51 protein-coding genes and 1 pseudogene (2 of these 52 only partly in view) are annotated in these 57,671 nt (G+C 50.3%); 40 read left to right on the top strand and 12 right to left on the bottom strand.

From position 1 onward, the window contains the following. The 7 genes from AC6ESO_RS22280 to AC6ESO_RS22250 form a co-directional block, all read left to right on the top strand. A protein-coding gene (locus AC6ESO_RS22280; RefSeq protein ID WP_497093316.1) for a response regulator transcription factor crosses the window boundary here: on the top strand, positions 1–1,497 show its 3' portion. 132 nt of this gene lie to the left of the window's left edge; the window shows 1,497 of its 1,629 coding nt (coding positions 133–1,629); its start codon lies beyond the left edge, outside the window; its stop codon occupies positions 1,495–1,497. Further along, positions 1,494–3,326, top strand: a complete 1,833-nt coding sequence (locus tag AC6ESO_RS22275; protein ID WP_497093315.1) for a cache domain-containing sensor histidine kinase — start codon at positions 1,494–1,496, stop codon at positions 3,324–3,326. Before AC6ESO_RS22280 ends, AC6ESO_RS22275 begins: the two co-directional genes overlap by 4 nt. Positions 3,327–3,366: 40 nt before the next feature. Beyond that, the gene (locus AC6ESO_RS22270) at positions 3,367–5,067 is read left to right on the top strand and encodes an extracellular solute-binding protein (protein ID WP_497093314.1); all 1,701 of its coding nucleotides are present in this window, start codon (positions 3,367–3,369) and stop codon (positions 5,065–5,067) included. Positions 5,068–5,229: 162 nt separating this feature from the next. After that, a complete protein-coding gene (locus AC6ESO_RS22265; RefSeq protein ID WP_494819945.1) occupies positions 5,230–6,135 on the top strand; it encodes an ABC transporter permease subunit in 906 nt (301 codons plus the stop codon). Positions 6,136–6,154: 19 nt separating this feature from the next. Continuing rightward, complete coding sequence (locus AC6ESO_RS22260; protein WP_497093313.1) at positions 6,155–7,033, top strand: carbohydrate ABC transporter permease; 879 nt, start codon at positions 6,155–6,157, stop codon at positions 7,031–7,033. 90 nt (positions 7,034–7,123) lie between these two features. After that, complete coding sequence (locus tag AC6ESO_RS22255) at positions 7,124–8,893, top strand: type 2 periplasmic-binding domain-containing protein (protein WP_497093312.1); 1,770 nt, start codon at positions 7,124–7,126, stop codon at positions 8,891–8,893. Positions 8,894–8,998: 105 nt separating this feature from the next. After that, complete coding sequence (locus AC6ESO_RS22250) at positions 8,999–11,482, top strand: glycoside hydrolase family 2 protein (RefSeq protein ID WP_497093358.1); 2,484 nt, start codon at positions 8,999–9,001, stop codon at positions 11,480–11,482. Between the two features lie 52 nt (positions 11,483–11,534). On the opposite strand, the gene AC6ESO_RS22245 is transcribed toward AC6ESO_RS22250, so the two are convergent. Next, positions 11,535–12,017: a DUF2975 domain-containing protein gene (locus AC6ESO_RS22245; protein WP_497093311.1), complete on the bottom strand. Its 483-nt coding sequence runs from the start codon at positions 12,015–12,017 to the stop codon at positions 11,535–11,537. Positions 12,018–12,426: 409 nt separating this feature from the next. On the opposite strand from AC6ESO_RS22245, the gene AC6ESO_RS22240 reads away from it, so the two are divergent. The 9 genes from AC6ESO_RS22240 to AC6ESO_RS22200 all read left to right on the top strand — a co-directional run bounded on the left by AC6ESO_RS22240 (position 12,427) and on the right by AC6ESO_RS22200 (position 28,963). Further along, a complete protein-coding gene (locus AC6ESO_RS22240; protein ID WP_497093310.1) occupies positions 12,427–17,043 on the top strand; it encodes a fibronectin type III domain-containing protein in 4,617 nt (1,538 codons plus the stop codon). Between the two features lie 141 nt (positions 17,044–17,184). Then, positions 17,185–20,097 carry a beta-galactosidase gene (locus AC6ESO_RS22235; RefSeq protein WP_497093309.1) on the top strand — a complete coding sequence of 971 codons (2,913 nt, stop codon included), beginning with the start codon at positions 17,185–17,187 and terminating at the stop codon, positions 20,095–20,097. 10 nt (positions 20,098–20,107) lie between these two features. Further along, a complete protein-coding gene (locus tag AC6ESO_RS22230; RefSeq protein WP_497093308.1) occupies positions 20,108–22,087 on the top strand; it encodes a right-handed parallel beta-helix repeat-containing protein in 1,980 nt (659 codons plus the stop codon). A gap of 20 nt (positions 22,088–22,107) precedes the next feature. Further along, positions 22,108–23,421: an alpha-L-fucosidase gene (locus tag AC6ESO_RS22225; RefSeq protein ID WP_497093307.1), complete on the top strand. Its 1,314-nt coding sequence runs from the start codon at positions 22,108–22,110 to the stop codon at positions 23,419–23,421. 131 nt (positions 23,422–23,552) lie between these two features. Next, entirely contained in the window at positions 23,553–24,110 is a 558-nt protein-coding gene (locus tag AC6ESO_RS22220) for a QcrA and Rieske domain-containing protein (protein WP_497093306.1), read from the top strand. 105 nt (positions 24,111–24,215) lie between these two features. Further along, the gene (locus AC6ESO_RS22215) at positions 24,216–25,115 is read left to right on the top strand and encodes a proline iminopeptidase-family hydrolase (protein WP_497093305.1); all 900 of its coding nucleotides are present in this window, start codon (positions 24,216–24,218) and stop codon (positions 25,113–25,115) included. Then, positions 25,102–25,914, top strand: coding sequence for an AAC(3) family N-acetyltransferase (locus tag AC6ESO_RS22210; RefSeq protein ID WP_497093304.1), 813 nt, complete (start codon positions 25,102–25,104; stop codon positions 25,912–25,914). Before AC6ESO_RS22215 ends, AC6ESO_RS22210 begins: the two co-directional genes overlap by 14 nt. A 261-nt stretch (positions 25,915–26,175) precedes the next feature. Beyond that, positions 26,176–27,966 carry an AAA family ATPase gene (locus AC6ESO_RS22205; protein WP_497093303.1) on the top strand — a complete coding sequence of 597 codons (1,791 nt, stop codon included), beginning with the start codon at positions 26,176–26,178 and terminating at the stop codon, positions 27,964–27,966. Between the two features lie 181 nt (positions 27,967–28,147). After that, entirely contained in the window at positions 28,148–28,963 is an 816-nt protein-coding gene (locus AC6ESO_RS22200) for a GNAT family N-acetyltransferase (protein WP_497093302.1), read from the top strand. On the opposite strand, the gene AC6ESO_RS22195 is transcribed toward AC6ESO_RS22200, so the two are convergent. The 3 genes from AC6ESO_RS22195 to AC6ESO_RS22185 are packed head-to-tail and all read right to left on the bottom strand — an operon-like array spanning position 28,950 to position 32,126. After that, positions 28,950–30,302 carry a glycosyltransferase family 2 protein gene (locus AC6ESO_RS22195; RefSeq protein ID WP_497093301.1) on the bottom strand — a complete coding sequence of 451 codons (1,353 nt, stop codon included), beginning with the start codon at positions 30,300–30,302 and terminating at the stop codon, positions 28,950–28,952. The two genes, AC6ESO_RS22200 and AC6ESO_RS22195, sit on opposite strands and share 14 nt — an antisense overlap. A 5-nt stretch (positions 30,303–30,307) precedes the next feature. Next, positions 30,308–31,024: a glycosyltransferase family protein gene (locus AC6ESO_RS22190; protein ID WP_497093300.1), complete on the bottom strand. Its 717-nt coding sequence runs from the start codon at positions 31,022–31,024 to the stop codon at positions 30,308–30,310. 19 nt (positions 31,025–31,043) lie between these two features. Further along, complete coding sequence (locus AC6ESO_RS22185; protein ID WP_497093299.1) at positions 31,044–32,126, bottom strand: tetratricopeptide repeat-containing glycosyltransferase family 2 protein; 1,083 nt, start codon at positions 32,124–32,126, stop codon at positions 31,044–31,046. A 326-nt stretch (positions 32,127–32,452) separates the two neighbouring features. On the opposite strand from AC6ESO_RS22185, the pseudogene AC6ESO_RS22180 reads away from it, so the two are divergent. The 6 genes and pseudogenes from AC6ESO_RS22180 to AC6ESO_RS22155 all read left to right on the top strand — a co-directional run. Beyond that, positions 32,453–33,088: pseudogene (locus AC6ESO_RS22180) on the top strand (ABC transporter ATP-binding protein); the annotation flags it as partial. Between the two features lie 109 nt (positions 33,089–33,197). After that, complete coding sequence (locus AC6ESO_RS22175) at positions 33,198–33,977, top strand: DUF2705 family protein (protein WP_497093298.1); 780 nt, start codon at positions 33,198–33,200, stop codon at positions 33,975–33,977. Between the two features lie 75 nt (positions 33,978–34,052). Then, entirely contained in the window at positions 34,053–34,766 is a 714-nt protein-coding gene (locus AC6ESO_RS22170; RefSeq protein ID WP_497093297.1) for a response regulator transcription factor, read from the top strand. After that, complete coding sequence (locus AC6ESO_RS22165; RefSeq protein ID WP_497093296.1) at positions 34,756–35,697, top strand: sensor histidine kinase; 942 nt, start codon at positions 34,756–34,758, stop codon at positions 35,695–35,697. The genes AC6ESO_RS22170 and AC6ESO_RS22165 overlap by 11 nt, the downstream gene beginning before the upstream one ends. Positions 35,698–35,716: 19 nt before the next feature. Further along, positions 35,717–36,667, top strand: a complete 951-nt coding sequence (locus AC6ESO_RS22160) for an ATP-binding cassette domain-containing protein (protein WP_497093295.1) — start codon at positions 35,717–35,719, stop codon at positions 36,665–36,667. Next, complete coding sequence (locus AC6ESO_RS22155) at positions 36,636–37,319, top strand: ABC transporter permease (RefSeq protein ID WP_497093294.1); 684 nt, start codon at positions 36,636–36,638, stop codon at positions 37,317–37,319. Before AC6ESO_RS22160 ends, AC6ESO_RS22155 begins: the two co-directional genes overlap by 32 nt. 111 nt (positions 37,320–37,430) lie before the next feature. On the opposite strand, the gene AC6ESO_RS22150 is transcribed toward AC6ESO_RS22155, so the two are convergent. Beyond that, positions 37,431–38,072 carry a ThuA domain-containing protein gene (locus tag AC6ESO_RS22150; RefSeq protein ID WP_497093293.1) on the bottom strand — a complete coding sequence of 214 codons (642 nt, stop codon included), beginning with the start codon at positions 38,070–38,072 and terminating at the stop codon, positions 37,431–37,433. A gap of 25 nt (positions 38,073–38,097) precedes the next feature. After that, complete coding sequence (locus AC6ESO_RS22145) at positions 38,098–38,820, bottom strand: SDR family oxidoreductase (RefSeq protein ID WP_497093292.1); 723 nt, start codon at positions 38,818–38,820, stop codon at positions 38,098–38,100. A gap of 147 nt (positions 38,821–38,967) precedes the next feature. Between AC6ESO_RS22145 and AC6ESO_RS22140 the strand changes: the two genes are divergently transcribed. Then, the gene (locus AC6ESO_RS22140; RefSeq protein ID WP_497093291.1) at positions 38,968–39,705 is read left to right on the top strand and encodes a WecB/TagA/CpsF family glycosyltransferase; all 738 of its coding nucleotides are present in this window, start codon (positions 38,968–38,970) and stop codon (positions 39,703–39,705) included. Between the two features lie 11 nt (positions 39,706–39,716). On the opposite strand, the gene dapA is transcribed toward AC6ESO_RS22140, so the two are convergent. Continuing rightward, positions 39,717–40,601: a 4-hydroxy-tetrahydrodipicolinate synthase gene (gene dapA / locus AC6ESO_RS22135; protein ID WP_497093290.1), complete on the bottom strand. Its 885-nt coding sequence runs from the start codon at positions 40,599–40,601 to the stop codon at positions 39,717–39,719. 109 nt (positions 40,602–40,710) lie between these two features. On the opposite strand from dapA, the gene AC6ESO_RS22130 reads away from it, so the two are divergent. Next, on the top strand, positions 40,711–41,577 hold the full coding sequence (locus AC6ESO_RS22130) for a LysR family transcriptional regulator (RefSeq protein ID WP_497093289.1): 867 nt from the start codon (positions 40,711–40,713) through the stop codon (positions 41,575–41,577). A 13-nt stretch (positions 41,578–41,590) separates the two neighbouring features. Continuing rightward, the gene (locus tag AC6ESO_RS22125; RefSeq protein ID WP_497093288.1) at positions 41,591–42,484 is read left to right on the top strand and encodes a polysaccharide deacetylase family protein; all 894 of its coding nucleotides are present in this window, start codon (positions 41,591–41,593) and stop codon (positions 42,482–42,484) included. Between the two features lie 11 nt (positions 42,485–42,495). On the opposite strand, the gene AC6ESO_RS22120 is transcribed toward AC6ESO_RS22125, so the two are convergent. The 3 genes from AC6ESO_RS22120 to AC6ESO_RS22110 all read right to left on the bottom strand — a co-directional run bounded on the left by AC6ESO_RS22120 (position 42,496) and on the right by AC6ESO_RS22110 (position 45,460). Beyond that, entirely contained in the window at positions 42,496–43,290 is a 795-nt protein-coding gene (locus tag AC6ESO_RS22120; RefSeq protein ID WP_497093287.1) for an HAD family hydrolase, read from the bottom strand. Between the two features lie 69 nt (positions 43,291–43,359). Beyond that, positions 43,360–44,655, bottom strand: coding sequence for a UDP-N-acetylglucosamine 1-carboxyvinyltransferase (gene murA / locus AC6ESO_RS22115; RefSeq protein WP_497093286.1), 1,296 nt, complete (start codon positions 44,653–44,655; stop codon positions 43,360–43,362). Then, on the bottom strand, positions 44,642–45,460 hold the full coding sequence (locus tag AC6ESO_RS22110) for a DeoR/GlpR family DNA-binding transcription regulator (protein ID WP_497093285.1): 819 nt from the start codon (positions 45,458–45,460) through the stop codon (positions 44,642–44,644). Before AC6ESO_RS22110 ends, murA begins: the two co-directional genes overlap by 14 nt. A gap of 133 nt (positions 45,461–45,593) precedes the next feature. Between AC6ESO_RS22110 and AC6ESO_RS22105 the strand changes: the two genes are divergently transcribed. The 9 genes from AC6ESO_RS22105 (at position 45,594) to AC6ESO_RS22065 (ending at position 54,223) form a co-directional block, all read left to right on the top strand. Continuing rightward, positions 45,594–46,595 (top strand): phosphotransferase, encoded by a 1,002-nt coding sequence (locus AC6ESO_RS22105; RefSeq protein WP_497093284.1) that lies wholly within the window; start codon positions 45,594–45,596, stop codon positions 46,593–46,595. Between the two features lie 217 nt (positions 46,596–46,812). Further along, positions 46,813–47,055, top strand: a complete 243-nt coding sequence (locus AC6ESO_RS22100; RefSeq protein WP_497093357.1) for a nucleotidyltransferase family protein — start codon at positions 46,813–46,815, stop codon at positions 47,053–47,055. A gap of 19 nt (positions 47,056–47,074) precedes the next feature. Further along, a complete protein-coding gene (locus AC6ESO_RS22095) occupies positions 47,075–47,710 on the top strand; it encodes a P-loop NTPase family protein (RefSeq protein WP_497093283.1) in 636 nt (211 codons plus the stop codon). Between the two features lie 206 nt (positions 47,711–47,916). Then, positions 47,917–49,197, top strand: a complete 1,281-nt coding sequence (locus AC6ESO_RS22090) for an erythromycin esterase family protein (protein WP_497093282.1) — start codon at positions 47,917–47,919, stop codon at positions 49,195–49,197. A 91-nt stretch (positions 49,198–49,288) separates the two neighbouring features. Beyond that, a complete protein-coding gene (locus AC6ESO_RS22085; protein ID WP_497093281.1) occupies positions 49,289–49,936 on the top strand; it encodes a DUF4304 domain-containing protein in 648 nt (215 codons plus the stop codon). A 391-nt stretch (positions 49,937–50,327) separates the two neighbouring features. Beyond that, entirely contained in the window at positions 50,328–51,692 is a 1,365-nt protein-coding gene (locus tag AC6ESO_RS22080) for a DUF6298 domain-containing protein (RefSeq protein ID WP_497093280.1), read from the top strand. Positions 51,693–51,707: 15 nt separating this feature from the next. Continuing rightward, positions 51,708–52,586 (top strand): GNAT family N-acetyltransferase, encoded by an 879-nt coding sequence (locus AC6ESO_RS22075; protein ID WP_497093279.1) that lies wholly within the window; start codon positions 51,708–51,710, stop codon positions 52,584–52,586. Positions 52,587–52,676: 90 nt separating this feature from the next. Further along, on the top strand, positions 52,677–53,237 hold the full coding sequence (locus AC6ESO_RS22070; protein ID WP_494819908.1) for an FAD-dependent oxidoreductase: 561 nt from the start codon (positions 52,677–52,679) through the stop codon (positions 53,235–53,237). 92 nt (positions 53,238–53,329) lie between these two features. After that, a complete protein-coding gene (locus AC6ESO_RS22065; protein ID WP_497093278.1) occupies positions 53,330–54,223 on the top strand; it encodes a LysM peptidoglycan-binding domain-containing protein in 894 nt (297 codons plus the stop codon). 152 nt (positions 54,224–54,375) lie between these two features. Here AC6ESO_RS22065 and AC6ESO_RS22060 read toward each other — a convergent pair whose 3' ends face one another. Continuing rightward, the gene (locus tag AC6ESO_RS22060; protein WP_497093277.1) at positions 54,376–55,563 is read right to left on the bottom strand and encodes a site-specific integrase; all 1,188 of its coding nucleotides are present in this window, start codon (positions 55,561–55,563) and stop codon (positions 54,376–54,378) included. A gap of 225 nt (positions 55,564–55,788) precedes the next feature. Further along, positions 55,789–56,163, bottom strand: a complete 375-nt coding sequence (locus tag AC6ESO_RS22055; RefSeq protein WP_497093276.1) for a helix-turn-helix domain-containing protein — start codon at positions 56,161–56,163, stop codon at positions 55,789–55,791. A gap of 127 nt (positions 56,164–56,290) precedes the next feature. Between AC6ESO_RS22055 and AC6ESO_RS22050 the strand changes: the two genes are divergently transcribed. The 6 genes from AC6ESO_RS22050 to AC6ESO_RS22025 form a co-directional block, all read left to right on the top strand. Continuing rightward, positions 56,291–56,479 carry a helix-turn-helix transcriptional regulator gene (locus AC6ESO_RS22050; protein ID WP_497093275.1) on the top strand — a complete coding sequence of 63 codons (189 nt, stop codon included), beginning with the start codon at positions 56,291–56,293 and terminating at the stop codon, positions 56,477–56,479. Between the two features lie 106 nt (positions 56,480–56,585). Further along, positions 56,586–56,756 (top strand): hypothetical protein, encoded by a 171-nt coding sequence (locus AC6ESO_RS22045; protein WP_497093274.1) that lies wholly within the window; start codon positions 56,586–56,588, stop codon positions 56,754–56,756. Between the two features lie 15 nt (positions 56,757–56,771). After that, the gene (locus AC6ESO_RS22040; RefSeq protein WP_497093273.1) at positions 56,772–56,915 is read left to right on the top strand and encodes a hypothetical protein; all 144 of its coding nucleotides are present in this window, start codon (positions 56,772–56,774) and stop codon (positions 56,913–56,915) included. Beyond that, positions 56,906–57,133 carry a DUF7667 family protein gene (locus AC6ESO_RS22035; protein ID WP_497093272.1) on the top strand — a complete coding sequence of 76 codons (228 nt, stop codon included), beginning with the start codon at positions 56,906–56,908 and terminating at the stop codon, positions 57,131–57,133. The genes AC6ESO_RS22040 and AC6ESO_RS22035 overlap by 10 nt, the downstream gene beginning before the upstream one ends. A 36-nt stretch (positions 57,134–57,169) precedes the next feature. Further along, entirely contained in the window at positions 57,170–57,556 is a 387-nt protein-coding gene (locus tag AC6ESO_RS22030; protein ID WP_497093271.1) for a type II toxin-antitoxin system PemK/MazF family toxin, read from the top strand. Between the two features lie 19 nt (positions 57,557–57,575). Then, a protein-coding gene (locus tag AC6ESO_RS22025; protein WP_497093270.1) for a hypothetical protein crosses the window boundary here: on the top strand, positions 57,576–57,671 show its start. It continues 108 nt past the right edge of the window; the window shows 96 of its 204 coding nt (coding positions 1–96); the start codon lies at positions 57,576–57,578; its stop codon lies beyond the right edge, outside the window.

Genomic DNA, 57,671 nt, shown 5'->3' with positions numbered 1-57,671 from the left:
ACGAACAGCGTGCGTCCGGATGTCATCATTACCGACCTTCGCATGCCGATCATGGGCGGGATTGAGCTCATTAAGAAGATCAGGGAACAGGATGCACAGACGCGTATCGTCATCTTGTCGTGCATGGAGGATTTTGATTTAATTCGCCAAGCGATGCAGCTTGGCATCTCCAGTTATATTCTAAAGCTGACGATGACGGAGGAGGAGATACATAATGTTCTGATGCGTGTGCGCGAAGAGCTCGGCACGCAGATTACGCTCGGTACATCCAAAGGAATTATCCGCAATCCGGATTTGCTGAAGGAAAACATTATTAAGAACTTCGTCTTCTACCACCTCTATTCCAAAGACGAGTTCGTTCATCATATCGATCAATTGAAGCTGCGGCTGAACCCGGAGCGGCTCATCGTATCCATGATGGAAATCGACCATTTCGAGCTGGTGCAGACAAAATTCAATGACGAGAAGGGCGAACTGATCCGCGTCACGTTCTTGAATGTCTTGAATGAGCTGCTTGTACAGTCGCAGCGCGGCGAGGTCGTGTCCGATGAAGACAAACGGTACCTCTTCATCTTCAGCTTCCGCGATATCGCGAGCGAATATCAAATTCGCGAGGAAATGATCGGGATTATGACCCAGATCCAAAAGGTGCTGGGGCGGTTCTTCAATATCTCCGCAACGTTCGGTGTGAGCGGAATGAAGAGCGGGTATGCTTCGCTGCACACGTTGTACAAAGAAAGCGAACGGGCCGTTGCACAGAAATTCTTCTATGGTACGGAGCGACAGCTGTTCCTCAGCGATGTGGATTCCGATGCGACCGAGGAGCTGGTGCGCAGGAAGCTGCAGCAGTTCCACGAGAAATGGTCGATGATCGAAGAATCGGCGCAGAAGGATGTGGAAGCCATTGTGCAATCCTTCCTCGCATCCGGGCGGCTCAGCCATGAACAGGATATTCGGAAGCTGTTCGTGCGACTTCTGCATTGCCCATCTGTCACCGCCTCGCTTAGCGAATCGGAGGTAACAGCGCTTGTCTCGACCTACGGGGAAGAGATGCAGAAATGCGAAACGCTCGATGAAGCCGCGACAGCCTATAGTAAATTCCTAACCGAAATTATTTCAAGAGGCGGTATCAAGAAGCAGCTAAGCAAAGACATTGCGCGTGCCGTCAAGTTCATCCAGGATCGATTCCACGAAGACATCTCGCTCCAGCAAATTGCACAGTACTTGGAATTGACGCCGAATTACTTAAGCGTATTGTTCAAGAAAGAACTGCAAATGAACTTCTCCGAATATCTCAACCGAATTCGCTTGGAGAAAGCGAAGGAGCTGCTGCTCGGCACCAACCTCAGATCGTATGAAGTGGCGCAGCAGGTCGGGTTTACCGATGACAGCTACTTCAGCCGCGCTTTCAAGAAGCATACAGGGGTCAGGCCGAACGGCTTTCGCAGGCTGTGGATCAACGACTGGACAGGTACAGCGGAGGCAGAGGACAAATGATTGCTAAAGCAGCGAAGTTCAAGTTCCGACTCTCAGGCATATCGCTCAAGGCACAGCTGATTTTCTCCTTTATGGCCGTTACGCTGCTTGTCCTGTCCGTCAGCTCCTATTACAGCTATAAGAAAACACTGGATATCTTCCAAACGAGAACGCAGGAAACCACCTTATCGCAATTTCGTCAGATTGAAATGAATACGCTTACTTTGCTCCATGAGGTGGATAAACTGTCCAAGACGTTCCTCATGGAAACCAAGGTTCAATCGTTTCTGCAAAGCGACAAGCTTTCTGATCTCGAATTCATTGCCCTGGAACGCGACATTATGGATCGGATCAATCAATATTTAACGACTTATAATTATTTGGATTCGGTCTATATCTTCGCGGAGAACGGCACGGTTATCGGGGGCACGCTCTCTCAAAATCAGAGTACGGCGGACGTAGGCAAGAACTATCCGTTCTATGCTACTGCTTTGTACGAACAAGTAAAGTCCAGCTTCCCCCAAACGACCTGGAGCGGCGGACTGGAGACGATTGACTTCATGCGCAGCTCGATTCCGGATGGATTGTCCAATTCCAGAGTCATTTCATCCCTTCGCGGTGTCAGATGGATCGGCGGCAGCCAGATGAGCGCGGAGCTTGTCTTTAATGTGAATGAGCGGTATTTCAATTCCGGCTACGGAAGCTTGCAGAGTACACCGGGCGGCTCGATGCACATCATCGACCGCAATGGCAAAGTGATCTCGAGCACGATCGAGGATACGATCGATCAACCGTATCCGTTCAATGCGAAGCTTAAGCCGGAGCAAGCATTCGGCAGCTTAGCAGGCAGTCGCGCCGGGACGCATGAGCAAATTATTTATTATCGCATGAAAGAAACCGGCTGGACCTTGGTGAATGAGGTGCCAACCGAGCTGTATACGAAAGATATTAGCCAGATCGGGCGCTTTACGGCTGCCGTGTTCCTAATGTCGCTCATTCTGATCGTCGTATTCGCCTCTTTATGGATGGATCGCATTATGAAATCGCTGCACCAGCTGATTAAAGGGATGAAGAACGTCGGTCGGGGGAATATCGGCATGACGCTGCCGCAAGCATCGAACAAAGAAATCGGACTTTTAATTGAACAGTTCAATAACATGTCGACCGGTATTCTGGAGCTTATGAACCAGAACGAGGAGACCGAGAAGACGAAGCGGCAGCTAGAGATCGAGGCGCTCCAATCCCAGATCAATCCGCATTTCCTGTACAACACGCTGAATACGGTGAAGTGGATGGCGGCTATCGCCAAGGCGCCCAATATTATGGAGTGCATGACCAGCTTAGGCAATATGCTTAGGCCGATCTACTATGATCCTTCGCCGCTATGGTCGATTAAAGAGGAAATTGCGTTCGTGCAGAACTATATCAACATCATGAATTTCAGGTACGGCGAGGAAATGAGATTCGAATTTGACGTGCCGGAGCAGCTGCTGCAATGCCAAACACTGCGCTTCATGATCCAGCCTTCCATCGAGAATGCGTTAATTCATGGCGAGATGCATAAAGGGGTCATTCAAATTTCGGTCTCCGAGCATGACGGCGATTTGCTGGTAGTTGTGCATGACACCTGCGGCGGAATGGCAGCGGACAAAGTGATCGAAGTCAACCGGAAGATCCAATCCCAAATTAACGGTGATCGGGCATCGAAAGGAATCGGGCTGAACAATGTCAACAAGCGGATCAGGCTGCATTTTGGCGAACGATATGGCATTGAAGTGCAAAGCAAAGAAGGGGTCGAAACGAAGGTGTTCATGACCATCCCCGCTATTTATGACAGTGCTGCTTCCTAAAACCCAAAAGCGCGAACCAAACTTACTGGAGGCGAACAGCTTGAAGCCGATAATTAGGCCGCGAAACGTGTTCACGATGACGATCATACTTGCCTTGCTGGCCGGATGCAGTGAAGCCAACGAGTCGAGGCAGCAGCCGCAGACTGCACAGTCGGAAGAAAACAACGGAACAGTTGCGCCGGCCAAAGAGCCGGTTACACTTAAGGTACAGCTGAACAGCGTAGGCAAAGACTTTGAGCATACAGAGGTTTATAACGAGATTACGAGACAAACCGGCGTCACGATGAATCTTGAATTGTATGATGAACAGAAATTCAAGGTCGAGCTGGCTGGCGGCGATTTGCCTGATATTATCCAGGTCCCCAATAAGAACATTAAGGAGCTTATTGAAGGCAATAACATCATTCCGCTGGATGAGCTGCTGAAGACGAACGGGCCTGATTTACAGCTCCCGGTGTACGAGAAGAGCTTCGAGTATATCCGGAAGTTCTGGAGCGACAACACGAACAAGCTGTACATGGTACCGGTGCAAATTGGCTCAAGTGATTTTGGCTTCGAGCAGCAAGTTGGCTTTAATGTCCGCTGGGATTATTACAAGGAGCTCGGATACCCCAAGATCGAATCCATCGACGATATGGTGAATGTGCTGGCTGATATGGTTCAAAGGCATGGAACGACGAAGGACGGCAAGAAAGTATACGGGGTCAGTATGTGGAATGACTGGGCAACATGGGGCATTCGAAGTATGGGGCTGATTACCGGCAACGGCATGTTCAATACGAATACCATGCAGCTGGTTAACACTTATACCGATGCGCTTCACAGTGAAATTTGGGACACCGCGATGTTCATGTATAAGGCGCAGCAGAAAGGGATTCTCGACCCGGATGCTTTCACTGCCAAATATAACGACATTGTAGCCAAAGCTTCGGAAGGAACGCTGATCTCAGCTGTCGCGACATGGCCGTTTACGCGCGTAAATGCGGACTTGTTGAAGGAAGGACCGGATAAAGGGTTCGTCACCATTCCGCTGGACTGGGGATTCACGAATGTCGGGGGCACGACAATAGCGGGGTGGAACGATCGCGCGTTTGCCATCTCGGCGAATTGCAAGAATCCGGAGCGTGCGATGGATCTGATCAATTTCCTCGTGTCCGAGCAAGGCTCACGGCTGATTGCCAGCGGCATTGAAGGCGTACATTGGACCTATGTGGATGGGAAACCGGCGATGAATCCGGAAACCGTCACGTTAGCAGCAGCCGGCGGGGACAGCTGGAAGACGACAGGGATTGGCATGATCGCCAACCAGCAAGGTCTCGCCGACTATACGAAGCTCAGCGACGGAGGCATCGTCAATCTGTTCAATACGCCTGAAGTATTTGCGACTAAAGTAAACGCATTGAACAAGGATTATGACGAGTACTACGATGTTTCTTACCCGGCAGAGGCGTACAAACGGCTAGTTGATCAAGGGAAAGTGAAATCGCTGGCTCATATTCCTCAGGATGTGCTGAGTGCGATGCCTTCACCGCCGGATGATATGAAACGGATTCAGACCAAACTGGATGAGCTGCTCGTGAAAGGGATGCCGATCCTCGTGCTCGGTTCCAAGAACGATGAAGCCTTCAAAGTCAATCAGCAAGAATTGATAGAGGAATTGATAGCCGCCGGCGCGGATACCTATTTCGCTTGGTACAAACGATCATATGAGGAAACACAGGCGCGGCTTGCAGGCGGATAATTCCATGCAACTCGATTTAAAATCAATTCAGGCTCTCCCAAAGCAGCATGTTGCTGCCGCGGGGGAGCCTATTTTAGTCCAAAAATCGTAGAAAACTTCATATTTACGTCCTTGGCGATTTCTTATACTGAGGATAGAAAAAGAGATGGAGTGATACGAGAGATGAAATGGAAAGCAAGTAGAGTCACATTGTTTCTGATGGTTATCCCGTTTATCCTGCTGGTTTTCGTCTTCAACTACATTCCATTGTTCGGCTGGGTATATGCCTTCTACGATTACAAGCCGGGTATTCCACTCTCGCAGACGCCGTTCGTCGGATTGAAGTTCTTCCGCTGGGCGATCGAGGAAAAAGAAGATCTATTCCGAGTTTTAACCAATACGCTTGCACTCAGTTTATTATCCATTCTGGCTTCACCGCTATCGGTCATCTTCGCGATCATGCTCAACGAGCTAAACAGTAAGCGTTTTCGGAAAGTCGTACAGACGCTGACGACGCTGCCGAACTTCATAAGCTGGATCATCGTATACTCGCTGGCATTCTTCATGTTCTCATCCGGTGGATTGCTCAATGAAGTCCTAATGAAGTTCCACATCATCGACGAACCGACAACAGTGCTAGGCAACTCCGCAGCAACGTGGTGGTTCCAGACAGGCGTTACGATTTGGAAGAGCTTAGGCTGGGGCGCTATTATCTACTTGGCCGCGATAGCAGGCATTGATCCTGAGCTGTACGATGCCGCGAAGGTCGATGGAGCGGGTAGGTTTCAACGCATCATGGCGATAACCGTTCCGGGTATTATGCCAACCTTCTTCGTCCTGCTGCTGCTCAACATTGCCAGTGTCCTGTCGAACGGAGCATCCGGTTTTGAACAAAACTTCGTCTTCTACAACTCCCTTGTAGCAGACCGAATCGAAGCCCTTGATTACTACGTCTACCGCGTCGGGATTACGACAGGCGACATTTCCTTCGGTACCGCAATCGGAATTGCCAAATCGATTATCAGCATTCTGCTGTTGTTCTCGATGAATGCACTGTCTAAGAAAATAAGAGGCCACTCGGTATTCTAGCTGGAGGTTATGACGACCAATGAAAAAAGATTCTGCCAACCTATTCGATATCTTCAACTACACCGTTCAGATCCTATTCACGCTCATGTGCATATACCCGTTCTATTATATCTTGATTTATTCGTTCAGCGATCCGCAGCAGGCGCTCAAAGGCGTGTTTCTAGTCCCGAGGGGGCTGTCAATCGTCAATTATACGACGATCTTCAAGCTCGACAATATGCTTCATTCGTTTGTGGTTTCCGTGCTGCGAACGGTTATCGGAACCGCGCTTACCATCGCTTGTTGTTCATGGTTTGCTTATGCCGTGACGAAGAACGAGCTGTATCTGCGCAAATATATTTATCGCTTCCTGGTCATTACCATGTATTTCAACGCCGGTCTGATTCCTTGGTATATCACGATGAAGGAGCTCGGCTTGAAAAATAACTTCCTGCTCTACATCCTGCCCGGTGCAGTTGTCGCCTACTACGTGGTTCTGCTTAAGACGTTCATTGAACAGCTTCCGCAAGCACTGGAAGAGTCCGCTATGATCGACGGCGCCGGACATTTTAAAATCTTCACCAATGTCATCTTCCCGCTCTCCATGCCAATTGTCGCCACCATTGCCGTATTCGCTTCGGTCGGGCAGTGGAATACCTGGTATGACAATTACTTCCTCGTCTCAAGCGACAATCTGCAGACGCTGCAGCTGATTCTGTACAACTACTTGACCGATGCACAGCGCATTGTGGCAAGCAGCAACATGCAGGATTTGAATCGTGGACTGGCTTCCAAAATATCGCCGGACTCCATTCGCATCACGATTACGATGGTCGTTACATTGCCGGTTATGCTGGTTTATCCGTTCTTGCAGCGTTATTTCGTCAAAGGCCTCATGCTGGGTGCGATCAAGGGTTAATACGTAAGTTTCGGTCCGGGTTCAACCGCTGGAGGATGCAATAGCTCATAGCAGCTATCATCATAGAACTTAAATTCGGGAGGTCATGGTATGAAGGGGAAGAAAGCATTACGCGGCAAGGCAGCAATGATGCTGGCCGCTATGCTGGTTGTATTGTCAGGCTGCGGTGGAAACTCAGCGAATAATGCAAACAATACAGCAGCGACGAATGCGCCTGCAGCAAATGAAACGGCAACCAACACAGATGCTGCAACAACGAACAACACCGCCGCAGCTACAGATGATGCAGCCGCGACCAACGAGTCGACAGAGCCTGCCAAAGCACCTGTTACATTGAAGGTTCAAGTCAACAGCACGACCAAGGATTTTGAGAACACCGAGGTATATAACGAAATTACGAAACAAACGGGCGTCACCATGGATCTTGAAACATTCGATGAAGAGAAGTTCAAGGTGGAGCTCGCTGGCGGCGATTTGCCGGATATCATCCAAGTGAAGAACGTGGGAACAACCTACTTGAAACAGCTTATTGAAGGCAAGAACATCATTCCGCTCGATGATTTGGTTGCGTCGAACGGTCCGGATATTCAGAAGCCGATCTTCGAGAAAAGTATTGCGTACAGCAAGAAGTTCTGGAGTAATGATACCGGTCAATTGTACGTCGTTCCGGTACAAATTGGTAACGCTGGATGGGGCTTTGACCAACAAATCGGTTTTAACGTTCGTTGGGATTATTACAAAGAGCTTGGCTATCCGGAAGTGAAGAATATCGATGATATGGTGAACATCCTTGCCGATATGGTTGCGAAGCACCCGAAATCCCCGGATGGCAAGAAGGTTTACGGTACCGCCATTTGGAATGACTGGGGCACATGGGGTCTGAGCGGAATGGGACTTCTGACAAACCCTGGTGATCCTGTTGTCAACAACTACACAGACGTTCCGAAGAGCAGCTTCTGGTCCACATCGGAATTCTTGTACAAAGCGAAACAAAAAGGCATTCTCGATCCGGATGCATTCACGGCGAAATACGAGGATCTCGTAACGAAGGCTTCCCAAGGTACATTGCTTAATGCGATCGCAACATGGCCGTTCCAAGCAGCGAACGGTGAGCTTCTGAAAGAAGGTCCGGACAAAGGTTTCGTAACGATTCCGCTGGATTGGGGCTTCGCATGGACCGGCGGCTCGACAATCGCAGGCTGGGGCGACCGTGCTTGGGCGATTACGTCGAACTGTAAAGATCCGGCGCGCGCTATGGATCTGATCAACTTCCTATCCTCGGAGCAAGGTTCCCGTTTGATCGAAAGCGGCGTTCAAGGCGTTCACTGGGATATGGTAGACGGCAAGCCGCAAATGAAGCCGGAAGTTATAGCACTTGCGGCAGCAGGCGGCGACCCTTGGAAGAAAACGGGCATTAACATGATGGCGAACCAACAAGGTCTCTCCGACAATACGGTTCTGAGCGACGGCTTCCCGGTCAACCTGTTCAACTCGCCGGAAGTGTATGCAACGAAGCTCAACTCGCTTAACAAAGATTATTCCGAGCACTATGGCGTTGCTTACCCTGCCGCAGCATACAAGAAGTATGCCGATGAAGGCAAAGTGAAGACGCTTGATGTCATTCCGCAAGACGTGCAGGCTGCTATGGCGCCGCCGCCGGAAGACATCAAACGGATCCAAACGAAGCTGGATGACCTGATCACGAAAGGCATTCCGGATATCGTCCTGCATGCGAAGAATGATGAAGATTACAAAGCAAGACAGCAGAAGCTGATCGATAAGCTGAACGATGCAGGCGCAGACCAGTTCTACCAATGGCAGCTTAAAGCGTTCGACGAGGCAAAAGCGAAATTTGAATAATCGGCAAATGCTGGCTTAAAACATGCAGCGCCGGACTGTTGAGAGGATTCAACTTGTCCGGCGCTTGTGTTTTTTGCTGTTTATAGGGAGGAGACGGACTTGAATATGGGCAGACAGGAATTGAACGGGGCATGGAAGCTGCGCGGAGCGGATGGACAGCGCGGCGCGGTGAAGACGCATCACCTATTTGAAACGGATGCAGCGAAGTGGATGGACGCAACCGTCCCGGGTGAAGTCCACCTCGAGTTAATGAAGCAAGGTTTAATCGAGGAACCGACAGAGGGGCTGAACACCTTGTCCGCTCGGTGGGTGGAGGAGAATCTCTGGAGCTACAGAAGAAGCTTCACCGCACCGGATGAAGCCATCAGCAATCATGCTTGGCTGATCTTTGAAGGGCTGGATTATCATGCGAAGATCTATCTCAACGAGGAGCTGATCGGCGAGCACGCCAATTTCTATCGTCCTTGCAAAGTAGCCGTGACCGGTAAGCTGCGCAAGGAGAATTTGCTGGTTATTGTACTCGACAGCGGATTACATATGGCTGGGAACAAATCCATAGAAGGCTATTATGAGAACTCGCAGGATCATGAGCTCCATAAGCGGATTTGGCTGCGCAAGCCGCAAAGCTCCTTCGGCTGGGACTGGTCAACCCGCCTCGTGAATGTTGGCATTCATAAGCCTGTTGCGCTTGAATGGGCGACAAGTGTGCGACTTGATGACGTCGTTATTCTATCTCAAGTCAATGAAACGATGGATGAAGCGGTAGTGACTGTTCGCGCATTCGTAGAGGGCTGCGGGGAGAATCCCGTATCAGGTAAGCTGTCGGTTCGAATCGGCAAGGATACGAGTGCGGTTCAGTCGGTTGACTATACAATTGAACCGGGTATGCAGCGGCTTGAAGCGAAGTGCACGGTAGCGCAGCCGAAGCTGTGGTGGCCGTCAGGTCAAGGAAAGCAGCATCTAGCTAATGTTGAGGTCGAACTGTATGCTGGGGACGAGCTTGCCGGTAAACGCTCGAAGCGAATTGGATTCCGCAAGCTGCGGATTAACCAAGATCCGCATCCGTCCGGAGGCAGCTACTTCTATCTGGAGGTGAACGATCGTCCGGTGTTCGCCAAAGGTGCGAATGCGATCCCGCCGGATATGATATTTCAACGCGCAGACCGTGCTCGCTATGAAGGGCTGATCAGACGAGCGCTCGAAGCGAACTTCAATTTCCTGCGTGTTTGGGGCGGCGGCATCTACGAAACGGATGACTTCTACGAGCTGTGCGATGAACATGGCATCATGGTCTGGCAGGACTTTGTGTTCGCATGCGCGGACTATCCGGTGACGGATGCTTCATTCATGAGCAACGTGAAGCAGGAGGCGATCCATAATGTTCGGCGGCTTGCCCATCATCCGAGCCTCGTGATGTACTGCGGAAACAATGAGAACGAGTGGCATACCTTCTATCGAGAAGAAGGCATTATCTATCCGGACTATGCCCTCTACCATCATATTCTCCCGCGCATCGTGCAGGAGGAGGACCCTGGCAGGTATTATCAGCCGAGCAGCCCGTTTTCGCCGGATCATCAGTATCCCAATGCGAATGATCGGGGCGATCAGCATCCCTGGACGGTCGGGTTTGAAAATAACGATTTCCGCGATTATCGCGAAATGATCTGCCGATTCCCGAATGAAGGCGGCATTCTGGGCACGACAAGTTTGCCTGCTACCCATGCGTGTTTGCCGGAGAGCGGACGATCCGTGCTCTCGTATGCCTGGCAGCAGCATGATAATGCCGTTGACTCTTGGTTCGCATTGTCGGCGCCTGATAAGCAGATCAGCGATTGGATCGGACTTGATCCGCGGGCCATGTCGATCGAGCAATTCGTCTATTACGGCGGTTTGATACAAGGGGAAGGCTTGAGAGAGTACATCGATAATTTCCGCCGACGCATGTTTGACTGCGCATCGGCGATCTTCTGGATGTTCAATGATTGCTGGCCGGCAACGCGAAGCTGGACAGTCGTCGATTATTATTTGAACCGGACCCCTGCGTTCTATCCGGTTAAGCGGGCTTTTCAACCGATCTCTGTCGTGGCAGCCAAGGAGGGACAAACGGTTCGTGTATTTGGGATCAACGAGACCGATCAGACATGGGTTGGGGAGTTGAATGTCGGTTTGTTCCGATTCTCCGGCGAATACGTGATGGATGAACGTCGGAAAGTAGAATTGCCGCCGAATACATCCATTTGTGTGATGGCATTCAGCGACGCACAGTGGGAAGAAGCGGGGATTGGCGATTCCGCGGTTTTTGCGAGATTGCTTGATGTACAAGGGGACACGGTGGCGCGGAATCGATTGATTTTACCTCGTTTTGTAGAGATGAAATGGAATAAACCTTGTATTGAAGTGTCCAGAGAGGAATCGTACGCCGTGTTCCGCAGTGACGTCTTTGCATGGGGCGTTTGCATCGATTTGAATGGAACAGAGCCGCTGCCCGATAACTTCTTCGATGTATGGCCGGGAATGGCGTATCGGATTCCGTGGCCGGAAGATCGCGAGCTGCCGTTTGTACAGTTTGTTGGGAATCTGGTCGAATAGGTAATTGAGGGCGGCAGTGCGCGGACGGAGCGTACTGCCGCCTTTTCGCAGCTCAGACCGTCAAATCATTCTCTGATTTAATGTTAATCGCTTCTTGTAATAGCCGCTGAAGGATAGCGGCAAAGACGGCAATTGCCAACGAAGCAAAAATGATGATGAGTCCCAAAAATCCAACAGGAGGGTCAACTTTCCTCGCTATAAAACGAAAGAGCGGCATACCTAAAACATATATACCGCTGACTGAAATCGCACAGCGCTTTATGTTCATTAACGCTTTTGCTGATCGTTTCGAGAATGCCGCGTTCTCATCAATGTACCGCAGTAGATTGAAAGCCTGATAGAGAGCAATGTAAAAGGGGACAGCCGCTCCATACATCACAATGAACAAGAGATATTTTATGTAGGCCATAGTTGGATACATTTCTGCTGCGAAATTCGCTAGTTGAGGCACTAAAAATATACATACCGCAAGAACCGGCAGTCCAATAATAAACACGGCTATTTTTAAAAACAAGGTTGTGACATCTCTCAACATAAACACCTCACATTTTTTCGTTTTTCTAGGGATACAGCAAGGTAACTGATTTTATGACTTTACCACATCATTTATCGTTATACAATAAATTAATTTCGTTTATGACTATATTATTATTGTTATTAATTTACCCGATTACGATAGAAATTCAACACTCTGGTTTCATATCGCCTACAACTCAAATGTCCAAAAATAGTAGAAATCTTCATTCACCTATCCGCCTCGAAGCAGTATACTCTTAGTTGTAAAAGAAAGCGTTTTCAAGTTTAGTTGCCCGTCGGACAATACACAGTTTCTCAAGTCATAGGGGGTAGGTAGATTCAAGTAGATGCAAGTGTGACAGCTGATTTCAAGTCCGCAAGTCGAGGGGTTTGAGATACAATCTTGTAGTGAGGGAAGGGTGTAATTGATGAGGAGAAGATTCATCTCGTATCTTCTGATTGCGGCTTTGCTAATGACCGGTTACGTTACGGCAGCCCCGCAGAAGGTATCCGCAGCAGGCAACACGTACTACGTCGATGGCGTGAACGGCAGCGACACAGCCGGCACCGGAAGCACGGGCAGTCCGTGGAAAACGATCAGCAAAGCGGCAAGCATTATGACGGCAGGTGACACAGCCAAAATTCGTACAGGCGTCTATCGCGAAACGGTCAAACCGGCCAATTCGGGAACGCCGGGCAACGAAATAAGTTTCCAGCCGGATACCGGTGCAGACGTCACGATCAGCGGTGCGAATCTCGTAACCGGCTCGTGGTCGGTCCACTCCGGCAGTATTTACAAGGCGAGCGCAATGCTGCCGATGGGCGACTACCTGGATTCGGTCTACGTCGATGGAATTGCCAACAATTTGGCCCGATCTCCGAATACCGCCGTCGGCAATCTCTATGATCCAGCCCTCTATCATTATAACAACACCTCAAACCGTGGACTGCTCGCCGATTCCACCAATCTGACACAGGCTGCGGGCTATTGGGATAATGCTTCCGTCTTCGTGGAGGACTCCGGCGAATGGAATTTCAGCAACGCGCTGGCAACTACCTATACCCCCGGTAATTTGAATCTCAAAACCTCGCAAAATGCATACAGCCTTAAATTCTCCACCTATGATAACACGCTCAAATTGCTTGGCGTAGGCGGCACGGTATTAGGCTCCTACAATGTGACGATCGCGCAGAACACGACCTATAACCTGAAAGTCACGACATCCGGCAGCGCGATTAATGTCTATCTGAATAATGGAGCCTCGCCCGTCATCACGGCGACCGATACGAATTTGAAAGAAGGAAGCTTCGGATTAGGCGTGGAATCGAACAGTTCCACGACAGCGGCTAAAGCGGAATTCACGAACGTTAACGCTGCGATTACGAGTCAAGATCCGAATCAAGCGACTGGCCGTGAAGCGGCACCTTTCACGAGCAACATTAAAGGCTGGTATGCGCCGGAAGCTTCCGGGTACTGGAAACCAAGCGGCGCTACGCTGCTTGGCTACACGCAGCCTCAAACTTCTGGGACGAATGCCTGGTATGAATCGTTGACCACGGCCCAAGATTTCACTTACTCCGCAGATGTGAAGCTGACAAGCGCGGGTACCGCATACCTTGTGTTCCGCAAGGAAATGCCGCCGGGCAGTGTGATCGATTTATCCAACTGGGGTTATGGGGCAGCGGAATATTTTATTATGGGCAAGCTTGCCGCGCTCGATTATCCGGGGGAATGGTATTATGACAAAACAGCCGGTCAGCTGTACCTGCGGACAACGGCGAGCAATAGTCCGGCATCCCATACGGTCGAGTATAAAGCGAGGAATTTGGCTTTCGACTTGTCGGGCAAATCCAATATCGCCATTAAGAATGTGAAACTATTCGCAGCGGCCATTGATACGACAGACGGATCAAACAATGTCATCGACGGCATCAATGCCAAATACGTCTCGGAGTTCAACCGCGCGATCACCTATTCAGCCGGGGTGTGCCTGTGCGGGACGAACAATACGCTCAAGAACAGCGAGCTGCAGTATTCGTCCGGTGCGATCGTGACCATCAAAGGCGATAACAACAAGCTCATTAATAACTCGATCCATGACGGAACCTATGGACCGATCGTCTTCAACTCCGTCGTTGATATTACCGGCAGAGGTCACCTGATCAGCCATAATACGGTCTACAACTCAGGAAGATCGCTTATCGGCGGCGAATTTTTCGCGACGGTCATCCAATATAACGATTTCCATCACGGGAACTATTTTGCCAAGGATACCGCGATGCTGTATACAGCCCATAATGATCTCGGGAACTCCGAGATTCACCACAATTTCTGGCATGATTCCGTCAGCCGTGCCAATGCAGATGCCAACGGCTCAGGCGGCTGGACGGGCGGGGTCTACCTGGACGAATCCTCGGCCAATGCCCTCATTTATAAGAACGTGACTTGGAATTTGTCCTGGGTTGGCGTGATCGTCAATCATCTCTCCGACTATGTCATGGTCTATAACAACACGACGTATAATTTCTCGGGTATCCGAGTTTCGGAACCTACTTATGGCATCGATGCTTACAAGGACCGCATAGCAAACAATATTGCGCTTCAAGAGCTGGGAACCGGTGCTTCCGCCATCGGCGCGGTGTTCAGCAACAATATGACCTCCGGTACACCGCTGTATGTGAATACGGCGGCGAATAATTTCCAGCTGCAGTCCGGTTCGGGAGCCAAAGACATCGGATTGCCGATCAGAGGAATAACGGATGGTTTTACCGGCACGGCACCGGATGCGGGGGCTTATGAATATGGCGGCGCAACATGGACGGCCGGTGTTAATTTTGCCAGCCCCCCAAGTCCGACCTATCAGCTGGTGGATACGGATTACAAGAATCTGGTAGTAAACGGCAGCTTAGACATGAACCGGATGCGTCATCCGGCGATGGATAGCTTATACGGCTGGACCAAGACAAATTCATTGACGGCGCAGCCTGCCTATGACTATTCAGGAGGCAAGGTATCGAGTAGATTCAGCTATGAGACCGGTGCCAGCTTGGGAACGGGGGCAGATGGAATCGAGCAGACGATCACGGGCTTAACGCCTAATACAACCTATGAACTTTCGGGTTATCTGCGGGCCGGCTCCTCCGGGCAAACCGTCCGGCTTGGCGTCAAAAATTACGGCGGCAGCGACACGTATCAAGAGAACACCACAACTTCATGGGTGAATAAGACGTTTACCTTTACGACCGGAGCCGCCAATACGAGTGCGACGATTTACGGATTGAAGCCGACAACCGGCGGATATGCTTTCGTCGACGACATTATGTTATCGGCGACGACGGCACTATCCGGCAGCGACACAACCGCTCCAAGCGCCCCAACCAGTCTGGCGGTAGCTTCAGTAACAGATACAACCGCATCGCTGACATGGACGGCATCCACGGATAATGTAGGCGTGACGGGATACAGAGTTTATCGTAATGGCGTACAAGTGGGCACGCCAACCGGAACCAGCTTTACGGATAGCGGCTTAACGGCAAACACGACGTATACGTATACGGTAAAAGCAACCGATGCCGCAACCAATCTATCGGCAGCCAGCAACTCGGTGAACGCTACGACAACGGCCGGATCGAGCGGCTATTCGGAGAATTTCGAAAGCACGACGATCGGGCAGATGCCTGCCGGCTGGACGGTCAATACGTCGGGTGGCGCGGTGTCTGTACAACAAGTCGCTGATGGCGCCAACACGACGAATCGCGCATTGACTTTAACGCAATCGTCAGGCAGCTATGGTGTGGCGGATGTCAGCGCCACGAAGTCGTTCACCGCAGCAACGGGAACGGTAACGGTCGATACGCGCATGAAAGCGAATCAAACGAACGCGCTCACCGCCAGCCCGGTCTTGTCGAACAGCAGCGGAACGCCGATCGTGCAGCTCGGCTTCCGGGATAACGGCAAGTTCGCTTACGTTAGTTCGAGCATGGCATGGACGGACACGTCGATGTCGTATGCGGCGAACCAATGGTACGACGTTCATATTGTGGTGAATCTGCCTGCGGGAACGTTTAGTGTGACGATTAATGGCACAGCTGTGTTGACGAATGTTCCTGTGATGGCTTCATCCAGCAACCTGTCGCAAATTAGTTTCTCATCTAACATGTGGTACACGGGTACGGTTTCGTACGACAACATTCAAGTCGGTACCGGGGATACGCAAGCACCAACCGCGCCAACCGGTTTGGCTGCCGCCTCGGTAACGGACACAACTGCCTCGTTAACTTGGACGGCATCGACGGATAATGTCGGCGTGACGGGTTACAAGGTTTACCGCAATGGCGTCGAAGTGGGCTCCCCGTCCGGCACCAGTTATACGGACAGCGGATTGACGGCGAATACAACCTACGCGTATACGGTAAAAGCGTACGATGCCGCAACCAACCTGTCGGCTGTTAGCAGTTCGGTTAATGCGAAAACGAACATTTTCGCGGAAATGTTTGATACGACGACAATTGGGCAAATGCCTGCCGGCTGGACGGTTAACACCGCGGGCGGCGCAGCGTCGGTACAGCAGGTTGCCGACGGGACGAACACGACGAATCGCGCGTTAACGTTGACGCAAACGAACTATGGCGTTGCGGACGTTAGCGCGGTGAAGTCGTTCGCATCCACTTCGGGAACAATCACGATCGATACGCGGATGAAAGCGAATCAAACGAATGCGCTCATCGCCGGTCCTACGCTGTCGAACGGCAGCGGAACGCCTATTGTGCAGTTCGCTTTCCGGGAGAACGGCAAGTTCGGCTATGTCAATTCAAGTATCGCATGGACGGACACCACGATGTCGTATGCGGCGAACCAGTGGTACGATGTCCATATCGTTGTGAATTTGACCGCAGGAACGTTTAGTCTATCGATCAACGGCACGGCTGTATTAACGAATGCGCCGGTAATGGCTTCAGCTACAAGCGTTTCACAGATTTCATATGCCAGCAACATGTGGTACTCCGGCGTAGCTTCTTTCGATAAAATCCAGATATCGCAGTAACAGTAGAGAGAGCGGTTAGTGCATACGTGCACTAGCCGCTTTTTCTATTTCCATAGATCGAAATCGTCCAAAAATCGTAGATTACTTCATATTGGGTCCTGCTTCCGGCTCGTATACTCGAAAGTGTGAGAGTGGGATTCCATGACTATTGAAGATAGAGGTGTAAGGATGAAGCTGACGTATGACGGTAAATCATTTATGAAGGACGGCGAGCGGATTTGGATTGTAGGCGGTGAAATCCATTATTTCCGTCATCCGCGAAGGGAATGGAGAGACGTGCTGCTCCGGGCAAAACGCGCCGGATTAAATACGATATGCACGTATGTGGCATGGAATTTTCATGAAGTGAAGGAAGGTCAAGTCGATTTCGCAGGCGATAAGGATCTTGCCGCTTACATCGACCTTATCGGGGAACTGGGCATGTATGCGATGCTGCGGCCGGGCCCTTACATTTGCAGTGAATGGGATGGCGGCGGGATACCGGCTTGGCTGTGCGCGAATCCGGTGCTTCGATTCCGGGAGGACGATCCGGTCTATATGGCAGCTGTAGAGAGCTGGTTCGATCAGCTTATACCACTGATCAGTGAACGTCAGATTACGCGGGGCGGTCCTGTCATCACCATTCAGAACGAGAATGAGTATCCGGGCGGCTGGGATGAATCCATGCGCCGTTATCTCTATAAAATCAATGAAATTTATTATGGACATGGCATCGATATCCCGATTCTCGCCTGTAATGTCCATGGCGCTACCCCGACGACCGTTAAAATTAATGACTCTACGGATGCTGCCGACCAGTTTATCGACGAGAGTATGATTCTGACCTACAACCATCATGTTGAGGTCGAGCCCGTTTACGATCTGAAGAGCAAGCAGCCGAACGCGCCATTGATTACGACGGAATTCTGGTGCGGTGCGCCGATTTATTGGGGCAATCAGATCAGCGACTGGCCGAACCGGCTCGATCTGGCAAGAGCGGTCTATGAGTATACGTCATCCGCCACGCAGGTTTGTTACTACATGTTCGAAGGCGGAACGAACTTCGGGTTCTGGGGCGGCAACAATATTGCCACCTCGTATGCCTCCGGCTATCCGGTCGGTGAAGGCGGGAAGCTGACGGACAAATATTATGCGGTGCGTCCGGCTAACTTGTTTATTACTCATTTCAGCGAATACATCACGGATAGCACGGAACTGGAAGATCGCGGAGGCATGGCTTGCGAAGAAGGCGTGCGACTTCTTGTTCGTGAGAGTGGCAAAGGCTCACTGGCGTTTGTATCGACAGCCGATGCGAAGCGGGAGCTTTCGATTACGGCCAAAGGCGGGAAACGGCTGACGGTTCATCTTGGCGAGGTAGCTGCCGCGGTTCTTCCGGTAGAGCTGCAGTTATTTGGCAGTTTGGATGGCAATGGCGTAACGGTCAATTACAGCAATCTGTGCCTGCTGGCTTGCCATGAAACGAAGAAAGCACTGCTATTGTACGGTCCGGCTGGGACTGATGGCGTGATAAGCGTGAACGGAATGGAATACGATTTGTCCGTGAAGAGGCGGAAGGTCCAGCACACGGTTATCGATGGCGTTACGATCGTCGTTGTTGATGAAGAGTTGGCCAGAAGATGCTGGATCGTCGAGGATCAAATCGTCTTCGGCCCCGATTATGTAGCTGAACGGCAGCATGATGGTTCGCTTGATATCCGGGTAAGCAAGGGGACGCCTGAGGTGGTTTATCTCGATGCGAATGGGCTTCCGGTCAGCCGCACCTTCAAGCATCAGCCACTACAAATCGCCTTGCCAGAGCTTGATTCTTGGAAAATAGCACCTTGCCCGGAGCTTCACACAGGCGGGGACTCGGCTGGTTGGACTGCACTCGAAAAGCCTCGGTCCCATGAGGACTTAGGCGTCGTTCAAGGGTATCTCTGGTACAGTGCGGAGTTGGAATGGGATAAAGACGGTGTTGAGACGATGCTGCTCAGTCATACTCCCACTCGGGCAACGGTGTTCGTGAATGGGAAATTGTGCGGCATTCATGCGGAAGGCCGATCCGTGCGAATGAGAGACGAATACGGCCATCCGGCGGATTGGGCGTTTGAGGAAATTACGGTCACGCTGAAGAAGGGAACGAATCGTTTCGTCTTCTTATCCGATGATCTCGGTCACAATTATGACGTGCCTATAGCAGTCGGTATCCAGGGGCCGGTAGTAGTCGGATCGCGCAGCGTTCAGATCGAGACCTTCCGTGAAGTGAGCCCGCAGCCGATGTCCGCTCAAGCATTCCATTTCCTATATAACCGCTTCTACCGCGAACAAGAGCCGCTGCCGGCCATTGAATTCGAGCTTTCCCTGCAGGCGGATCAGCAAGCTTTCATTATGATTCATGGCGTGAAGGCATGGGTGACGGTGAATGGTGAAGAAGTGCTGCCGTTATCTTATCCGGACTCTCCTTGGACGATGTTCTCCCAAATCAAACGATGGATCACGTGGCAGCTTCCCGTGACAGCGGAAATCGGCGGCAGCCTCAAAGTGCGGATTCATTACGCTGAGAATGTACCGGATGCCGTGAAGGAGAATTTGGCTGTCTATGTGGCGCCGAAATCAGGTGAACTGACCAACTGGCAGTGGAAGCCTTGGGAGGAGAGCGGCGACTTCTCGGCTTCGCAGCTCATGAACGGCAACGCCAAGGAAGAGGAAGGGCTGGTTGTACTGCTTCCGGTCGGAAACAGGGTTGCCCGGAAAGGCAGATCCTTGAAGCCGGCTTATCTACAAACCCATTTCAAGCTGCCGGACGGCGATCGCCCGGTCTATCTTCAGATCGGTGAGCTGCAGAAAGGGCAAATTTTCTTGAATGGTCATAATGTCGGCCGTATGTGGGCGTATGGCGGCACGCAAGATCGTTATTATTTACCGAGAAGCTGGATGAAGCCGGATAATAATGAGCTCATCATCTTCGAGGAGCTTGGATTAAATCCGCAGAACACGTCGCTCGTGTTTGGCGAAGCAGGCGATTGGAGCAGCGTGAAGCTGCAATTCGAGCAATGTGAAGCTCACAAGAGGTGAATTCGGAGTGATGACTACGACGATTAATTCCATTTATGTGGCTCCGAGTGGGCTGGATTCCAATCCCGGAACGGAGGAACTGCCGGTAGGGACACTAGGTGAAGCGCTGAAACGCACGAGAGCAATGAACGCTGGTGCTAGTGGTGCTGCTGCTGCGAAACGTATTTTCGTTCGCGGCGGGCATTATTACGATGTCAGCTTGACGCTCAGTCAAGAAGATGCGGGACTGCAAATTACGGCTTATCCGAATGAACAACCGATCTTGTTCGGCGGTGCTCCCGTCACGTCCTGGCAGCGGGAAGGGGATTGGATCACGACACCCATTGCCTGCGTGTTGGACCGGGAGCTGGATTTTCGCCTGATCGAAGTGGATGGGATGTACCGACAGCGGTCACGGCTGCCTGAGCAGGGAGCATTCCAACACTTGAACGAATTTAAGGTGGAGTGGCTATCGACTTTCGCCGGTGGCTGGAAGCGTCCGCCGACGGATGAAGAAATGATGTCACTGCGCGTGAAACGGGAGGATGTCCCGGACTGGCTTGACGCTCGTAATGCGGAGCTGACCATTTATCATGAATGGGATGAATCGCTTGTCGGAGTTGCGGGTATTCGGTCAGAGGGTGAAGAGGCCGACATTCAATTCTTGAATGCGCCGGGACATCCTCCGGGTGCGTTCTATGAACGCAATGCGAACGCACGAACCTATGTGGTGTGGAATGTGCGCGAAGGTTTGAAGCAGCCGGGACAGTGGTATTTAGATCGAACGAACGAGAAGCTGGTTTACTGGCCGCTTCCCGGTGAGGAGATAGACCGCATTCAGCTCATCGTTCCTTCGAAGGAGCATATCCTCTCTTTGGAGCCCGGAACCCATGATGTTCGGTTTGAAGGACTAACCTTCGCTTGTGCTGCAACGCCTCTCTCAGCCGGAGGGTTTGGGGCAATCGCCGTGAGCGCCGCTATCCACGGGGAAGAAGTTGTAAGGATCGCGTTCGATCGCGTAACCGTACGGAATACGGGCGGGTGGGCGTTCAACCTGAGCGGTAAAGAGCTTCACTTGCATGAATGCCACATCCATCACACCGGAGCGGGCGGCATCAAGTGGAAAGGCGATGGCGTTCGGCTGGAGCGATCACGAATCCATGACATTGGGCTGACGTATCAAAGCTCGATCGCAGTCAACAGCGATGGCATGAATCATACCCTCATCCGCAACGAGATTTATGATACGCCCTATAGCGGAATCGCAAGCAGCAGTCCGAACACGGCGATTAGCGGCAATCTGCTGTATAATACGATGCAATTTATGAAGGACGGCTCCGCGATCTATATCTGCTGGTATAGCGACGACGTGACAGTAAGCGGCAATGCGGTATTTGCTACACATAACGGTTCCGAGAAAGTACGCAGATATGCGTACTACTTGGATGAGAAATGTACGAATTGTACCGTTCGGGACAATTTAGCCGTAAATCTCGGTGTTCCAATGCTCAGTCATATGACGCGTGATTGCAGCTTCGAGAACAATATTTTTATGGATAAAGGGCTGCAGGTTGTGTCGGTTTTGAATTCATCCGGCACGAGATTCGAACGAAATATTCTCCTTGCTGACGCAATCGAAATTCATACACCGCAGGGGAACCCGGAAGGCTTGATCTCGGAGGAGTATGACTCGCATCCCTATATGAGCACGTTTTCCTCGTCGGATGGGATCGTCTCCTTTCAGAACAATATGTTGGTAAGTCGGAAACAATCGAGGCGGTATAAGCGGTATTTTCATTATAGAGCGATCCAAGAATATGAGCTGCAAGAGGTAGAAGGGAACCTGTTTATGGACCCTTTGATAACAGGAGCCGCTGCGGGAGATTTTGCGTTCGAGGCGAGTTCCATGGCATGGTCACGCGGAATTCGGCCGATATCGTTTGTAGATGTAGGCTGTGACGGACGATTCGCTGAGGTGTTTGAACGATTCAATGGCGAGAACAAAAAATAACGAAGAGAGGGCGAATGGAGATGGCAAGCACGAGTACAAGCACGAGCACCGCTGCACCACATATGAAATGGTTTTTGGACGATCGGTTCGGCATGTTTATCCATTGGGGACTTTATGCGATTCCGGCGCGCGGGGAGTGGGTACGCAGTCTGGAGAAGCTGTCTGTAGCAGATTATGAGCCGTACTTCGAGGAATTTAACCCCATTAAGTATAATCCGAAAGAATGGGCAAGGGCTGCTAAGGCGGCAGGCATGAAGTATGCGGTGATGACGGCCAAACATCATGATGGCTTCTGCTTGTTCGATAGTGAGTTGACCGACTATAAAGCGACCAAAACGCCAGCAGGCAGGGATTTGATCCGTGAATATATAGAAGCCTTCCGCTCGGAGGGTTTGCGAGTAGGGCTCTATTATTCCATCATCGATTGGCATCATGAAGATTATCCTCACTTCGGGGACAAAATCCATCCGATGCGGGATAACGAAGAGTATCGGGATTACCGGATTGAATTTGACCGCTATCTTACTTACATGCATGGGCAAGTGAAAGAATTGCTTACGAATTACGGGACGATAGATGTCATGTGGTTCGATTTCTCCTATGACGACATGACGGGCGAGAAATGGAAGGCTACGGAGCTCGTGCAGATGATGCGCGGCTTGCAGCCGGACATCGTGATCGATAACCGGCTAGGCGGCGATAAGAAATCGGCTGAACCCGAAGTGTATGCAGGAGACTTTATGAGTCCGGAGCAGCTTCTGCCGCCGGAAGGCGTTGTGAATGAAGCCGGTGAGCCGCTTCCCTGGGAGGCGTGTATTACGCTGAACGACCATTGGGGTTACTGCGCAGGCGACAACAACTACAAGTCGCCGAAGACCGTCATTCGCGGACTCGTCGAATGCGTGAGCAAAGGCGGTAACCTATTGCTTAACGTCGGTCCGAATGCCAAAGGAGAAATTCCGCGGCAATCCCTGGAGATTCTAGCTGAAGTCGGCCGATGGATGGAGGACAACGGCGGCAGCTTATATGGCAGCGGAGCTGCCAAACTGGAGAAACCGGAATGGGGCCGCTATACACAGAATGGCAATTACTTATACGCCCATATCTACGATCGAGGCATGGGACCGATTAACTTCCGCGGCTTGAATGGCAAAATCAAACGTGCACGCCTGCTCGCAGACGGCACGGAGATCAAAGTGGAAACACCGTGGAATGCCTGGGAATATCCCCATGATGCGTTCATAAGCTTCAGCGGTGCTTCACTCCCTGATGACATCGATACCGTTGTGGAGCTGGAATTACTGGAGAATGCTTTAGATAATTATTTTCATTAAATATTTCTGCAAGGGACAGTATTACTGTTGAAAAACCGACAAAAGCAATTAGCGTCGGGGCTTCGATCGTCATGCTGTTCTTCTTTTTCGTACCTGCGTGGGGTATTATGGAAGAAGTGGAGGTGATTGTTATGGACGAAATCAGACCAAACAAAATGACGCGAAGAGCCTTTATCGGCACAAGCGGAAAGCTTACGATTGGGGTAGTTGGCGCATTGGCCGCGACGAGCGGTTTATTCTATTATGGGGCGATCAAGCACCGCGGGAATGTTAATGAAGGTTTACCGGAGAGCTACGCGCTGCTAGGTGATCATAATTCATTAATGTCATTAAATAGTGTAAAGAAAATGGAATACTCCGCTATTTACGTAGATGCTTGGAATTCAAAGCCAGTGAAAGGGTTCGTCTACGTCTCGGTAGATACAGAGGGCAAGCTGCGGATCATGTCGCCTGCCTGCTCGCACCTCGGATGTACGATTGAGCCGGCGACTGAGGCGCAAATCAGTGCGGCGATGGACAAATCGACGTTCTTTAATTGCCCGTGTCACGGTGCACAATTTGATCGATTCGGAAACGCTACCTATGTCGTAACAAGAGGACTCGACTTATATGAACCGATCCTCTCCGGCGGCAACGTTTATATGGATATCATGAAACCGATTATGCAGGAAGATCCTCAGCAGATGTAACGTTATCGCTGTTGCGGAGTTCATCTCCAATCAGGTAGGATCTAAGAGATAGACACGCGATTTTCAAGAAAGAAACAGCTCTATGTCATGTAGGAGGAACTCATTGTGATCAATCATGAAGGATATATTGAAGTGCCGGGCGGTAAAGTCTGGTACGTGAAAGTAGGTAATTCAGGTAAAACGCCGCTCTTAGTTCTGCATGGCGGACCTGGAAATGTACATGATCCCTTAAAGTCGGCGCTGCGTGCGTTAGCTGATGAGAGACCGGTTATTTTCTATGATCAGCTGGGATCAGGCCATTCCGATCGTCCAGAGGACCCGTCATTATGGAATACCGAACGGTTCGTAGAGGAGCTTGCTTGCATACGGGAAGCGCTCCAACTGGATGACGTGCATTTACTTGGGCATTCGTGGGGAACGATGCTGGCATCCTCTTATTTCATACAGCGGAAACCGAAAGGGATCCGGAGCTTGATTTTGTCCAGTCCATGCTTAAGTGCGCTTCGCTGGAAACAGGATGCGGACCGTTTGCTTGCGCAGCTGCCGGCAGAGATGCAGCAGGCTATTGCGCATCATGAAGCGGCAGGGACTACGGATTCCGATGAATATGGGGAAGCTATTAAAGCTTATTACAATCGGCATGTGTGCCGACTTGATCCTTGGCCGGACATTATGGCGGAGAGCAGACCGAAAGGGAACAAAGAGGTTTATCTGTCCATGTGGGGACCCTCTGAATTTTGCCCGACCGGCAGCTTGAAGACCTACGATGTCACGGCGCAGCTGCATGAAATTAACGCTCCGACGTTGTTCCTTTGCGGCAGATATGATGAAGCAACTCCGGAGGCGACGCAGTCCTATCAATCCCTCGTCCCTGGTGCGAAGCTGCATGTATTCGAAGAAAGCTCGCATATGGGGTACTTGGAAGAAACGGATGCTTACTTGAAGGTTGTTCGTCCATTTATTCGCGAAGCAGAGGACGAGGACAGCAATCATGGTCATCAATGAATCGGAGCTTCCACTCACTCGCGCGTCAATCGCTAAAGCACTCATGCAAATTGGCGTTAAACGGGGGATGACCCTACTCGTTCATTCCTCGCTGAAAGCATGCAATAGATGGATTGTTGGCGGAGCTGAAGCCGTTGTATTGGGACTCGAGGATGCCATTGGAGAAGAAGGAACGCTGGTCATGCCGACACACACTTCGGATTTATCCGATCCATCGCTATGGGCGAATCCACCAGTACCGCAGGAGTGGTGGCCGATCATTCGGGAAGAAACGCCTGCTTTCTCAACGGATCTTACGGTAACGCGGGGAATGGGCCAGCTGGTGGAATGTTTCCGCAAACAATTCGGGACGCTGCGGAGTCAGCATCCGCAGGTGTCTTTCGCGGCACGTGGTCCGAAGGCGGCGTTTATTATAGAAAACCATTCACTAGCTTTCGGCCTCGGTGAACGTTCACCGCTTGCCAAACTTTACGAATGCGAGGCGTTTGTCCTACTGCTCGGTGTTGGACATAGCAACAATACTTCGCTGCATTTATCGGAGTATCGGACAAGCTACCCGGGCAAGAACGAAGTTACGCAAGGAGCGCCGATCGAGGTGGATGGCGTCAGAGAGTGGGTAACTTTCCCGGATATTAATCTCAATTCGGATGACTTCGCTGAGCTTGGCGCAGTCTTTGAGTCATCTGCCGGCTCTTCTATGAAGTCGGGCCTCCTGGGAGATGCTGAGGTAAAATTAATGCCGCAGCGGGAGCTTGTTGATTACGGTATTCAGTGGCTTACTAGCTTCCGCAAACAGTAGCCGAGACTATGCGAATATGAACCACATTTACCCTCTATCCATAAGTGGATAGAGGGTTTTTCGTATATGTCAATATTAGCTTATTTTACCGTTCCCGTTCTATTTTTCAATGTCAGGTTTCTAGTATTTCATTTATATTACAGATGCTTGCGGCGGACTTTCTTCTCTTGATTCCAAGCATATTTTCAAATATTACTAAGTAAAAATGAGTATCGCAATAATTACGAGCGAGCACATTTCGTGTGAAAAGGAAGTGTAGCCATGAGGAGTTATCAGTGGATCAAGTGGCGCAAATTCCTCATAAGGCTCACCGTCATCGTCATCATTGGCGTGTTGGTGTGGACAGGGGGGCCCCAGGTTTGGGGGATTACGCTCAGCATTGTCAGTCTCTTATTCCAGCTTTTGTTTGCCATGATGTTCATGATTATTCAATTCGCGGCTCTGTTCTGGTTTCTCGCGAGGGGGCGAACGTATTGGATTCTGCCGGGTGAGACAGGTGCTACCTGGGACGATTACCGGGGGAACCCGGAAATCGTAGAGAACGCGAAGCGGATCGTGATCCTGCTCAAAGGGGTCAAAGAGTTCAAGGAGATGGGAGGAGAGGCGATCCGGGGATTTCTGCTATGCGGTCCTCCGGGTACAGGTAAATCCTACTTGGCTCAAGTTATTGCGAATGAGGCGCAGGTTCCCTTCGCTTATGCATCGGCGCCAAGCTTTCAAAACATGTTCTTTGGGGTTGGTAACCTCAAAGTCATGCGTATTTATAAGAAGGCTCGGAAGCTTGCCAAAATGTACGGCGCCTGTATCATCTTCATTGACGAAATTGACGCCATCGGCATGAAACGCCAAGGTGGCGGCGGCGCAATGGGCATGGGCGGAATGATGGGCATGGGCGGGGGTTCAGGACTGCTCAATGAGCTGCTCCTTCAAATGGATCCGCCGAATATCGATAATACGCGAATCGCGAAAATGATGCGTATGCTCGGGCTGCGCCGTAAGAAAGCAGATCGCCCGGCGGTGCTCACGGTAGCCGCGACGAACTTGCCGGATGTGCTCGATTCCGCGCTGCTGAGGCCGGGTCGGTTTGACAGACAGCTATGGATCGATACGCCAGATTATGACGGCCGTGTGGACGTCTTCCAATATTATCTGAAGAAAGTGAAACATGATTCTTCCTTAACACCGGAGAAGGCGTCGCTCGATACGATCGGTTACAGCCCGGCTCAAATTAAACATATCGTCAATGAGTCGGTTGTTATCGCCCATCAACGCGGTGTTCTGGTTGCCGAATATCAAGATTTCCGCGTTGCCATGGAAACGTATGAGTGGGGCCTTAAACAGCCGCTTCGCTCCATGCGTCCCGATGAGAAACGTAACGTGGCTTACCATGAAGCAGGTCATGCGGTTGCCCAGTATTTGCTGAAGCCTCATGATCGGGTTTGGAAAGTAACAATCGTGCGGCGCGGGAATGCGCTCGGACTTGCAGCCACCAAACCGACGCATGAGCGCTATAACCGCAGCGACAGCGAGATTTTGGCAAGCATCCAAGTGAGTTTGGCGGCTAGGGCGGTGGAAGAGCTGTTCTTAGGCAAGAAGCTAAACGGCGTGACCTCCGACTTGCAGCAAGCTACGAATATGGCAGGTGCTTATTTGGGAGCGGTTGGTATGGGCGATGAGTTGTTCAGCTTCCTCGCTGTCGGTTCCCAAGCGGACGCGCTTCGGTCGCTTCGTCCGAAAATCAACGAGCTGCTCAAGGATATGATGAATCAGGTGAAGAAGCTCGTATCGGATCATACCGAATTTGTGCATGCCATTGCGGAAGAACTGCTGAATCAGGAAGACCTAACCGGAGAGGAAATTGAGCAAATCTATATCAGGCTGTACGATCAGAATCGGCCGGAGCCGTCGATCATTCGGACGATCATCTTCGATCAGCCTTCGAAGAATAAAGAAATCGAGAAGCCCGAGGAGATCGAAGACGAAGTTGTAGAGGAATCGAAGGAAGGCACAGAAGAGGGCGACGACGATACGGAGAAACCGGAAGAGTCGTAAGACTGACGAATACGTGAACGTGAACCCAAACAAGCAACGGCTGCTCGTGAGTCGCTGTTGCTTGTTTGCTGTCGTATTTTAAGGAAATAGACGAGAAAACGACAAAGGAAAAGTAAGATCCCAGCACGAATGTAATATGTAGGTAAACGCTGCAAGATTAAAATCCTCAGGGAGGTCAATCATGTTTGCTCGATTGGGTCAAAAAGACAACGTTTTGGGGACACTTCCGTTTATTCACGATGAAGTCCGATACAATCTGCTTCATCGTATTACAGAGATAGAAGATGCATTATGCATCCGATCCGATAACGGTCAGCTGCTGTTTGCACAATCGCAGGGACACAACGGTTGGTTATGGATGGCCAGATCGTTAGCGGGAGATGAAGAGAAGCAGATGATTCTGGAGCTGGTCAATCACCTGGAGGGTCACTCATTGCCCGGTATTTCCGGAGCTCCGCAAACCGCATATCCTTTTGCCGTGGAATATTGCAGGACGAACAATTTGCGCCACTCGACTCAAATGACGATGGAGTCTTACCATTGCCCTCAGGTGTACAAGCCGTCGAATGTGAATGGAGAAGCGAGTGCCGCGACGCTGCATGATGTTGAAGTGGTTGCGCATTTTCTAGCCGGATTCTCGGAAGATGCCTATGGAAGGGCAGTTGAACCGGAGAGTCAGTTGGAGTCAGCGCGGGGATTGATCGAAACTGGCAGGCTGTATATGTGGCGCGTTGATGGCGAAGCGGTTTCAATGGCGAACATTGCTCATCGTTCGCCGAGACATGGACGTATTAATGCTGTTTTTACGCCGCCGCGGCTGCGAAATAAAGGATATGCGAGTGCGGTAGTTGCCGCGGTTTCCGAACAGCTGTTGTCAGAGAATTTAACACCGATGTTATATGCAGATTTGCGTAACCCCGGATCTAACAAAGTCTACCGAAACATCGGTTTTGTGCCTAAAGGGCAAGTTTCGGATATTGGATTTAGTCCGAACTGAGAGCCTTTCCTTGCATCGCCTGCGCGAAATAAGCTTTGTTATACAGAATGGAAGGATGATCGGGCTTATAGGAAAAGGCGATTTCATTGTGCCGATGACCGGCCTCCAGCAATCCCAGACGGTCATAACACAGGCTAAGCTGTAAATGAGGGAGCCATGTACAATAGGTGTTCCATATGTCTGACGGTATTTCTTGATCGCTCATGTTCGCGGCAGCGGTGTAAGCTTCAATCGCCTGCTGCCAATCCCGACTGGCCACGTATATGGCTCCAAGCTGGCAATAGCAATCAGGAAGCTGGAGTCCGAATTCGAGCGCGCGGCGCAGCGATCGCACTTGATTGGCCGTATTCCCTAGTTTCTCCCAGCACTCTCCCTGGCTCTTAGCTGCATCGACCTTCTGCTCGGGCAGACCGATCTCCTCTTCCAAATAAGCTTCATATTGCACGATAGCCAAGTCAAAACATTGCTGCTGCCGCAGCCACTGCGCATTACCCAACCGATCCGTCACCGTTCGAAACCCATTCGCTTTAAAAGCCTCTACTCCAGCCAAGTTGGCTTCTCGATAGATATGATAAGCCGGATAATGCGTATCTACATACAAAGAAAAGCCCATCGCTGCAGCCCGAATACAGAAATGTCGATCCTCTCCCCAGAAATTGAGATTGGGAATTTTGGCAAATCGGAGTCCAGTGCAAAGAGCATGCCGGCTGATCAACGTGCATGCGCCTAAGCCGCCCACCTCATAAACTCCAGGTACCCGAAGTCGCTCCAGAAACTGCTGCGTACGGGCCGTAATTTCAGTTGGCAGCAAATGTTCCTCTCGTTTCTTATCGTATAGGATGTATTCATCCGACAACCACACCTGAGGCAGCTCCATGCCGCTTCGTTCCCACTTCGTCCAGAATATGTTGGATACCACATCTCGCTGTGCCAGGACGAGCTGCTCCAACGTGCCGGGATGCAGGACCAGATCGGAATCGATTAGAAAAATATAATCGAACTGCTGCTCGATCGCTCGTCGAATCATGAAGTCCTTCATGTCAGCGACCTTCCAAATCAAATCATCTTTCCAATAATGGGTATTCTCGTCTTTGTGATAGAGTGTGGTTCGAAAGGCTGGAGAGCTGAGACCGGTGTAGGGCAGAAGTTCGGTGTGACCTGCAGTCTGTTGAAACTCCTGCAAGAGGAGGCTCGACGCAGGATCCTGATTATCGTCGATAAACAGATAGCAAACGATGAGTTCGCCTTTCTCCAGTGCCATCAACGATTCCAAAAATGGTTCCAAAATGGTCTTGACCTGATTGACAGGACTTGCGATCAGCACGCGCTTCTTACTCAATAGAGTCACTCTCCTTCATCCAACCATTCCTTAAGCAGCGGAGCCGGGTCGAGAATGGAATCATATTGCTCTTTCCACCCATATCTTGCATCGGGATCAAGCCGCATATAGCGCTCATATTTGTGTTGTCGATCGTTCGGAGTCGCCCAGCCGTAATGTTTCAACCTAGCTTCGTGGATGGCAAAGGGAAATTCCAGTACATTGAGCGGAAAGCGCCCACAGTGCTGGGGCGTTTCCTTCCATCTATAAACGATGTCCGGCCGGTATCGGACTAGGAAGGGACGATAGAAGAGATGGGCCTGCCAGAAGCTGTCTTCCCTGTAATGCGTTTCACTCCACATATCGTATAAGCGGAACCCAAACGTATCAATCGCATGTTGATTAACCATGGCAGGCACATAATCTCGCATATTGGCTTCGAAGATTTCATCGGCATCCAGATTCAATATCCACTCGGGCCGGGTAGCCGCCGTTTCATCCCATTGCCGTTTGCGAAGCTCGATTTCGTTGCTAAACTCCGAATGTTTGTTGCTTACAATTTTGAGCGGTAGACCCGACAGCATCTCCATGCAAATCGCAACGGTCTCATCGTCGCTGCAGTCATCGATGATGACGGCCGCATCAATAAACTCACGATGCTGCATGAGCGCTCTGCGCAGATAACGTCCCGCTTCGTTTCGTACAACCATTGAGAGTGTTATTCGCCCTAGTCTCTCTGTCACTTGACGTAACCCCCTTCGTTTAAGACATCCCACCGAGCTTGCGAACATCTGCAAAATAATTGCGGTTATACAATAAACTTGGGTGAGCCGGATTGTAACTTAGCGCAGTCTCATTATGAGCATACGCGGCCTCATACTGCCCAAGTCTGTCATAACACAAACAGAGCTGCAGATGCGGAAACCATGTCGAGGTTGCATTGTTCACCATGCCCATCGTCGCGGGCTGGGGCACTTCAGTTGCTTGACGATACCAATAAATCGCGGTCTCATATTGTTTCTCCTCGAAGAAATAAGCCCCGATCGCACAGGACACATCGGGTCGCGGACGTTCGTATAAAAGAGCGCGAGTAAGCGAATTGAACTGCATTTCTTTGTTTGCTAATCGTTGATAGCAATCCGACATCTTGAGGCAAGCTTGGATGTTGTCCTCAATCCAGCCTTGGCCGGACTTCAACATCCTGTCATAAAATTCGACGGCCTCTGCATCCAAGCGATGGTCACGAAGCTCATTGGCATAATAATACAAATCGCGAATGGAGAATTCCTCGCCTGCCTGCTGACGCTTCTGATAGATTTTCAGATTCCGATCGGTGTATGTTTTCTCCTTCTTATGCGTCACGCAAACATCGCTATCCAGCACAGGTCCCCAAGCATTCAGATACTCGTGAACAGGTCCTATCCACTGAAAGCTGCATGCTCTTCTTACAAGACGATTGCGTCGTAAACTGGACGTTACTTTGCCGGCATTATCGAATCCAAGATTGTAGGGCATCGTTACTCGATCAACGGCAGACGTAAGCGCATGCTTCAGCAGCTTGAAGCGGAACCGATCTTCTTCTTCGATGGTGTCATCCGCATCCAGCCACAATACGAATTCCTTGGTTGCTTTCTGAAAAGCGAAGTTGCGCGCAGCAGCGAAGTCATCGATCCACCCGAAATCATAAATATTCTCCGTAAACTTCCGTGCAATTTGTTTCGTACGGTCAATTGATCCCGTATCGATGATGTTGATCTCGTCAACGAGATCATGAATCGATAATAGGCATCGTTCCAATGCTTGCTCCTCGTCACGCACGATCATACAAAGGCTTATCGTAACCATCTCCGCGCGGCTTCCTCCTTTATTCAGCCCAAAGACAGCTTTCGTAGATCTCTTTTATAACTATGCTATTCCCTTGGCAGTTGCAAGGGCACAAGGGATTAAATGGAAATCCGTTTAGCGTGCCGCCTTCTTCTTCAGTAACACTTGGAAACAGCACAAGCCGCCGCCCCATTCGTTATATTTGATGACAGTGTATGAGTGATAGGATTGTTAGCGTACAGCCGTTTGCGGAGCATTTCGAAAGACTTTCGTAACATTTGGGAAAGGGTCAGGTATGGTTTCTCCATTACGCTTAGAGCAATGAATGAGTAGTGGGGGGAAACGTAATGAACCAACCTATTGTTGAGGTCCATAATTTGACGAAGAACATACGGGGGAAGACAATTGTGCATCACCTCAGCTTTAATCTGCAACGAGGCGAAGTTTTCGGGCTGCTCGGCCCCAATGGAGCGGGCAAAACGACGACGATCCGCATGATGGTCGGCTTAATCGCGATGAGTGACGGCGATGTCCGAATAGGCGGAAGCAGTATTCGGAGCCAGTTTAAAGATGCGATTCGGCATGTTGGTGCGATCGTAGAGAACCCAGAGCTCTATAAGCATCTCACAGGTATGCAAAATTTGAAGCAGTATGCCCGCATGGGCGAGGGGATTACACAGAGCCGGATCGAGGAGGTAGTCGCGCTTGTCGGACTTACTTCCCGCATCCACGATAAAGTGAAAACCTATTCGCTTGGCATGCGCCAGCGACTTGGCATTGCGCAAGCACTGCTGCACAAGCCGTCCGTCCTCATTCTCGATGAGCCGACCAACGGCCTTGACCCCGCAGGTATCCGCGAGATGAGGGGACTGGTTCGCAAGCTTGCCCATGAAGATGGCATCGCGGTTATGGTATCTTCCCATTTGCTGGCGGAGATGGAGCAGCTGTGTGATCGATTCGGGATCATGATGGAGGGTCGATTACGTGCGACTTTTGCGCTCGAGGATTTAGCGGGAGCATCGGCCGGGGATCCAACTATACGGCCACAAACTTTAGAGGAGAAATATATGCAGCTAACGGAGGGCGAAAGCTATGCAACCATTTAACAAACTGCTCGTTAACGAGCTCCATAAGTTCAAGGCGAAGACGGGTACATGGATCATGGTTCTGCTTGTTCCCGTGATGGTTATTGCTGCAGGATTGCTTTGTTTCTATTCGAGCGAGCAGGAGGTTCAAATGCAGGACGGTATGGCGTTTCTCGATCTCGTGCTTACTGCCGTGCCGAACCTCATGAACATTGTGACGTTGTTTACGATCATCGTTGCTGCAGGGATTGTGGCATCGGAATTCTCCGGCGGCACGATAAAGCTGCTGCTCATTCGACCCTATAGTCGTTCGCAAATCTTGCTGGCTAAATACGCGGCGGTGCTCCTGTTTGGGCTTTCGCTTGCGCTTGTTATGGTAATCACGGCTGTTATCTCCGGCGGTTTATTATTCGGTTTCGGAGCAGGCGATGGTGCGGAGGTGGTCGCTCGCAACGTGCTGAAAGCAGCAGCCTACGGCGTGATTGAACTCGTGGTTATGGCAACCTTCGCGTTCATGACCTCATCCGTTCTTCGCTCAAGCAGCGTCGCGATTGGTGTATCGCTGTTCTTCCTGCTTAGCGGAAGACAGCTGGCTTATATGCTGAAATCATTCGGCTGGACCAAATATTTGCTCTTTGCCAATCTGGATTTGTATTCTTATACCGCAGGTAGACCGTTTCTCAGCGATATGACACTGAGCTTCTCTTTGTTCATTCTTGCAGGATATATGGCTGTATTCGGCCTGCTCGCATGGGTTGTTTTCGCCAAGCGGGATGTCGCGAACTGACGATTCCGCCGGACTGTTCATGGATTGGCAGAAAACGGTATACTTGTAGCAACTAATAATCAAGGTGGTAGCAGCATGCAAAGTCAATTATTACTCATTGAGGATGATTACGCGATTGCAGATATGGTCCAGCAGCATTTGACGAAAGAGGGCTTCGTTATCCGTCATGCGGCTGATGGAGAAGAGGCTATTCGGCTGATGGCTAATGAAACGTATCAGCTGATCCTGCTTGATCTGATGCTGCCCGGCGTCGATGGTATGGAAGTACTGCGTCACGTGCGGGGAAGCAGCACGGTTCCGGTGTTGATCCTCTCTGCCAAAGACAGCGACGTCGATAAAGCGCTAGGGCTCGGGTTTGGGGCGGACGATTATTTGTCCAAGCCGTTCTCGCTGATTGAACTTTCGGCCAGAGTCAAAGCGGCGCTGAGACGGGCATCGCAATATGCTGGTGCAGCAGCCGTTACGCCACCTCAGCAGGTGCTTCGCGTTCATGAACTTATGCTGTATACCGAGGAGCATTTGGTGACGAAACGCGGCCAGCCTGTGAATCTAACAGCCAAAGAGCTGCTCATTCTGAAGCTGTTGATGATGTATCCGAAACGCGCGTTCTCGAAGGAACAAATCTACCGTGCGGTGTGGAACGATGATTATTTTAACGATGTCAATGCGATCCAGGTTCATATTTCACGCCTCCGGGAGAAAATCGAGGATGAGCCTGCGAGTCCGAAATACATTAAGACGGTTTGGGGGATCGGCTACAAAATGGGGGAGTTCCAGCATGATGCTTGATTTCGTTCTTGTTGGACTCATCGTGGTGCTTCTTGTATTCGTACTCATTCTGTACAAGCGCCGAACGGACGTCACTCATGATCTTCGTTATATCCAGCACAAACTAAATGCCATTATCGATCAGGATTCTGCGGAGAAGGTGCTTCGGCATACGGAAGGTAGGCAGGTTCAAGAGCTGTTAATTGCCGTTAACCGCCTTCTTGACGCCAATCGGAAAACAAAGGCAGACTACATCCGCATGGAGAATGCGCTGAAGAAAATGATCGCCAACATGTCGCATGATTTGAAGACGCCACTGACTGTAGTTCTTGGCTTGACGGAAACAATGGCGCAAGGAACTTCGGATCATGTTGAAGAACAGCGCAGGCTCTCCCTGAAGGTTCATGAGAAGACGCTCGACATCATCAATTTGACGAATCAATTCTTCGATCTGGCAAGGCTGGAATCCGGTGATCGACCCGTTCCTCTATCCAAAATAAACCTAAGTGCTGCTTGTCGCAGCAGTATCCTGTTCTATTATGAGGAAATTGAAGCGCAGGGACTGCAAGTGGAGGCGGATATTCCGGAGCAGCCGATCTATGTCTATGGCAATGAGGACGCGATTGGCCGCGTATTAACTAATCTCATATCCAATGCCATCCGATACGGACATGATGGCGGTGTTGTCGGCATTTCGTTAAATGAGCAAGGAGAGCATGTGCTGATTGAAGTTTGGGATCGAGGGAAAGGGATTCGGCTGCAGGATCAGGCAAGTGTATTCGAGCGGCTCTATACGTTATCGGATTCCAGGAATCAATCGCATCAAGGGAGCGGGCTCGGTTTAACGATTACGAAACGGCTTGCGGAGCTGATGGAAGCAGAAATTTCATTGAAGAGTATTCCGGCTGAGAAGACGGTATTTACGATTCGATTTACGAAAATCCGCTTCTAACGAGGGGGGGAAGACAGACATGAGCATTATTTTGCAAACGAAACAGCTATCGAAGACCTTTAAGAAGAAAGAAGTCATCTCCGGCGTCAGCATGAGCGTGCGGCAAGGTGAAATCTACGGCTTTCTCGGACCGAACGGAGCAGGCAAAACGACCGTCATGCGGATGGTGACGGGACTTGTGCAGCCGACAAACGGTGAAATCGAGCTGTTTGGCGAGAAGCAGACGCCAGGCTCGTATGAATGGATGAAACGGATGGGAAGTATTATTGAATATCCGATCTTCTATGAGCATCTGTCTGCGCACGCCAATATGGAGCTGCACTGCGAGTATATGGGCTACTATGACAAAACCGCAATCTTAAATGCGCTGGAGCTCGTTGGTTTATCCGGGGTTGAACGGGGCAAGCCGGTTAACCACTTCTCGCTTGGCATGAAGCAGCGGCTTGGCATCGCGCGAGCGATATGTACGAAACCGGAGCTGCTTATTCTCGACGAACCGGTCAATGGCATGGACCCGTCAGGAATCAGGGAGCTGCGTGATCTGTTTCGGATGCTGAGCAAGGAATATGGGATGACCTTGCTGATTTCCAGTCATATTTTGCAGGAGATTGAACAGTTGGCGGATACGATCGGCGTGATCAATCAGGGGCGGTTGATCGAAGAAGTGTCGATGGAGCGGGTTAGAGAGAGGCAAAATGAATACGTGGAAGTAACGGTCACGGACAGCAAGCAGGCAGTGCTTGTTCTGGAAGACAAGCTGTCCATCGTCAACTATAGAGTCATGGGTCAAGGGGCGATTCGCATCTATGACTCCGGCGTATCACCTGTTGAACTGAACCGGCTGCTGGTACAGCACGACATTGGCGTTGAAGCGCTGAACAAGAAGTCGCGTTCGCTGGAAGAGTACTTCCTTGGATTGATCGAAGGAGGCGGCGGGCATGTTATGGAAGCTGATCAAGCTCGAGCTTAAGAAGACGCGCTGGCGTGGACTGCTGCTCTCCGCAATGCTTACAATTCTGATGCTGGTGCTTTGGGTAGTAGGCAGCGATGTGCCCAATAATGATGTGGATACGTATGATCGCGCTTTTCAAAGCATCATGAATTACGTGGGCATTACGTTCGTTATCTTCGCGTCTGTGCTGATGTCGAGAATGGTCATCGATGAATATCGCAACAAAACCGTGACGATTCTGTTCGTTTATCCGGTACCGCGCCACAAGATCTTCACGGCTAAATTGATGATTATCGGGGTCTGGACGTTTCTGACGGTTATCGCCGGGCATCTCGTCGTATCCGGCGCGCTGTTGGTTGCCAATTCTCATTATCACTATATTACGGAGCCTTTAACAAGAGATCGGCTCTTGGAGGAAGCGGCTCGGATCGTCATTATCGCCGTTACGGCTGCCGGTTTGTCTCTTATTCCTCTGTTCTTCGGGATGCTTCGGAAGACGATGCCGGCGCTGATCGTCAGCTCGTTCATCATCTCGAATTCGGGGATGGTCGTTCTGAATAAGGATGCCCTGTATCAAAGCCTGCAGACCATGTCGATCTTGGCTTTAGTCAGCGTTGGATTTGGTTCGTTGATGGCTTATTTCGGGGTTAGGCGGAGCGGTGAGTTGTAGGGGATTGCGGCAATGAAGGGAGCCGGAGGGGATGGCTCTTCGCATGATCGATCGTGAAGATGATCGATAGGCGAGTGAGTCCCCTCCGGCTCGTTTTAGGTTAGATGTCACTTAGAGCGGGTTAGTCAGCCAATCCGCGCTGTTGCGGATCAATTGGCGGCAAGCCGGATGCAGGAAAGACGGCTTATGATGCCCGGGCATTAGGTAAACCAGACGGCCTTTACCACGCACTGCAGTCCATGCGGCTGGATAACGTTGGCCCTCCATCGCATATTCCATCAACACGTTGACGCTGCTGGCCGGATGGAAAACGAACCGATACGGTTCTTCCTCAAGGGAGAAGGGGGCTACGCCAAGCGTAATCGGATGCTCCTCGTTAGTGAAATGAAAATCCAGGCTTTGATAGTCGGGATGCCCAGTGAAACGCGCACCAAGGAGCTCGACGCATTCTTCTCTGGACTGAAGCGATATCCCGTTATGAATGACCAACAGACTGCCGCCTTGTTGTACAAATTGCATTAATGCAGCGGCTTGCTCCGATTCAATTGGAAAGCTCCAGCAGTCCGTGTATGAAATAAACAGATCGCATGCATGCAGGATATCGGCATCGAGCGAGTTGTAATTATCGGTGTAACTGATCTCATACTGCTCCTCGCCAAGAATGGCGGTGAGCTCCTCTTGGATGTTGATCAGTGGATGGTAAGGCGCCCGTGTATTGTCACCAAGCACGAGCGCATGCTTCTGTGCAGTCATCGCATTATCCCTCGCTTTCTAGTTCTCACCAAGGCATTTCATTCCCTAAGTAGTCTCTGTACAGCGGTTTATCGGACGGTTCATTAGGCTTGAGCTCACGGATGCGTTCGATGATATGAGCTGCAGATTGATCAGCGGTGAGGGTCGCTTCGGTATTTAACGTACCACTCATATACGATTGTACCCAGCCGGGATGGAGGAGGAGGACTTGCCCGCCTAATTTCTTCACTTCGTTATGAATAAGTGCACCTTGCATATTCAGTGCGGTCTTCGACATGCAATAGCCAAACCAGCTTGTACGCTCGCAATCGGCAATGCTGCCTGCTTCCGAGGAGATCGTGACGAACAGCTTCGCTTCGCTGCGAAGCACAAGAGGAGCAAGCGCATTCGTAACGCGCAGCGGTCCGAGCGTGTTTACATTGTACACCTGCTGCATGTCGGCAAATGGAAGCGGATCCATAATTGTCGATTGAATATCGCCTAATATCCCGGCATTATTGAGCACCAGATCCAGGGAGTCCGTGATGGCGGCGATTTGTGCTGCTGCCTCGGCAACGCTCGAATCACTCGCCACGTCCAGTTTCACTAGTGTGAGTGCTTTCGGACTCTCAGAAGCCAGCTGTTCGAGCTGCGAACTTTGATCCATATAGTGGCCTGCAATAACGTGATACTTTTCTTGAAGAAGTCCTTTCGCAAGCGCAAAGCCAAGTCCGCGATCAGCGCCTGTCACGAAGGCATATCGTTTCATCTAAGCAGCCATCTCCTTGTGCGATCGAGTCGTAGTCGTGCAAATAATCGTTACCCATTTCCATTTTACTCTTTTTCAGGCTGCCGCTAAAGGGTAATATTGGATATGTAAGCGAATTCTAACTTTCGGCAAAAGGTGGCTGCACAATTGACGACCTATTCGAGCATTATGGGCATTCCGGTTCCTAAGCTAACGATGAAAGATACGGTAGCTATAATTAATCAAGTGATAGACGAGCGCCGATCCGCATTATTCCATGTCGTTACGCTCAATCCCGAAATCACGATGGCCTGCCAGCATGATGCGCAGCTGCGCAATATTGTCGATGAAGCGGGGCTGCTCACAGCAGATGGCATTGGCATCGTGATGGTTTCGCAGCTGAAAGGAAATCCGCTTCCAGAGCGCGTAACCGGCTGCGATTTGCTCTTGCAGCTGCTGCAGGCAAGTAGTCCGATTGCCAGAACGTATTACTTGCTTGGCGCAAGTGTTGAGACGAATCAATTAGCGGCGGAAGAGATTGATAAGAAATATCCTGGAGCTGTCGTGATAGGCAGACAGCATGGTTTCTATGCCGAACAGGAAGAGGAACGCATTATTGCGGAGATTGAGAAGCTTAGTCCGGATATCTTGGTTGTTGCGTTAGGAGCGCCTAGATCGGAGCGGCTGATTCACCGTTATAAGAAGAAGCTTAATGCGAGGATTGCCATTGGCGTCGGCGGCAGCTTGGATATTATCGCCGGAACCGTGAAGCGGGCGCCGGCGATCTGGCAGAAGTGGAATGTGGAATGGTTGTACCGATTGCTCAATCAGCCGTCCAGATGGCGCAGACAGCTGATTTTGCCGCATTTTGCATTTCGCGCTTTGACGTATAAAGAGAAGAGTTAAGGCTGTGTGCCTTAGCTCCGAAGCAGTAATCTGTTCAATTGCTGTGCTAAACCGGAGCTAATGGGACTCATAGGAAGTCGAAGGGAAGGTGATGCAAGTAGACCTTGCCCAGCTAGTACCCATTTCAATGGAGCGGGATTGGATTCTTGAAACAAGGCATGAATCAATGGGGAGAGCGAATGGAACAGGTTGTGCGCTTCAGTCATGTCTCCTTGGGTGACGTGCTGGAATAATTGCACAAACAGCTCGGTGCTAACATTCGCTGAAGCTAATATTCCGCCGGCTGCTCCGCTAGCTAACATTTCCATGTACGTTTGATCGTTGCCGCAGAGGATCGGTTTCGTACCGGATTGTACAAGCTGGGTAAGGAGCTGCGTACTGCTGGTGCTGTCCTTTAATCCAATCACGCTCTGTAAATCGAGGATGGCTCTTACGGTTTCCGATGTTAGCTGCAGCCCGGTACGAGTCGGGACTTCGTAGGCAATAATGGGCATTCCGACTTCGGCGGCTCTACGAAAGTGCTCGATAACGCCTTTCTGCGAAGGACGGCTGTAATACGGCGTTACGATGAGCACGGCGTCTGCGCCAAGCTCAGCGGCTAGTTCGGTCCGATGTACGGTGGAGCGGGTACTGTTCGTTCCCGTACCGACAATGATCGGCAGCTCGCGGTTGCACCTTGATATCACTTGTTTGGTCGCTGTGAAGATTGCAGCTACTTCATCCCATGTAACGGTCGGGGCTTCGCCGGTGGTTCCGTTAATGACGACGCCTTGTATGTTATGTTGCAGTAAATTCGCCAGATAGCGCTGGTAGGAGTCCAAATCCAGTTCTTCCGAAGGTAAGAATGGTGTAATAGTGGGCACAAAGGTTCCGGTTAAATCACGTTCATTCAGCATGACAGCATCCTCCTCAGATCTCATTGCTATCACTTTACCATGTTCTTTCGCATCGTAGTTATCTATAATAAGCGATGAGTGTTATCAATAATATTGAAGTGGTGACAACATGGACCTTACTTATTTTCAGACCTTTCGCGAGGTTGCATTCCATCAGAGCTACACCAAAGCGGCGGGAGAGCTGGGTTATGCGCAGTCGAGCGTTACGATGCAAATCCAGAAGCTGGAGCAGATGTACGGGGTAAAGCTGTTCGAACGGTTTGGCCGAGGATTGCGTCTGACACTGGCAGGTGAAGAGCTGCTCAAGATTTCCGTTCAGATGCTGAATTTGTTTGAACAGTCGAAGGGGATGCTGGCCGTTCAAGGCGGAGGAACCTTGACGATCGGCACGATTGATTCCCTTGCATCGTATTATCTCCCGCCTTTTATTCAGCATATGAGGCAGCAATATCCGTCACTTACAATTCGAATTCAGCCGGATCGCGAAGCTGCCATTGTGGAGAAGGTGCGCGAAGGGGAGTATGATCTTGGATTATTGCTGGAAAACAAACCAGCGCATACCCCGCTGGCCTGGACGGCTATACGCGAAGAGCCGCTAGTACTGGTAACCGGCGCTGAGCATCCGTTTACGACGGTTGAAGCCATTAACCTCGAGCATCTTCAAGACGCGGAATGGCTGATGTCCGAGCCAAGCTGCAATTATAGAATGATGCTGGAACGGGTTTTGCAGGAGCAAGGGATTTCCTACCGTGTGGGACTGGAGCTCGGCAATCCGGAAGCGATCAAACGCTGCTTAAAGTCCGGTTCCGGCATTGCCCTGCTTCCTCGAATGGCGGTACAAGAAGAGATTGAACGCGGAGAGCTGGCGGTTCTGCCTTTCTCGCATGCGGATATTAGGCTGGACCTGCAGCTTATTCTTCACCCGAAGAAATGGATATCTCACGCCTTACAAGACTTTATCAATTTGTTGCGCTAAGGGGCTGGCAGAAGTGCTTCACAGTTTAGGTTTTGCAGCCGAGGATCGATTGTTGATCGTTAATGCGGATGATCTGGGTATCACGAAGGGGACGAATGAGGCTGTTTCGAACCTGTTCGCAAGCCGCTCCATAACATCGGCTTCCATCATGATGCCATGTCCATCCGCAAGAGAGGCTGTTCAGCTATGCTCACAGAATACCACTAGTCATATCGGCATTCATCTTACTTTATCCAGCGAGCAGACCCATCCATATCGACCTGTGTATCAAGCCGGGGGCCTGTCCAGTTTAGTAACGGCGGACGGTTACTTGCATCGCGACTATTCGTATATCGAGCAGCATGCCGACCCGGAAGATGTCCGCTGCGAGCTAGAAGCGCAGATTCTGCTAGCCCTATCATTTGGCATCGATCCGACCCATCTGGACAGTCATGGGGGAACGGTATTGGGATTGGCAGGAGGGCGGGATTTTCTAGAGATTGTGTTTGACTTATGCGAGAAGTACGAGCTTCCCTTCAACCTGCCGACACACATCATGGAGCAGTCATTCATCCCTTCGGAGCTGAAGATGATGTTTCAAGCGAGGATAGTTGCTGCAAGGCAACGGGGCATCGTGCTAATCCATGATATGATCTCTTTGCCATACTGCATGGATGCATTGATGGGATACGAGCAAGCGAAAGATCAGCTTATGAAGCTGCTTGCGAATATAAAACCGGGAGTCACACAGTGGACGGTTCACCCTTCCATACGCACACCTGAGCTTGAATCGTTCACAACCTGTGTTCGTGAAAGGGAGATCGAATATCGATTGCTATTGGACGAGGATGTCGGGCGTCTCTTGACGAGAGAAGGCATTCATCTCGTATCATGGAAACAGATTAGAGACTTGCAGAGAGGCCAGTAAGTAATAAACGGCTACCAGGCTTCCAATTCTAATAGAAGTTGTTCCAGGACGAGGGCGACACCGTCATTATCGTTTGTATCTGTTATTCGATAAGCAAGCTCGTGCAGCTCGCGAACGGCGTTCCCCATGGCGATCGGATAACCGCAGAGTTGAAATAATCCCAAATCGTTATAATCATCGCCAAAAACAGCCACCTGTTCTGTAGGGATGTTTAATCGCGAGCATACGCTTGCTACTGCTTGTTCTTTGGTGGCTTGAGTGGACATGATCTGAATGAGTTGTCCGGCATCCGTATGAAGAATATTCGCGCGCTTGCCATAGTGGCCTACCAGCTCATCAACAGCATCGAAGTTCGTTACCAATAACTTTGAAGCAACAAGCGCAGTAAGCTCCTCTATCGGGATTAATTGGGGTCGTTCATGTACCTTAATCAAGTCGGTGTAATCCAATTCCTGATGGCTAAACCATTTGTCATTTGCCTCTACGGAGAGATGAGGCGGGCATTCGAACGACTCGAAATACGTGATGAGTTCACTGAGAAGCAATGGATCAAGTGGAAAATGTTCATGAACCTCTAGACTCTCACAAACTACCAGCGCTCCATTGTAATAAATCATTATCCCCAGATCTAATAATTCCGCAGGCAGCAGCTGTATAATCGCGCGAGGTGGTCTTGCGGTAGCAATAATGACAGGGATATTGCGCTCGCGGCACTGTTTCACAGCCCGCAGGTTACGAGGGCTTACTTCTTTATTCGAATTCAAAAGCGTGCCGTCAAGGTCGAGAACGATAGCAGCTGCCCGCATGATTTCTCCCATCTCCATTCAACAAAGAGCAGCAAGCCATTCTCGGCAAGCTGCTCTGGGATAGATTGATTATTTGATGCCAGTGATTACGCTGTGAGCTGGCATTTCATTGCTATCATACATGCTGATGTTTGCGCCAAGCGAGCGGAAGGAGCCAACAACATCCTCGTAACCGCGATCGATATGCTGGACGCCGGCAATTGTAGTTGTGCCTTCCGCGCGGAGTCCGGCCAGAATCAAGCAAATGCCGGCTCTCACATCGGAAGCATGCACCAGCGTGCCGTGCAGCACGCTGCCGCCATTGATGGAGGCCACGCCCGAGCGGATCTTAATATCCGCACCCATGCGAATAAGCTGATGGGCATGATTGAAACGGGCCGGATAAATCCGCTCGCCGATGATGCTTTTGCCGCGGGCTTGGGTGAGCAATGCAGTCAATGGCTGCTGCAGATCGGTCGCGAACCCCGGATACATTGCCGTGCGCACTCGGGTTGCACGAAGTATGCCGGTAGAATGTGCGGTAATGGCGTTATCGTGCACATCCAGCTCCATTCCGATTTCGCGCAGCTTCGCTAAGCAGGAGGAGAGATGCTCGGGAATCACATTGTCCACGGTAACCGAGCCGCCCGTAACCCCGGCAGCCATCAAGAATGCCCCGGCAATCAATCGATCCGGAATTACGGTATAGGAACCGCCGTGCAGGTAAGAGACGCCCTCAATTCGAATCGTGTCCGTGCCGGCACCGGTTATTTTGGCACCTAATAAGTTAAGTAGATTCGCCGTATCCGTCACTTCGGGATCGCGTGCCGCATTGAGCAATACGGTCGTACCCTGCGCGCGAACAGCTGCCATCATGACATTAATCGTCGCGCCGGATGTGATCATGTCAAAGTAAATCGTTGCGCCGTGCAGCTCTTTCGCTTCCACGGTGTAAGAGGTCGGTTGAAACGTGAACGTTGCTCCCATCATCTGGAGGGCTTTAATATGTTGATCCATCGGACGGCTGACGAAATCATCCCCGCCGGGATAACCGACGGAAACTTTGCCGAATTTAGCAAGAAGTGAACCGACGAAATAATAGGCAGCTCGGAATGAGGATGATTTGACAGGATCGAGTACAGTGCTTGTAATAGGACGAGGGTCCATTGTAATTGCCCCTGATTCATGACGCTCTACCTGAAGTCCGATTTCACGGCTCATTTCATAGATAACCCGTAAATCAGCAATATCCGGTATACCGTGCAGCGTGACCGGCTCATCGGCCAAACAAACGGCTGCCAGCAGTGCCAGTGAGCTATTCTTGGAACCGGGGATATGAACGCTGCCATGAAGAGAGTTGGACCATTCCACTTTAATTGCTTTCATCGATTACGCCTCCGCTTGAATATTGTTCATCGGCAATGATGACATTGACGTTACGGTTCTCACATTCCTGGATAAAGGGATCGGGAGCCTTCTGGTCGGTAATAAGCAAGTTAATCTGCTGCAAGGGGACAGAGGTGGCGAAGCTTCGGACGCCAATTTTCTCATGCGGCGCAAGACAAATTCTACGCTGAGAGGCATCGGCGACGGCTCGGATTAGAGCGGCATTCTCAGGTGTAGCGACACAGATACCGTTCTGTGCAATGCCGCCACCGGTAATAAATCCGATATCGAAATTAAATCTTCCGATCATTTCGACGGCGATGACATCGATTAAGCTTTCACCGGCAGCCCGAAGCTTACCTCCAACAAGATACGCTTCGATATGAGTCATGGATCGTATGGATTCTGCAATCATGAGCGAATTCGTAACAACGGTAAACGGAAAGTCGGTGGGCAGATATTTCAACATGCCGTATTGAATACCGGCTCCGCCGATAAAGATCGTATCGTTCCGTTGAATGTAAGAGGCCGCTAGTTTGGAAATGGCATTCTGATGAGGCGCGCCTTCCCCGTACCGGATGTTCTTCGGCTGCGGTTTGGCACGCACTTTATGGGACTCGTTCGGAGCTAGCGGTATCGCGCCTCCGTATGTTTTCTGAAGGAGGCCTTGCTCCTTCATGATCGTTAGATCTCGACGAATAGAGTCTATGGAAAGCTGAAATTGCTGAGCCAGCTCTTGTGCGACAACTCTACCATCCTTGGCAAGCATCTCTTGGATGCGCTGCCTGCGTTCCTCAGCGAGCATTGTGACCTCCGCGGCTTTACTAAATAATAGAACTCTTTTGCCTATATCCTATTCCGTATTGTTCATTATTGTCAATTGAAATATTCGGTTTTCTTCATGGTTGTTCATGATTGCCGAAGAGAGGGAGAAGAACATGAATATTGAACACAATGAATCACTTATCCGGCAGTGGGCGGAGTCGAATGCGTCCTCATTAGGACTGCTGCTGGGGTCTGAAGTGAAGGTTACTTATATTTACAATCCTGGCGGATTTGTGAATCAGTCCTACCGGATTTCAGATGGGAAGACGATGAGACATCTCAAGCTCGCACCTGATCATAAAAGGCATCGACTTCAGCAATGGGCTGCCGTCAGCGAGCAGCTGTCGAGCCGATATAACGCTCCGCGGTTAATCCGTGAAATACGGGAGGAGATCATACCCGATTATCGATATGGGCTGGTGTTCGAATATATTCATCGCGAATCTTTGACATCGATCCCGAACCCATCGGCTGCGATTCCGAACGTGCTGAACAAGTTGCAACGGCTGCATGGTGATCAAGAGCTCGCGTCGGCGCTCGATCGCGTCGATGAATCGTATACCTATGCAGATGCCTTCGCTGAAGCGTACATCTCTCGTTTCGAGGGAGATATGGTTACGATTAGAGAAGGGAAGCATTTGCTTCATTTTGTGACGGAAGAGACGCTCAATTGGTTTGATGCTGAGATACAGGTGTTGCGAGATACCGTGTATGCCCATCCGAGTTTCCAGAAAACAGCGAATGATGTTGTGCACAATGATCTAGGTTGGAACAATGTCCTGGTGGATGAGCTTGGTGGGATCTGGATGATTGATTGGGATGACTTATCTGCAAACGGAGACGCGGCGATGGATTATTCCGTATTGCTCTGGCCGTTGTATCGCACGGCTGATTGGCCTTTTTGGCAGGCGAAAGTGATCGAGCAGGCAGGCGAGGAGCTTTACAAGCGGCTGTCGATTTATTTTCGAGCTAGTCTGCTAGATGACGTCATTGACATCCTGGCTGATTACGTGGATTCGGAGACGATCCCGGAGCTGAGAGAGAAGACGCAGGCAAGGGCACAAGCAATACATCTGCGCGCTTATCCGGAGTATTTAAGGTTATATTCGGTTTAACCAAGAGGCCGGAGAAGGGAGCGTGCGAATGTGATTAGCCTTAACGCTGCGAAACCATTAATTATGGACGTTTTGTCCGCCTATATCATTAGGCCTTTGGCTAGCCTGGACTGAAGTATATGCGCGGTAGCGGACTAGCTAAATATGGGGAGTCGAATGAGATGACCGTGAAGACCTATTTTGCTCACAATCAAGATATCGCAAGTATGGCTATCCGATTCAGCCGTATCGTTCTTTAGAGGATGCCTTTAATAAATGGCCCGCGACTGCTACGGCAATTGGCCTAAGAAGAGATGTGGAAGACACATGGAAAGTGTATGCGCCATTCGGATTCAATGATCTATTCGCGCTAGTTGTACGAGCCAATAAGGCACAGATCACGCAGCCCTTATATGTGAAGAAATCGGAGAACTGGAAGGCGAAATGGCCGGAGTTAACGGTCATTCCTTGGGATCAATAACGACGCGGAGGCGGGATGCGTGGTGACGACGAATGCGAAGCTCATTCTGCTTGAAGGGATTCCGGGGTCGGGAAAATCGACAACCGCACAGCTCATCTCAGGAGCACTGACCCGAGCAGGGTTGAAACATAAATGGTGGTATGAAGAACAGGCCGGGCATCCTGTCTATGTCTTTGAAGATTCGGCATCGCTGCAAGCGGTTGTTCACGACCTGGAGAATGGGAGCTATCTGAAAGTGATTGAGGCCGCACTTGAACAATGGCACCAATTCAGCACCGCAGTTCAGTCATCCGATGAGATTATCATCATGGATAGCTGCCTATTCGGTTATCTGAGCTGGAGCTTATTTCCGCAGCTGGTTCCGCCTGAAGAAATCATTCGCTATGTTGAGGAAGTGGAACGCATCATTGCAGGGTGTAATCCGCAGTTGATTTATTTGCATCAGCAGGATATCGGGGACGCGCTGGCACGAATTTTCGCTCGCAGGCTAGGCGATACGGAGAGGCAGTTCATTGAAGCGGCCACAAAGTCCAAATATGGTCAAGCACATCAGTTGAGCGGATTCGAGGGTTCAGTTGCTTATTGGTCTGCATACCGCGTGATTACGGACGAGATGTTTGAGCGATCGGGCTGCATCCGGCCCCAATATCTTTGATGTGGAATCCCTGCCACTACAAGTTCGCTTCGAAGAGGATGAAAGCGTCAGTGGTATTCGATTGCGCTTATCCGGTCCAACATTGCTGGGGGCAACGTGGATGTCGTGTTTATGAAACGCTTTAGTTAGCCCGGCTCATAACTCTTGCACAAATTGGAAAATATAAACACATTATTTTCTAGCTTGTGGGAAGGGGACTTTCGAGAATGAGCGTTATAAGACAATCGAACGATCGACAGAAAGTAGTCGATGCAATAAAGCAACGGGCAAACCGATTGGAGCAGCCGGCCGATCTTCTACATCTTGCGAACGCAGCAGGCGGATCGAAATATGTATTGCTGGGCGAAGCGAGCCACGGAACAAGTGAGTTTTACACGAACCGGACGGCACTCTCCCAAATGCTGATCGAACAGCATCAGTTCAGTTTTATTGCGGTTGAAGGCGATTGGCCATCCTGTTATGAGGTGAACAAATACGTCAAGCATCATCCCGAGGCCAAAGGTTCCGTCGACGAAGTGCTTCAATCCTTCGATCGCTGGCCATCGTGGATGTGGGCCAATCGGGAAACGACGGAGCTCATTGCTTGGCTGCGCGAATATAATCGTGAGCTTCCCGAGGAATATCGGATAGGTTTCTATGGTCTTGATGTGTATAGTCTCTGGGAGTCGATGGATGCGATTATTAAGCATCTGAAGAAGACAAATTCGCCGGAGCTTGCAGCAGCGCTCAATGCGTTCTCGTGTTTCGAGCCGCATAGCCGGGAGGGGCAGAACTATGGCATGTCTGCAGCCTTCTTCTCGGATCTGTGCCAGGATGAGGTGCTTCAACTGCTGAGGGAGCTGGAAGCAAAACGAAGTCGGGCCGGCGGTACGCATGAAGCGTTGTTGAATGATGAAATCAATGCGTTGGTTGCGGTTAATGCGGAGCGTTATTATGAGGCCATGGTGAAGGGCGGTCCTGACTCATGGAATATTCGCGATCGGCATATGGTTGAAGCGCTCAATCGGGTGATGCATTTCTACGGCCCGGATGCAAAAGCAATCGTATGGGAGCATAACACCCATATCGGGGATGCGCGTGCTACAGATATGGAAGCCGATAACATGGTAAATGTGGGTCAGCTGCTCCGAGAGCAGGGCGAAGAGATTGAAGTGTACGCCATTGGATTTGGGACGCATAGCGGTACAGTTATCGCAGCCGATGCCTGGGAATCTCCGCTTGAGGTGCTTCGTGTGCCGGAAGCGCGGCGCGGCAGCTGGGAGGATCTGATGCACGATGCAGGTGCATATGATCAATGGTTGATATTCCGAGGGACGGATACGGAAGTCTTTCACCATACGTACGGCCATCGCGCAATCGGCGTGGTTTATCATCCGCATTATGAGCGAGGGAATTATGTCCCGAGCGTCATGGCGGAACGGTATGATGCTTTCGTATTCATCGACCGATCGAACGCGCTGCAGCCGATAGTTCCGATTACGGTGTAAGGTGAAAGGGGAAGGAGCTAAGCAAAGGACCCATAACAGGTCCTTTTGCTAGCTTCGTAAAAGTCGATAGCTTAATGGAGCTGGACGCGGAATGAAAACAAGCGAATTTAGGAAGTTGATAAAGTTGCATCTGGCACCTGATTTAATAGAACATGGATTTACAGGAACAGATCATCATTTTATTAAACATCATCATAACCATGTCATAAACGCGATCGTCATTCAGGCTGATAAATATGGGGGTTCATGCGTTATTGAATGTGGGGTCCATTTTGATTTCCTTCCGATTGGTAGTGGTGAGAATAGTCCTATTCCTAAGATAACCGTTTATGATTGTGAATTCAGAAGACGACTGCTCACTGAAGTTAGTTGGATTCAAAGACATCTCTATCAAATGAAGGAACGTGACAGTTGGTTTTCGTATGGCGATTCAGAAGACGAGGCAATAGCCGTAATAGAAAAAATGAAGAAACAGATTTTGCATCAGGGAATGAGTTATTTTTCTCCGTTTAACGATTTTCCAACTATAGTAACCTCAATCACGTTGGATGAAATAATCAATCGTTCAAAGCGATTAGACAGTTATGGAGCTCCTCTGGATATAAGAATGGCTTTATTAGTCGCTCGTACACATGCTTTTTTTGGAAATAATGCTGAAGCGGCCTCGTTTGCTCGCTGGGGTCTCAATAACGTAGGACATGCAATAGGATTGATTGATGATTTCAAGAAGCTCATTTAGGTTGTTTAGAGGATAGCTGTATAGTGAATGATTCGTTTATCAGAGTTGTTTTTATCTGAAGGAACGAAAGGCTCCGTATTTGTTATTTATAAAGTAATAGCTGAACACCACTAACATAGCATTTTCGGGAAATTGTTAGTTTCTGTAATGTGTAGCTCTAGGAGCCACACATACCCCCAAAACCGATCACTTTCAACCAAAGTGTTGCCCTGGCGCCACCTTGTACGAACTCCATCCACTATTATCCCGGCTGTCGTCAAACGCATTATTTTTTCTCCCAAACGCCGAAAAACACGAGACTTGCATGCCTATTTTGTATGCTATGATGGAGATATTTGGGACGGTACTTTCCGGATAATCAATCCATAATCATCGGAAGGGGTGGAATCCAATGACGATTACGATTATGTCGAATGGGGTATTAAGAAAGAGCGAGCGGAATCCGAGGTATTTTGAAGATGGGGCAGGCGAAATCATTCTGTTAACCGGCTCGCATACGTGGGCGAACCTTCAGGATCTCCGTTTAGAAAGTGGACCGGCGTTTGATTACGAGGAATATCTCACCATGATGGCAGAGAATAACCATAATTTCATGCGGTTATGGCAGTGGGGGCATCCGCTCTATGCACCGTGGACGTTAGATAACGTATATTTCGATCCGATGCCGTACATGCGGACTGGAGATCAGGCAGCTCATGATGGGCTGCCGCAATTCGATTTGACGAAGTGGAATGAGTCGTATTTTGCACGATTGCGGGAACGAGTTGTGCAAGCCGGGGAACGCGGCATCTATGTGTCCGTGATGTTCTTCGACGGCTGGTGCCCGAAGAATGCGAGGGAGGGAAGCGACCCGTGGCTCTCGCATCCCTATAACCGAGCAAATAATGGTAATGGGATTCATGGCGATAGCAGCGGCGATGGCCGAACGGATATGTATAGCCTGGAAATTCCCTCGATCGTAGAGCTGCAGAAAGCATTTATCCGAAAATGTATCGATACCGTGAATGATTTGGACCATGTGTTATTCGAAATTATTAACGAAGTCGAGAACTCGGATCGGGCTTTGAAGTGGCATACTCACATGATACAGTACGTGCATGAATACGAGTCAGGACTGCCGAAGCAGCATCCGGTTGGGATGACGGCAATTGGCGGGGAGCAAGAGAATACCCTTTTATTTGACTCCACTGCCGACTGGATTTCACCGGGAAAAGGGCCAGATAACGAATATCAAATTGACCCTCCTGCAGGCGACGGAAGCAAGATCATCATTTCCGATACCGATCACTTGTGGGGCCATGGAGGAAATTATCATTGGGTGTGGAAATCATTCCTTAGAGGGCTCAATCCCATATTCATGGATTCATGGTGTCCGGTTCCGGGTGCTCCACTGCCGGGTTATCCGGGTAATGTACAGCTGAATTCTCGCGATTATCCGGATTGGGAGCCACTTCGCCGTAATATGGGTTACATTCGGCGGTATGCCGATCGAATCGGCCTTCAGCAAGCGATTCCCAATGAAGAAATCGCAAGTTCCCGTTATTGTCTCGCTTCGCCGGAGAACGGCTTTCTTATTTATGCCGAGCCAACAAACGGACCGTTAATCATCGATTTAAGCGCGGCACCTGGTAATTGGCAAGTAGAATGGTTTGATCCTGTGAATGGTGCTGTCCTGCCAGCGGAGTCCGTCCAGGGCGGGTCGAAAGTGACTTTTGCGATTCCATTCTCCGGTGGAGCCGTACTATACCTATTTTAGAGAGGGGTACTTAGCATGATTACGTTTAACCGCTTCAGCCAACTTCCGGCTAATGAGATCGTCTCCCTGTGGAACAAAGGATTCGAAGGGTATTTCACGAATGCTGCCATGGATCTCGATCGATTTATGGCTCGAACAGTCAGTGAAGGGTTGTCGCTTGAGCATTCGCTCGCCATGCTGATCGATGGTGAACCGGCCGGATTTGCGATGAATGGCTTTCGGACCGTTAACGGAGTGAAAATAGCTTGGAACGGCGGTACGGGAATTGCTCCTGCGCATCGAGGCAAAGGCTACGGAAAACAGCTCATGGCGCAAAATGTGCAGCTGTACCGGGAACAAGCGGCTAATCTTGCACTTCTCGAAGCCATTAAACAGAATGAAGCGGCAATTAAGCTCTATCAAGGTGCCGGTTATCAAATCACCGGACAACTGGTTTGTTCCGTCAATGAGGACGCTATAGACCCGAGCTTACTCCTGCCTAGCTTTCCGCATCGGTTTGTGATCAGGCATGCAAAGCCGCGCGATGCAAGAATGCTATCCTTCTATAATCATGATGCCGCTTGGCAGACGAGCTGGCATAATCAGAAGGATGGAGATTGCCTCATCATCGCAGATGGAGAAGAGCTCGTAGGCTATGCGATATACAAACGGAATTATAGGGATGACGGCATGTTGGCTTCAATTGTGCTCTATCAATGCGAAGCGGCGCCAAGAAGGTCGGATTCAGGAAAGATACTCAAAGCACTTCTCAAAGAAGTGTATAGCCCGCTGGAAATGCCTTATAAACGAATGACGCTTAACATTAGGCAGAGCAATGAAGAGCTGCTTGAGCTGCTGGATCGTCTTGGTTTCAAGCCTTATATCGAACAAGTTCATATGTCGCTCCGGCTCTAATGGACAACTTGCAACCGCTCTATCGAATGGCTTATGATTGGGAGTAGGAATGCTGCAATGATCTGTAATCATATGAAGGAGTGATTATTCATGTTCGACATTATCATTATCGGAGCAGGCCCTGCAGGAGCAAGTGCAGGATTATTCGCAGCCAAGGCTGGCAAGAAGACACTTCTGATCGACAGCGACAAGAGCATGACGAAGAAGGCATGGATCGAGAACCATTACGGTCTGCTGGAAACGACAGGTCCCGAGCTCGTTGAGACAGGCAAGAAGCAAGCGGTTAAATTCGGTGCAGAGCTGATTCAAGATACAGTAGTTAATGTAACCAAGAGTGAGAACGGTTTCAGCGTAGCGACGGAGTCGCAGCAATTCGAAGGCAGCCATGTCATTGTGGCAACGGGCATCTCGACAGATCTGGCTGAGAAAATCGGTTTGTCGGTAAAAGAAGGCACGGAGCCGCGAATTAAACAAGTATTCGATGTGGATGCCAGCGGAAAATCGAACGTTGCCGGCGTTTGGGTAGCCGGTACGGCAGCTGGCGTCAGCGTGCATACGATCATTACTGCAGGCGATGGTGCTAAAGTTGCCATTAACGTCATCAGTGAGCTGAACGGAACACGTTACGTGGATCATGATCTGCTGAAATAAGCGAAACCTAATCTATTCAATACAAGGAACTGCTCCCAGGGGCAGTTCCTTTTGTTTGTTCGCGTGAATACCGTATAGGCAGGAGAGGAGAGATGCGCATGATCTATGTCGTACAAGGCGGCGATACGTTAGAGCGAATCGCTGACCGCTTCGGCTCTAGTGTCGCACGGCTGTTGGAAGTGAATGTGATCTGTGATCCACAACTGATTCTGGTAGGTCAGCCTATTCTGATCCCGGATGCCGGCATTGACTACCAGAGGGCAGGCGGTTATCCCTATTACGTCGTTCAATACGGGGATAGTTTAACCTGCTTAGCCCCTCAATTTCACCAAACGCCGGCTGCGTTAGCTGCGAGCAATCGGCTATCGTTAGCCGTACCATTAACGGTTGGAAGTGAGCTTCTTGCAGGCTTCACGGTCCCGGACCCGGCGAGATTAGCATCCGAATGGGAGAAAACCGCCACATCCCCAGATTGTAATCTCAATTCCATGCAGCAGCATGGCATTTACTATATCGGTTCCTTCCAATGGGAAACACTCGGGGAAGCGGCGGTTCCGTTTCTGGTGCCGCTGTTGAAGCACCCCTGTGAAACAGTTCGCTATTATACCGTGATGAGTTTAGGGCGGATCGCAACAGGTGATGCAACCCAAGCTGCATTAGAGTTGGCGACGCAAGATCAAACACCGTACGTGACAGAGCTCGCGAAGCTGGCTTTGCGCCGAACGAAATTAGTGCCGGAGGTGACCAAACGAGTACATCTCTTAACGGCGGATCAACGGTTGTATGCCGAACCCAATGGGAGTTCTACTTCAATAGCGTTGCCTGCCGGTACGGAGATCTTCTCGATGAGATGGAACATTCCAAGCAGTACGAATGAAGAGGGTCCAAGAGGCGGACTGGAATATTACGATCAGGTCCAGGTTCGAAGCACCGGTCAGGTCGGCTATTTGGGCCGGGTGGGATTCAACGATGCTCAACTGATTTAACCGGATTACATGGTGGAAAAAGTACAATAACTACAGGAATCCGTTCATTGTCCGATACTCGAAACTCCTTGATAATAAAGGTAAACCACCTTCATCCACTATCGATGAAGACGCCGCGGCTTTTAACATCCCCTAGCTTCCTAAAACCCTTGCTACTGCGGGCTTTTCGCTTTTTTCTCTTCCGCTGGCTTCCTCGGATCGCCCGCCTCTGCCTCTAGTTTCGTATCACTATTCGTATCACTATTCGTATCATTGAAGAATGAAGCCCCGAACAGCTTCGCGGTTTCCTGCCTCATGGAAGGGATGACATGACCGTATCGGTCTAGCATGTTGACACTTTTCCAGCCCATGCGCTCGGCGATTAGCTTACTGTTCTCCCGGGCTTGCAGCAGCACGACGACGTGCGTATGCCTCATGTCATGGAAGCGGATCGGAGGGACGCCTGCTTTTTTAGTAAGGGTGACGAACATATACCTTAGGTTCGACGGATCGATAGGCTTGCCGATCTTGGTGCTCATGACGAGGTCGTTATCCTCATAGACGTCTCCGGCTTCTTTCTTCTCGTGCTCCGTCTGGCCCCTCAGCGCTCGCAGGGCCTCGGCGGTATGTTCGTCTAGCCCGATTGTCCGCAGTCCCGCGGCGGTCTTTGTGCGGCTGTGGAGCTGCTCGCCGTCGAAGGTCTGCCGGATCGTTATTGTTCTGGCTTCGAGGTCGACGTCCTTCCAGCTTAAGCCGAGTATCTCGCCGCGCCTCATGCCAGTCGTTAGAGCGAGTAGGAACACCTCATAATAGCGCGAGCCTTTCGAGGCTTCAAGGAACGTGTGAGCCTGCTCTTTGTTCCAGAATCTCATTTCCTTATGGGCGTGCTTCGGAGGCGTCGCGTCGGTCGCCGGGTTCTTCCTGATCTTGTCGCGCCTCTCCGCAAGATCGAGAGCAGACCACAATAAGCTGTGAGTCTTTGCTATACACTCCGTCCCGAGCTTGTCCTCAAGTTTGCCATATAGTCGGTCTAAGTCCTCCGTTCGGAGGTCTTGGAGCGGCTTGCTTCCGAGCTCCGGGACGACGTGCCCTAATAGCAGCCCCCTATAGAAGATGATCGTCCGGCGCTCCACTTGCCGCTCTCGGAGCTCCAGCCAATAGGTGAGATACGCGCCGAGAGTTTCCCGGCTATCCTCTATGAATGTCCCCTTGTTGAGCTCCGTCTCTAGCTCAGCCATCGCAGCGGTCGCTGCCTTTTTGGTAGAGAAGCCGCGCCGGAGCTTCTGCTTGTACGAGCCGTCTTGCTTATAGTTGATTTTGAAATAGTATGTATTCGTTTTATCGTCCTTATAAACAGGCATAAAATTCCCCCACTTTCACGAGAACAGGTGTTCGTATTTGGGTCTTGTATTTCCAATAACTTCTATGATATGCTATATTACGCACCGAAACGTTTCGATACTACATATTTCGATTTGGGGGAAAACTTGCAATGATTTTTGCCGCTGTGCTTGACGTTTCGGTTTTATTAAAGTATTGGGCCTCTCATGGAGCCCCGATCTCGGTAGACCGGATTCATCACTCCCTTACTCTTTTCCTTGCTGGAGACCCATTGCGGAGCGAAGCAGGGATGTTAGAAAGCGCTTCTGCTCAGTCGTCAACTCCTGTCCTTGATACACGAGAGGTAAATCCTCCAAAGAATCAATAGAGATATTTAATCGGCCCTGATCCTTAAATGGTTCGGGGTCATGTGTTTGCCCCAGCAGATAATCAATAGACGTATGAAGAAAATCTGCAATCTTAAGGAATGTCTCTGTTAGAGGGAAGTTCCTGCCGATCTCATAGTTTGCTATGCTAGTCCTGCCCACTCCTAAATGATCCGCGAGCTCATCCTGCGTCTTGCCTAATGCGAGTCTTCTCTCCTTTAATCGTTTTGGAAATACCTCTTTGTAGTCCATCATAGTCTCTTACTCCTCCGGTAAATTAAATTAAATTGCCTATTGACGGTCAAGCTCAAGGCGTGATACTTTAGTTAAGCGACGTCACATACGCTGACGCACTCCCCACCATGAGGAGGTGAAAAACAATATGCGGATTGAATTTCGTAACGCTCGTCTTGCACTCGGTAAGACCCAACGCTCTATGGCTCTTGATCTCGGCGTCAGTGAAAGTTATATCCGACATATCGAGGCAGGCCGTTTGACTCCGTCGACCGCTCTCGCGATCTCTATGGCGAGGTATCTCGGGGCGACTGTTGAGGTTTTGTTCTTCCGGTAGTTCTAATGTATCACGTCAGTATTACTGACGCAAGTGGTTTTATACCTCTTTTTACCATTTTTAAAATTATTTAATGTTACTTGACAAGGGTAGAGGAGGCTCGACAATGGACGACAAAGATCGCAATATTAACGAGCTAATCGAAGTATCCGAGATGAAAAGCAAGCTCATCGACATCATGTACCTAGTGCGCTTCGATACTGTCGCGACGGCTAAAACGATGGAGCTAGTCAAGCAATTGCACGAACGTGAAACGGCCCTACTCCAAAACTTCTAACAAGGAGGCGGTAGTATGCGGATCAAGATTAACGGCGAGGAAGTCGACCGTAACGTCAAGATAACTGTTAACACTTGGGAAACAAGCAACTTTGCAGCATGGTGCGTAATCATCGGAGGGGCGATCCTCGCGGTAGGGTGGTGGTTCCTGTGGAGCTAAAGCCATTTCATACAAGGCTCGCCGAGCTATGGCACAAGCAGAATCGTATCGATAGTGATTTTACAGCCGCAGAAAGAAAAGAGTTTCACCAATGTCTTGACCTTCACGTCTCGTATATGTTCAAGCAGGCGAAGCTATTTAACCTCTCGCTTGCCGCTTCAATCGGTAATGATATGGATTGGCAGCACGAGATATGCGCGAAGATCGACGAGCTATAGCTACAATGTCAGTTCAACTTATGGAGGTGTGTGCATATGATGTATAAACGCGGTTCGATATGGTGGGCTGATCTCGGTAGCGACAGCCTAGGAAGTGAGCAGACCGGACACCGTCCGGTAGCTATCCTGCAGAACGATATAGGTAATGAGTTCGCCCCGACTGTAATCGTCGCTGCCTTGACGGACGCCAGCAATAAGTATATGCCTACTCACTTGTCGCTATCTCCTCAAGACGTTCCGGGGCTGCTCAAGACATCGATCATCCTTTGTGAACAGGTTAGGACGATTGACAAGGCGAGACTTTTCAGATGGATCGGCGACGTACCGGGTTACAAGCAAGGTCATCTCGATTATGCAATTGGCGTAAGCCTCGGGCTCATCAAGTCGCCGAAGCAGAAAGAGCGTGACCGTAACGTCACATAAACTGACGGAGGTGAGTAAAATGAGATCGAGACTAGGCGGTCATTACAGCGGCACAGGTACGACGTGGAGCTTCCGGGAGTACGAGGAGTCTTATGTCGACCACAAGGCAGGCCGG

It is taken from the genome of Paenibacillus rhizoryzae, assembly GCF_059686995.1.
This window is presented reverse-complemented; position numbering and strand designations above follow the sequence as displayed.

Bases quoted from the DNA above. Each gene is read 5' to 3' on its own strand.
- AC6ESO_RS22275 (WP_497093315.1), top strand. From the start codon at position 1,494: ATGATTGCTAAAGCAGCGAAGTTCAAGTTCCGACTCTCAGGCATATCG.
- AC6ESO_RS22265 (WP_494819945.1), top strand. From the start codon at position 5,230: ATGAAATGGAAAGCAAGTAGAGTCACATTGTTTCTGATGGTTATCCCG.
- AC6ESO_RS22260 (WP_497093313.1), top strand. From the start codon at position 6,155: ATGAAAAAAGATTCTGCCAACCTATTCGATATCTTCAACTACACCGTT.
- AC6ESO_RS22255 (WP_497093312.1), top strand. From the start codon at position 7,124: ATGAAGGGGAAGAAAGCATTACGCGGCAAGGCAGCAATGATGCTGGCC.
- AC6ESO_RS22250 (WP_497093358.1), top strand. From the start codon at position 8,999: ATGGGCAGACAGGAATTGAACGGGGCATGGAAGCTGCGCGGAGCGGAT.
- AC6ESO_RS22245 (WP_497093311.1), bottom strand. From the start codon at position 12,017: ATGTTGAGAGATGTCACAACCTTGTTTTTAAAAATAGCCGTGTTTATT.
- AC6ESO_RS22240 (WP_497093310.1), top strand. From the start codon at position 12,427: ATGAGGAGAAGATTCATCTCGTATCTTCTGATTGCGGCTTTGCTAATG.
- AC6ESO_RS22235 (WP_497093309.1), top strand. From the start codon at position 17,185: ATGACTATTGAAGATAGAGGTGTAAGGATGAAGCTGACGTATGACGGT.
- AC6ESO_RS22230 (WP_497093308.1), top strand. From the start codon at position 20,108: ATGACTACGACGATTAATTCCATTTATGTGGCTCCGAGTGGGCTGGAT.
- AC6ESO_RS22225 (WP_497093307.1), top strand. From the start codon at position 22,108: ATGGCAAGCACGAGTACAAGCACGAGCACCGCTGCACCACATATGAAA.
- AC6ESO_RS22220 (WP_497093306.1), top strand. From the start codon at position 23,553: ATGGACGAAATCAGACCAAACAAAATGACGCGAAGAGCCTTTATCGGC.
- AC6ESO_RS22210 (WP_497093304.1), top strand. From the start codon at position 25,102: ATGGTCATCAATGAATCGGAGCTTCCACTCACTCGCGCGTCAATCGCT.
- AC6ESO_RS22205 (WP_497093303.1), top strand. From the start codon at position 26,176: ATGAGGAGTTATCAGTGGATCAAGTGGCGCAAATTCCTCATAAGGCTC.
- AC6ESO_RS22200 (WP_497093302.1), top strand. From the start codon at position 28,148: ATGTTTGCTCGATTGGGTCAAAAAGACAACGTTTTGGGGACACTTCCG.
- AC6ESO_RS22185 (WP_497093299.1), bottom strand. From the start codon at position 32,126: ATGGTTACGATAAGCCTTTGTATGATCGTGCGTGACGAGGAGCAAGCA.
- AC6ESO_RS22175 (WP_497093298.1), top strand. From the start codon at position 33,198: ATGCAACCATTTAACAAACTGCTCGTTAACGAGCTCCATAAGTTCAAG.
- AC6ESO_RS22170 (WP_497093297.1), top strand. From the start codon at position 34,053: ATGCAAAGTCAATTATTACTCATTGAGGATGATTACGCGATTGCAGAT.
- AC6ESO_RS22165 (WP_497093296.1), top strand. From the start codon at position 34,756: ATGATGCTTGATTTCGTTCTTGTTGGACTCATCGTGGTGCTTCTTGTA.
- AC6ESO_RS22160 (WP_497093295.1), top strand. From the start codon at position 35,717: ATGAGCATTATTTTGCAAACGAAACAGCTATCGAAGACCTTTAAGAAG.
- AC6ESO_RS22155 (WP_497093294.1), top strand. From the start codon at position 36,636: ATGTTATGGAAGCTGATCAAGCTCGAGCTTAAGAAGACGCGCTGGCGT.
- AC6ESO_RS22150 (WP_497093293.1), bottom strand. From the start codon at position 38,072: ATGACTGCACAGAAGCATGCGCTCGTGCTTGGTGACAATACACGGGCG.
- AC6ESO_RS22145 (WP_497093292.1), bottom strand. From the start codon at position 38,820: ATGAAACGATATGCCTTCGTGACAGGCGCTGATCGCGGACTTGGCTTT.
- dapA (WP_497093290.1), bottom strand. From the start codon at position 40,601: ATGCTGAATGAACGTGATTTAACCGGAACCTTTGTGCCCACTATTACA.
- AC6ESO_RS22130 (WP_497093289.1), top strand. From the start codon at position 40,711: ATGGACCTTACTTATTTTCAGACCTTTCGCGAGGTTGCATTCCATCAG.
- AC6ESO_RS22120 (WP_497093287.1), bottom strand. From the start codon at position 43,290: ATGCGGGCAGCTGCTATCGTTCTCGACCTTGACGGCACGCTTTTGAAT.
- murA (WP_497093286.1), bottom strand. From the start codon at position 44,655: ATGAAAGCAATTAAAGTGGAATGGTCCAACTCTCTTCATGGCAGCGTT.
- AC6ESO_RS22110 (WP_497093285.1), bottom strand. From the start codon at position 45,460: ATGCTCGCTGAGGAACGCAGGCAGCGCATCCAAGAGATGCTTGCCAAG.
- AC6ESO_RS22105 (WP_497093284.1), top strand. From the start codon at position 45,594: ATGAATATTGAACACAATGAATCACTTATCCGGCAGTGGGCGGAGTCG.
- AC6ESO_RS22090 (WP_497093282.1), top strand. From the start codon at position 47,917: ATGAGCGTTATAAGACAATCGAACGATCGACAGAAAGTAGTCGATGCA.
- AC6ESO_RS22085 (WP_497093281.1), top strand. From the start codon at position 49,289: ATGAAAACAAGCGAATTTAGGAAGTTGATAAAGTTGCATCTGGCACCT.
- AC6ESO_RS22080 (WP_497093280.1), top strand. From the start codon at position 50,328: ATGACGATTACGATTATGTCGAATGGGGTATTAAGAAAGAGCGAGCGG.
- AC6ESO_RS22075 (WP_497093279.1), top strand. From the start codon at position 51,708: ATGATTACGTTTAACCGCTTCAGCCAACTTCCGGCTAATGAGATCGTC.
- AC6ESO_RS22070 (WP_494819908.1), top strand. From the start codon at position 52,677: ATGTTCGACATTATCATTATCGGAGCAGGCCCTGCAGGAGCAAGTGCA.
- AC6ESO_RS22065 (WP_497093278.1), top strand. From the start codon at position 53,330: ATGCGCATGATCTATGTCGTACAAGGCGGCGATACGTTAGAGCGAATC.
- AC6ESO_RS22060 (WP_497093277.1), bottom strand. From the start codon at position 55,563: ATGCCTGTTTATAAGGACGATAAAACGAATACATACTATTTCAAAATC.
- AC6ESO_RS22055 (WP_497093276.1), bottom strand. From the start codon at position 56,163: ATGATGGACTACAAAGAGGTATTTCCAAAACGATTAAAGGAGAGAAGA.
- AC6ESO_RS22050 (WP_497093275.1), top strand. From the start codon at position 56,291: ATGCGGATTGAATTTCGTAACGCTCGTCTTGCACTCGGTAAGACCCAA.
- AC6ESO_RS22045 (WP_497093274.1), top strand. From the start codon at position 56,586: ATGGACGACAAAGATCGCAATATTAACGAGCTAATCGAAGTATCCGAG.
- AC6ESO_RS22040 (WP_497093273.1), top strand. From the start codon at position 56,772: ATGCGGATCAAGATTAACGGCGAGGAAGTCGACCGTAACGTCAAGATA.
- AC6ESO_RS22030 (WP_497093271.1), top strand. From the start codon at position 57,170: ATGATGTATAAACGCGGTTCGATATGGTGGGCTGATCTCGGTAGCGAC.